Annotated in this window: 51 protein-coding genes and 2 pseudogenes (2 of these 53 cut by a window edge); 27 read left to right on the top strand and 26 right to left on the bottom strand. The window is 63.1% G+C overall.

Features of this window, described 5'->3' with window-relative positions; all coding sequences use genetic code 11:
• Positions 1-110 carry the final stretch of a putative bifunctional diguanylate cyclase/phosphodiesterase gene (locus DM374_RS18695; protein WP_110971231.1) on the top strand. 2218 nt of this gene lie to the left of the window's left edge, so 110 of the gene's 2328 nt are visible here — the last part of the coding sequence; its start codon lies off the left edge, out of view; it ends in the stop codon at positions 108-110.
• Complete coding sequence (locus DM374_RS18690) at positions 98-1021, top strand: phosphate/phosphite/phosphonate ABC transporter substrate-binding protein (RefSeq protein ID WP_110971224.1); 924 nt, start codon at positions 98-100, stop codon at positions 1019-1021. The genes DM374_RS18695 and DM374_RS18690 overlap by 13 nt, the downstream gene beginning before the upstream one ends.
• Here DM374_RS18690 and DM374_RS18685 read toward each other — a convergent pair.
• Genes DM374_RS18685 through DM374_RS18675 form a run of 3 tightly spaced genes read right to left on the bottom strand, consistent with a single transcriptional unit; the run spans position 981 to position 3353 of the window.
• On the bottom strand, positions 981-1637 hold the full coding sequence (locus DM374_RS18685; protein WP_110971223.1) for a helix-turn-helix transcriptional regulator: 657 nt from the start codon (positions 1635-1637) through the stop codon (positions 981-983). The genes DM374_RS18690 and DM374_RS18685 overlap by 41 nt on opposite strands.
• A 13-nt stretch (positions 1638-1650) precedes the next feature.
• Positions 1651-2097, bottom strand: coding sequence for a GlcG/HbpS family heme-binding protein (locus DM374_RS18680; protein ID WP_110971222.1), 447 nt, complete (start codon positions 2095-2097; stop codon positions 1651-1653).
• On the bottom strand, positions 2094-3353 hold the full coding sequence (locus DM374_RS18675; RefSeq protein ID WP_110971221.1) for an MFS transporter: 1260 nt from the start codon (positions 3351-3353) through the stop codon (positions 2094-2096). The genes DM374_RS18680 and DM374_RS18675 overlap by 4 nt, the downstream gene beginning before the upstream one ends.
• A 163-nt stretch (positions 3354-3516) precedes the next feature.
• On the opposite strand from DM374_RS18675, the pseudogene DM374_RS34155 reads away from it, so the two are divergent.
• Positions 3517-4368: pseudogene (locus tag DM374_RS34155) on the top strand (PAS domain-containing protein); the annotation flags it as partial.
• Positions 4369-4524: 156 nt separating this feature from the next.
• Positions 4525-4692: pseudogene (locus DM374_RS34370) on the top strand (methyl-accepting chemotaxis protein); the annotation flags it as partial.
• Between the two features lie 324 nt (positions 4693-5016).
• On the opposite strand, the gene DM374_RS18665 reads toward DM374_RS34370, so the two are convergent.
• The 10 genes from DM374_RS18665 to DM374_RS18620 form a co-directional block, all read right to left on the bottom strand.
• Positions 5017-6051: a methionine synthase gene (locus DM374_RS18665; protein WP_110971219.1), complete on the bottom strand. Its 1035-nt coding sequence runs from the start codon at positions 6049-6051 to the stop codon at positions 5017-5019.
• Positions 6052-6078: 27 nt separating this feature from the next.
• The gene (locus DM374_RS18660; RefSeq protein WP_110971218.1) at positions 6079-7062 is read right to left on the bottom strand and encodes a DUF1852 domain-containing protein; all 984 of its coding nucleotides are present in this window, start codon (positions 7060-7062) and stop codon (positions 6079-6081) included.
• A gap of 187 nt (positions 7063-7249) precedes the next feature.
• Complete coding sequence (locus DM374_RS18655; RefSeq protein WP_110971217.1) at positions 7250-8548, bottom strand: NAD(P)/FAD-dependent oxidoreductase; 1299 nt, start codon at positions 8546-8548, stop codon at positions 7250-7252.
• Positions 8549-8768: 220 nt separating this feature from the next.
• Positions 8769-9689: a 3,4-dihydroxyphenylacetate 2,3-dioxygenase gene (gene hpaD / locus DM374_RS18650; protein ID WP_110971216.1), complete on the bottom strand. Its 921-nt coding sequence runs from the start codon at positions 9687-9689 to the stop codon at positions 8769-8771.
• A 276-nt stretch (positions 9690-9965) separates the two neighbouring features.
• Complete coding sequence (locus DM374_RS18645) at positions 9966-10898, bottom strand: phosphatidate cytidylyltransferase (RefSeq protein WP_110971215.1); 933 nt, start codon at positions 10896-10898, stop codon at positions 9966-9968.
• A gap of 1 nt (position 10899) precedes the next feature.
• Positions 10900-11523, bottom strand: coding sequence for a lysophospholipid acyltransferase family protein (locus tag DM374_RS18640; protein ID WP_110971214.1), 624 nt, complete (start codon positions 11521-11523; stop codon positions 10900-10902).
• Positions 11524-11533: 10 nt separating this feature from the next.
• A complete protein-coding gene (locus DM374_RS18635; RefSeq protein ID WP_110971213.1) occupies positions 11534-11989 on the bottom strand; it encodes a hypothetical protein in 456 nt (151 codons plus the stop codon).
• Positions 11986-13305 (bottom strand): phosphatase PAP2/dual specificity phosphatase family protein, encoded by a 1320-nt coding sequence (locus DM374_RS18630; RefSeq protein ID WP_110971212.1) that lies wholly within the window; start codon positions 13303-13305, stop codon positions 11986-11988. The genes DM374_RS18635 and DM374_RS18630 overlap by 4 nt, the downstream gene beginning before the upstream one ends.
• A complete protein-coding gene (locus DM374_RS18625) occupies positions 13302-15059 on the bottom strand; it encodes a bifunctional alpha/beta hydrolase/class I SAM-dependent methyltransferase (RefSeq protein WP_110971211.1) in 1758 nt (585 codons plus the stop codon). The genes DM374_RS18630 and DM374_RS18625 overlap by 4 nt, the downstream gene beginning before the upstream one ends.
• A gap of 27 nt (positions 15060-15086) precedes the next feature.
• On the bottom strand, positions 15087-15689 hold the full coding sequence (locus DM374_RS18620; RefSeq protein WP_110971210.1) for a CDP-alcohol phosphatidyltransferase family protein: 603 nt from the start codon (positions 15687-15689) through the stop codon (positions 15087-15089).
• A gap of 184 nt (positions 15690-15873) precedes the next feature.
• Here DM374_RS18620 and DM374_RS18615 point away from each other — a divergent pair, with 184 nt between their 5' ends.
• From DM374_RS18615 to DM374_RS18605, 3 genes are all read left to right on the top strand, one after another.
• A complete protein-coding gene (locus tag DM374_RS18615; RefSeq protein ID WP_110971209.1) occupies positions 15874-16128 on the top strand; it encodes a ParD-like family protein in 255 nt (84 codons plus the stop codon).
• Entirely contained in the window at positions 16125-16892 is a 768-nt protein-coding gene (map, locus tag DM374_RS18610; protein WP_110971208.1) for a type I methionyl aminopeptidase, read from the top strand. Before DM374_RS18615 ends, map begins: the two co-directional genes overlap by 4 nt.
• A gap of 120 nt (positions 16893-17012) precedes the next feature.
• A complete protein-coding gene (locus DM374_RS18605) occupies positions 17013-17891 on the top strand; it encodes a LysR family transcriptional regulator (protein WP_110971207.1) in 879 nt (292 codons plus the stop codon).
• Between the two features lie 3 nt (positions 17892-17894).
• Here the strand turns inward: DM374_RS18605 and DM374_RS18600 are convergent, their stop codons facing one another.
• From DM374_RS18600 to DM374_RS18570, 7 genes are all read right to left on the bottom strand, one after another.
• On the bottom strand, positions 17895-18458 hold the full coding sequence (locus tag DM374_RS18600; RefSeq protein WP_110971206.1) for an NUDIX hydrolase: 564 nt from the start codon (positions 18456-18458) through the stop codon (positions 17895-17897).
• Positions 18459-18460: 2 nt separating this feature from the next.
• Positions 18461-19213: a GntR family transcriptional regulator gene (locus tag DM374_RS18595; RefSeq protein ID WP_095157554.1), complete on the bottom strand. Its 753-nt coding sequence runs from the start codon at positions 19211-19213 to the stop codon at positions 18461-18463.
• A gap of 90 nt (positions 19214-19303) precedes the next feature.
• Positions 19304-19693, bottom strand: a complete 390-nt coding sequence (locus tag DM374_RS18590) for a carboxymuconolactone decarboxylase family protein (RefSeq protein ID WP_095157442.1) — start codon at positions 19691-19693, stop codon at positions 19304-19306.
• A gap of 127 nt (positions 19694-19820) precedes the next feature.
• Entirely contained in the window at positions 19821-20306 is a 486-nt protein-coding gene (locus tag DM374_RS18585) for a flavin reductase family protein (protein WP_110971205.1), read from the bottom strand.
• A gap of 13 nt (positions 20307-20319) precedes the next feature.
• On the bottom strand, positions 20320-21801 hold the full coding sequence (locus tag DM374_RS18580; protein ID WP_110971204.1) for an aldehyde dehydrogenase: 1482 nt from the start codon (positions 21799-21801) through the stop codon (positions 20320-20322).
• A complete protein-coding gene (locus DM374_RS18575) occupies positions 21798-22631 on the bottom strand; it encodes an alpha/beta fold hydrolase (RefSeq protein WP_110971203.1) in 834 nt (277 codons plus the stop codon). The genes DM374_RS18580 and DM374_RS18575 overlap by 4 nt, the downstream gene beginning before the upstream one ends.
• Before the next feature lie 75 nt (positions 22632-22706).
• Entirely contained in the window at positions 22707-23297 is a 591-nt protein-coding gene (locus DM374_RS18570; RefSeq protein WP_095157450.1) for an amino acid synthesis family protein, read from the bottom strand.
• A gap of 330 nt (positions 23298-23627) precedes the next feature.
• On the opposite strand from DM374_RS18570, the gene DM374_RS18565 reads away from it, so the two are divergent.
• The 7 genes from DM374_RS18565 (at position 23628) to DM374_RS18540 (ending at position 29561) form a co-directional block, all read left to right on the top strand.
• The gene (locus DM374_RS18565) at positions 23628-24368 is read left to right on the top strand and encodes an SDR family NAD(P)-dependent oxidoreductase (protein WP_157969724.1); all 741 of its coding nucleotides are present in this window, start codon (positions 23628-23630) and stop codon (positions 24366-24368) included.
• Between the two features lie 4 nt (positions 24369-24372).
• The gene (locus DM374_RS18560) at positions 24373-25572 is read left to right on the top strand and encodes a hypothetical protein (protein ID WP_110971201.1); all 1200 of its coding nucleotides are present in this window, start codon (positions 24373-24375) and stop codon (positions 25570-25572) included.
• The gene (locus tag DM374_RS33205) at positions 25572-26810 is read left to right on the top strand and encodes a hypothetical protein (RefSeq protein ID WP_157969723.1); all 1239 of its coding nucleotides are present in this window, start codon (positions 25572-25574) and stop codon (positions 26808-26810) included. The genes DM374_RS18560 and DM374_RS33205 overlap by 1 nt, the downstream gene beginning before the upstream one ends.
• A gap of 2 nt (positions 26811-26812) precedes the next feature.
• Entirely contained in the window at positions 26813-27436 is a 624-nt protein-coding gene (locus tag DM374_RS18555; protein WP_157969722.1) for a 2OG-Fe(II) oxygenase, read from the top strand.
• A gap of 65 nt (positions 27437-27501) precedes the next feature.
• Positions 27502-28401: a DMT family transporter gene (locus DM374_RS18550; protein ID WP_110971199.1), complete on the top strand. Its 900-nt coding sequence runs from the start codon at positions 27502-27504 to the stop codon at positions 28399-28401.
• Between the two features lie 117 nt (positions 28402-28518).
• Positions 28519-29229, top strand: a complete 711-nt coding sequence (locus DM374_RS18545; RefSeq protein ID WP_318531816.1) for a class I SAM-dependent methyltransferase — start codon at positions 28519-28521, stop codon at positions 29227-29229.
• A 41-nt stretch (positions 29230-29270) separates the two neighbouring features.
• The gene (locus DM374_RS18540) at positions 29271-29561 is read left to right on the top strand and encodes a hypothetical protein (RefSeq protein WP_095157467.1); all 291 of its coding nucleotides are present in this window, start codon (positions 29271-29273) and stop codon (positions 29559-29561) included.
• Here DM374_RS18540 and DM374_RS18535 read toward each other — a convergent pair.
• From DM374_RS18535 to DM374_RS18525, 3 genes are all read right to left on the bottom strand, one after another.
• On the bottom strand, positions 29512-30924 hold the full coding sequence (locus tag DM374_RS18535) for an aminotransferase-like domain-containing protein (RefSeq protein ID WP_095157469.1): 1413 nt from the start codon (positions 30922-30924) through the stop codon (positions 29512-29514). The two genes, DM374_RS18540 and DM374_RS18535, sit on opposite strands and share 50 nt — an antisense overlap.
• Positions 30925-31132: 208 nt before the next feature.
• Positions 31133-32176, bottom strand: coding sequence for an LLM class flavin-dependent oxidoreductase (locus tag DM374_RS18530; protein WP_110971196.1), 1044 nt, complete (start codon positions 32174-32176; stop codon positions 31133-31135).
• A 94-nt stretch (positions 32177-32270) separates the two neighbouring features.
• Positions 32271-32756, bottom strand: a complete 486-nt coding sequence (locus tag DM374_RS18525; RefSeq protein ID WP_110971195.1) for a flavin reductase family protein — start codon at positions 32754-32756, stop codon at positions 32271-32273.
• 330 nt (positions 32757-33086) lie between these two features.
• On the opposite strand from DM374_RS18525, the gene DM374_RS18520 reads away from it, so the two are divergent.
• Positions 33087-34487 carry a purine-cytosine permease family protein gene (locus DM374_RS18520; protein WP_110971194.1) on the top strand — a complete coding sequence of 467 codons (1401 nt, stop codon included), beginning with the start codon at positions 33087-33089 and terminating at the stop codon, positions 34485-34487.
• A gap of 681 nt (positions 34488-35168) precedes the next feature.
• Here the strand turns inward: DM374_RS18520 and gloA are convergent.
• Entirely contained in the window at positions 35169-35690 is a 522-nt protein-coding gene (gene gloA, locus DM374_RS18515) for a lactoylglutathione lyase (protein ID WP_110971193.1), read from the bottom strand.
• Positions 35691-35906: 216 nt separating this feature from the next.
• Positions 35907-36266, bottom strand: coding sequence for a histone-like nucleoid-structuring protein, MvaT/MvaU family (locus DM374_RS18510; protein WP_110971192.1), 360 nt, complete (start codon positions 36264-36266; stop codon positions 35907-35909).
• Positions 36267-36608: 342 nt separating this feature from the next.
• Between DM374_RS18510 and DM374_RS18505 the strand changes: the two genes are divergently transcribed.
• Both DM374_RS18505 and cobF read left to right on the top strand, forming a co-directional pair.
• Positions 36609-37898, top strand: a complete 1290-nt coding sequence (locus DM374_RS18505; RefSeq protein WP_110971191.1) for an OprD family porin — start codon at positions 36609-36611, stop codon at positions 37896-37898.
• Between the two features lie 53 nt (positions 37899-37951).
• Positions 37952-38689 (top strand): precorrin-6A synthase (deacetylating), encoded by a 738-nt coding sequence (cobF, locus tag DM374_RS18500; protein WP_110971190.1) that lies wholly within the window; start codon positions 37952-37954, stop codon positions 38687-38689.
• Here the strand turns inward: cobF and DM374_RS18495 are convergent.
• The gene (locus DM374_RS18495; RefSeq protein WP_110971189.1) at positions 38658-39971 is read right to left on the bottom strand and encodes a glycosyltransferase; all 1314 of its coding nucleotides are present in this window, start codon (positions 39969-39971) and stop codon (positions 38658-38660) included. The genes cobF and DM374_RS18495 overlap by 32 nt on opposite strands.
• 233 nt (positions 39972-40204) lie before the next feature.
• Here DM374_RS18495 and DM374_RS18490 point away from each other — a divergent pair, with 233 nt between their 5' ends.
• The 10 genes from DM374_RS18490 to DM374_RS18445 all read left to right on the top strand — a co-directional run.
• Positions 40205-40627 (top strand): hypothetical protein, encoded by a 423-nt coding sequence (locus DM374_RS18490; RefSeq protein WP_110971188.1) that lies wholly within the window; start codon positions 40205-40207, stop codon positions 40625-40627.
• A gap of 181 nt (positions 40628-40808) precedes the next feature.
• Positions 40809-41141 (top strand): YdcA family protein, encoded by a 333-nt coding sequence (locus DM374_RS18485; RefSeq protein WP_177431576.1) that lies wholly within the window; start codon positions 40809-40811, stop codon positions 41139-41141.
• Positions 41142-41218: 77 nt separating this feature from the next.
• A complete protein-coding gene (locus DM374_RS18480; protein ID WP_110971187.1) occupies positions 41219-41980 on the top strand; it encodes an efflux RND transporter periplasmic adaptor subunit in 762 nt (253 codons plus the stop codon).
• Positions 41977-43296, top strand: coding sequence for an efflux RND transporter periplasmic adaptor subunit (locus tag DM374_RS18475; RefSeq protein WP_110971186.1), 1320 nt, complete (start codon positions 41977-41979; stop codon positions 43294-43296). The genes DM374_RS18480 and DM374_RS18475 overlap by 4 nt, the downstream gene beginning before the upstream one ends.
• Positions 43293-45392, top strand: coding sequence for an HlyD family secretion protein (locus DM374_RS18470; protein ID WP_177431575.1), 2100 nt, complete (start codon positions 43293-43295; stop codon positions 45390-45392). Before DM374_RS18475 ends, DM374_RS18470 begins: the two co-directional genes overlap by 4 nt.
• Positions 45393-45528: 136 nt before the next feature.
• A complete protein-coding gene (locus DM374_RS18465) occupies positions 45529-46011 on the top strand; it encodes a GNAT family N-acetyltransferase (RefSeq protein WP_225422533.1) in 483 nt (160 codons plus the stop codon).
• The gene (locus tag DM374_RS18460; protein ID WP_110971183.1) at positions 46008-46349 is read left to right on the top strand and encodes a DUF6916 family protein; all 342 of its coding nucleotides are present in this window, start codon (positions 46008-46010) and stop codon (positions 46347-46349) included. The genes DM374_RS18465 and DM374_RS18460 overlap by 4 nt, the downstream gene beginning before the upstream one ends.
• Positions 46350-46392: 43 nt before the next feature.
• Positions 46393-47004 (top strand): phage tail protein, encoded by a 612-nt coding sequence (locus DM374_RS18455; RefSeq protein WP_110971182.1) that lies wholly within the window; start codon positions 46393-46395, stop codon positions 47002-47004.
• A gap of 90 nt (positions 47005-47094) precedes the next feature.
• A complete protein-coding gene (locus DM374_RS18450) occupies positions 47095-57231 on the top strand; it encodes a DUF4347 domain-containing protein (RefSeq protein WP_110971181.1) in 10137 nt (3378 codons plus the stop codon).
• Positions 57232-57281: 50 nt separating this feature from the next.
• Positions 57282-57671, top strand: partial view of a TolC family protein gene (locus tag DM374_RS18445; protein WP_110971180.1) — the 5' portion only. Its footprint extends 1086 nt past the window's final position; only the first 390 of its 1476 coding nucleotides appear in the window; its start codon is at positions 57282-57284; its stop codon lies beyond the right edge, outside the window.

Genomic DNA, 57671 nt, shown 5'->3' with positions numbered 1-57671 from the left:
CGGGTTGTGATTTTGCCCAGGGGTATCATTTCAGCCGGCCGCTGACAGCGGCGCAGCTCGACCAATACCCACCTTTCATTGATGCGACGGAGACTGCATGCGAGCACTGAACACCTTGTCCTGCCTGCTGTTGAGCGCATTGCTGACGACCACCGCGCAGGCCAAGTGCTTGCAGCCGAGCCTGCGTATCGCGGTGATTCCGAAGAAGAGCATGGAGGTGCTGATCAAGGATTATCAGCCGCTGCTGGAGCGGCTGAGTGCCGCGGTGGGCGTCCCGGCGGCGATCGTGCCGGCGTCGTCCTATGAGAGTGTGGTCGACGCCGTGGTCTCGGGCGGCGTCGACATCGCCTGGCTGGGACCGGCCGCTTATGTGCTGGCGCAGCAGCGTGACCCGCGCATTGAGCCGTTCGCCAGCCTGACCATCAACAATGGCTATTTCACCCCGGCCGGGCATCACTACCAGGCCCTGTTGCTGGCGCGTCGCGGCACGGCAGATGACGTCGCGTCGTTGCGCGGCAAGCGCGGCGCGTTGAGCGATCCGGCGAGTACTTCTGGCAGCGTGGTGCCCAACGTCGAGTTCTCCGCCCAGGTGGGCCAGCCGCTGGCAGAGTTCTTCGGCTCGGTGGTGTTTACCGGCTCCCATGACAAATCACTGGATGCACTGCTGGAAAATCGGGTGGATGCCGCGTTCGTCGCCAGCGTGCGCGCTGATGCGTACCTCAACAGCGGGCGTATCGAGCGCGACACTTTCAATGTGCTCTGGCGTTCGGAGCGTATCTATTACGACCCTTACGTCTTCAGTGGCAGCCTGTGCGGTGAGTACAAGGCGCGCATTCGTGCGGCGATGCTGGAGAACCAGGACGGCCTGGCGGAATTTCTGGCCTCGCAGGATGCCAGCGGCATCGCCCCGGTCAGTCGTGCAGAGTACGCGGCGTTGGTGAGGATGATGCAGGGCAGGTCTGCCGGCACACCTGCGCCAGCTACAGAAACAACGCCCCGATCAACTCCGTCCGGTTCTTGACCCCGACCTTGCGAAACAGGTTGATCAAGTGAGTCTTCACCGTCGGCAAACCCAGCTCCAGTTGCCGGGCCAAGGTCTTGTTGCAGGCGCCGTTCTGCAACAACAGAGCGATTTCCCGTTCACGCGGGGTCAATCCGGCGAGGCGGTCCGGGGTGGCTTTCGGCAACTGCCGCGCAGCCATTTGCATCAGTCCGTGCAGCGGTAACAGGCGCTCCAGTTCGCTCGGTTCGAACGGGCCGAGAGCACCTTCGCGCAGCAGCGACAGCCCGGCCACCGGACGCTCGTCGACACAGGCGACGATTTCCACTACATCCACCACCCGGTGCTGACGCAGGAACCCCAGGTACTCGCGGCCGCGCGCGGCATCGTGGTGCGCCAGGCCCTGGCGCAGCGATACCACCGGCAGACCGATGGCCTGGCAGTTATCCGGATTCAGCGGGTCGAGATGGCGGTAATGCTCCAGGTAGTGGTGGTGCATGGGCGCCTGCATGCCCAGCAACTGGAAGTCGCAGGCCTGCAACTGCTCGTCGACCCGGTAAAAGGCGGCAAGGCTGGCAGGCACCTGCTGGCTGAAGGCGTGCAGGCAGTAGTCACCAAGTTCGCGGGCAGCGTTCATCGTGGCATCCCTCTCAGCGGGCGTTGTCCAGCAGTTCGCGAATCTTCTCCACGGCGGCCTGGGCGCAGCCGGCGTCCAGGGCTTCCGAGGCGCCGGACACGCCGATTGCACCGATCACCTGAGCGTCCAGCAGGAAGGGTTCGCCACCGCCAAACAAGGCCAGGTTTGGCTGCAGCGGCAGTCCCTCGCGCACCGCCGCCGAGCATTTCTGCAAGCGTTCTTCCCAGGCCTGGGTGGAGACGCCGAAGCCTGCGGCGGTCAGCGCCTTGTTCAGCGCGATGGCCTGGCAAGGGCGTGGCGCGCCGTCCATGTGCGCGCTGTTGATCGGCTGGCCACTGGCGTCGAGGATCGCCACGCTGACGCGCACGCCAGCCTGTTCGGCGAAGCTGACCGCGGCGTCCAGGGCCTGCATGGCCAGGCGCAGGGTGATGGTCTGTTGCTGACGCAGCAAAGGATTCATTGGGCGGTTTCCTCGATGGGATGTTCAGGGCGTTTCCGGCGCAGCAGAAGCAGTTGCCAGAGACAGTAGACCGATAGCAGCGCGGCGGCGATGTGCATGGCCCAGGGGCCGCCGATATGGGCGGCGAGCAGCCCGGCGAGCAGGCCGCCGATGGCATCGAAACCGAAACGGGTCGAGGTGTAGATCGATATCACCCGGCCGCGCAGGGCTTCCGGCGCCTGGCTTTGCAAAAGGATGTTGGTGCCGACGTTGTTGATGGTCACGCCGAAGCCCAGGATCATCATCGCCAGCAACGACAGCGGCAGGCTGCGGCTGCTGGCGAACAGCAACAGACCGATGGCGCTGGCGATGGCCGAAAACAGGATCAGCCCGCGCAGTTTCGCCGCGCTCTGCCGCCCGGCCAGCAGCACCGTGGAGAGCAGCGAGCCGAGCCCGGCGGCGCCCCACAGCCAGCCGAGGGTGCGGGCGTCACCAGCGAAGATGTCGCGGGCGAACACCGGCAGCAGCACGGCGTAGGTGGAGGCGGTGAGGTTGACCATCAGCACGCCGATGATCAGCGCGCGCAGCGAGGGCGAGCGCAGGGTGTAGTCGAGGCCTTCACGGAACATGTTGCGCATGCTGCCGCTGGCTTTTTCGCCGGGCGCCAGGCGGATCGCCAGCAGGCCGAAGATCAAGCCGGCGTAAGACAACGCGTTCAGCGCAAAGCACAGCGCCTCGCCGGTGAGCGCCAGCAACAGGCCGGCCAGGGGCGGGCCGACGAAGCGCGAGCAAGTGAACAGCATCGCGTTGAGGGCCAGGGCGTTGGGCAGATCGTCGCGGTCGTCCACCAGGCGGCTGAGCAGCGACTGGCGCAGCGGGGTGTCCACGGCGTTGAGGACGCCGAGGGTCGCGGCGAGGACCACGATCAGCGTCGGCGTGATCAGCTCCAGCCAGGTCAGCAGCGCCAGCCCCAGCGCCTGCACCGCGAGCAGGCTTTCGATAAACATCAGCAGGCGGCGCTTGTCGTGGCGATCGATCCAGGCCCCGGCGATCGGCCCGACGAACAGTTGCGGCAGCAAGGTCGCGCAGGTGGTGATACCGAGCAGCGCGGCCGAGTCGGTCAGCCGATAGACCAGCCACGACAGCGCCACCGTTTGCACCCAGGTGCCGAGAGTGGAGACAGCGTGGCCGATGAAATACAGACGGAAATTGCGGTGATGCAACGCCCGCAGGACATTAGGCCAGCGGTTTGGCCCGGAAGGTTGCGCAGCTTTCACGATCGAGGACGCCAGTGCATGGAAAAGGACAAGGCAGCCCGCCGCCAGCGAACGCCGCGCCCGACTCTACCCGGTTGCGCAGGGGGCGTCTTGCCTGAGGCTGTCGATTGCATGTGTTTGCCTGCCAACTGTGTGGCATGGACGTCTACTTATCTCGCAGGCCATGAACCCATTACTTAGGCTCTGTATGAAAAGCCTTGATACTCGCTTTCCGGCTCGCGATACCGCTCATCTTTGTAGCTTTATGCAACACCTGGCAGGACCATCACTCCTCTTGTTCCTTGGCAGGGACGGTCAAGCACTCGGCACCCCCGTGCAAGACGCCACTGCGCCAATCCGGTCAACTCGGGGTTTCACTGCCGAACGGTGTGCGCTGATGTTTTTCAGGAACGATCATTGGGTGCGGGAGCTGGAACAAGGACTGACGCAGATCAGCCAGGGTCAGCGCTGGGACGGGCCGCGCAGCGCGCAACTGGAGCGCCACCCGACGCTGCTCCTGGCCTTGCGCGAGCTGGCCGGTGAACGCCAGCAGGACCAGCGTTTGCTGGACGAAACCCGCGCCCGTTGCAGCGAACTGACCGACCAGCTCGAACACGCCCACCGCCAGGACGAGGCCGCGCGGGACGAAGCGCGGCAACTGCAGCAGCGCTGCCAGCACCTGGAAGACGCACTGCGCGAACAGGCGCAGCAACTGCAGGCGCATCAGCAGCAGGCGGCGATCTGGGCGCAACTGCAATCCACTCTCACCGAAGGCACCTGGGACATCAGCGTGGTCCAGGGCGACGTACAGCACCCCGACAGCAACATGCGCATTTCCAACCAGTTCCGGGCGCTGATGGGCTATAGCCCCAGCGAGTTGCCCGACGGCTGGAACGCCCAGGTCAGCATCACCCACCCGGACGACCTGCCGCTGATCATGGCGGTGTTCGACCGCGAAATCCTCAAGCCTGGCGCCAGTGGCGAGTACGTCTTCGAGTACCGCATGCGCCACAAGTCGCGTGGCTATATCTGGTGCCGCGAGCGCGGCTGCGCGGTGCGTGACGAGCGTGGCCTGCTGTTGCGGGTGATCGGCGCGGTGCGTGACATCAGCGATGAACGCAGCGCCCAGGCCAGCCATGAACAGATGCTGTCGCAGAACCAGACCACCTACGCGCAGATCGCCACGGTGGTTGGCGTGATCAAGAGCATTGCCGAGCAGACCAACCTGCTGGCGCTGAACGCCGCGATCGAGGCGGCGCGGGCGGGGGAGGTTGGGCGGGGGTTCTCGGTGGTGGCCGAGGAAGTGAAAAAGCTGGCGGACAGCACGCGGCAGGCGACGCAGCAGATTCAGGCGATGTTGAGTTGAGGGCGGATTTTTATTCGAGGTGATTTCAGGATGGGGATATGCACATCTTTTGGTTTTGGGGTGGCTGGAAGGCGCATGTCGGAAGTTTTCCAGCGCTCCTGAAATCGAGCGCCGCCCGCGCGTCGCATCGCTGGCAAGCCAGCTCCCACAACGATGCATGGCTGGAGAGGGCTCGTAGATGCAGTGCAACACACTGTGGGAGCCGGCTTGCCGGCGATGCGACGCGCGGGCGGCGCTCGATCTTGAGGGCGCTGCAGATCCGCCGGCTAGCAAATGGCGGCCATCACGTGACCGAAACAAGCTTTACCGATCTTCAACTCATCGCTGGTTGGCGAGTTCTCTTCGGACGATTTCCGCGCCGGCGCTCAACGCATTCAGCTTGCCTCGCGCAACAGGGCGGGGCAGGGGCGCCATGCCGCAGTTGGTGCACGGATAGAGCTTGTCGGCATCGACGAACTGAAGGGCCTTGCGCAGGGTATTGGCCACTTCCTCCGGGGTTTCGATGGTGTGGTTGGCCACATCGATAGCCCCGACCATCACTTTCTTGCCGCGAATGAGTTCAATCAGGTCCATGGGCACATGGGAGTTGTGACATTCCAGCGAGACGATATCGATGCTGGATTTCTGCAGCTTGGGGAAGGCTTCTTCGTATTGCCGCCACTCCGAGCCCAGGGTTTTTTTCCAGTCGGTATTGGCTTTGATGCCGTAGCCATAGCAAATATGCACGGCGGTCTCGCACTTCAGGCCTTCAATTGCCCTTTCCAGGGTCGCGACGCCCCATTCATTCACTTCATCAAAGAAGACATTAAAGGCAGGCTCGTCGAACTGGATGATGTCGACGCCGGCCGCTTCCAGTTCCCTGGCTTCCTGATTGAGGATCTTGGCGAATTCCCAGGCCAGTTTTTCGCGGCTTTTATAGTGGTTGTCGTAAAGCGTATCGATCATGGTCATCGGACCTGGCAACGCCCACTTGATGGGTTGCCCGGTTTGCTGACGGAGGAATTTGGCGTCTTCGACAAACACCGGCTTTTTCCGGGCAACCGCGCCAACTACCGTCGGTACGCTCGCGTCATAGCGGTCACGGATTCTGACCGTCTCGCGCTTCTCGAAATCAACCCCTTCGAGGTGCTCGATAAAGGTCGTGACGAAGTGTTGGCGCGTTTGCTCGCCGTCGCTGACGATATCAATGCCGGCCTGTTGTTGTTCTTGCAACGACAGGCGCAGGGCATCCTGTTTGCCCTCGATCAGTTCTTCACCTTGCAGTTTCCACGGTGACCAAAGCGTCTCCGGTTGGGCCAGCCAGGAAGGTTTTGGCAAGCTGCCAGCAGTTGAAGTGGGAAGCAGTTTTTTCACGGTGGATAGCCTTGTGTAGTCGAAAGGTCAAAGAGCGTAATTAGCGGAAAATTGCTCAAGGGCAGCGTGGTGCGGTTTGATGAAATGCTCCTCGGCAAACTTTCCTTGCTCGATAGCCAGGCGGCTACGTTCTTCCCGGTCGTAAACAATACGGGTCAATGAGTAATCCTGATGCTGCAAGCTGGGCTGATAGGATTTGCCGGCAGCAGAATTCGCATTGTAGATTTCGGGCCGGTAAATCTTCTGGAAGGTATCCATGGTGCTGATGGTACTGATCAGCTCCAGATTGGAATAATCACCCAGCAAGTCGCCCGCAAAGTAGAAAGCCAGCGGCGCAACGCTGTTTGGCGGCATGAAGTACCGAACTTTCAGACCCATTTTATTGAAGTACTCATCGGTCAATGAGTATTCATCCTGCAGGTATTCGATACCCAATACCGGATGCTGGTTTTCAGTTCGGTGGTAGATTTTGCTGCTCGAAACGCTCAGGCAAATGACCGGCGGCTTGGTGAAATGCTCCTTGAAAGCGCTCGAATTCACGAAGTGCTTGAACAGCTTTCCATGAAGATCGCCAAAATTTTCGGGGGTGCTGAAACCCTGCTGATCTTTGTTGTGCTCCAGCAGCAACACGCTGAAGTCATAGTCCCGCACGTAAGAGGAGAAGTTATTCCCGACAATGCCCTCGATGCGCTCGTTGGTTTTCAGGTCAACGATGGTTGTCTTCAGAATTTCGATCAGGGGCAGGGAGCTGCCGCTGCTTTCAACGCCAACATTCATCTCGACGGAAATGATTTCGAGTTCGACCGTGTAGCGATCACCTTTAGGGTTATCCCAGTGCGCCAGCGCATTGAAGCGGTTGTCGATCATGGTCAGTGCATTGCGCAAGTTTTCCTGGCGATTCTGACCTTTGGCGAGGTTGGCAAAGTTGGTGGTGGTGCGGGTGTTTTCGGCGGGGCGATAGTTTTCGTCGAAACAAATACTGTTGACGGTAAAAGTAAACTCGTTGTTCATCGGGGGCGGATGTCCTTATTGCTGAGTGAAAGCCTGACTGTATTCAGACTTTCACTCAGCGGTATCTATGTTCTTTCCAATTGAGAATAATTCTATCCTGAGCCCCTGGATGAATGGAATTGAATTGGTTTCACCGCATCTTTAGTCATATTCATGATCTGGTGCGCGGTTGATTGCAGCGAAGCCTTCAACGCCGCCCGTTGAAGAACCCCGACACCTGATGCACCGTCTTCCCCGCACTGAGAATCAGCGGCCGGAAATTGTCCTTGCCGATGATCCGCGCATGCTTCACCGAACTGATCAGGTCATAACGGCTCGAGCCTTCCGCCATGCCCTCCGCAAGGATCTTGCAGATGATGTGGCTCGGGGTTACGCCAAACCCGGAATAGCCCTGCACATAGAACGCATTCGGCCGTCCGCTGAGCGTGCCGATCTGCGGGAACAGGTTGGCGCTGGTGGCCATCGGGCCGCCCCAGGCGAGGTCGATCTTCACGTCCTTCAGGTACGGGAAGATCTTCAACATCAACGCGCGGTTCCAGGCTTTCAGGTCGTTGGGGATGTGCTCGATGAAGGGCGTGGCTGCGCCGAACAGCAGGCGGTTTTCGTTGGTGACCCGGTAGTAGTCGATCACCGGTCGGATATCGCTGTAGGCGCCGCGGATCGGGCTGATGCGCTGGATCATCTCGTCCGACAGCGGCTCAGTCATCAACTGGAAGGCGTAGGTGTTGATGGTGCGGCTGTGCAGCTCCGGTTCCAGCTTGTTGAGGAAGCTGTCGCAGGCCCACAGCAACTTGCTGGCCTTGACCGAACCACGGCCGGTGCGCACGGTGATTTTCTCGCCGTAGGTGACTTCCAGCGCAGCGCTGTGCTCGAAGATGCGCGCGCCGTGACCGACCAGGGCCTTGGCTTCACCGAGCAGCAGGTTCAGCGAGTGCACATGGCCGCCGCCCATGTGCAGCAGGGCGCTGCCGTAGGCGTCGGAGCCGATGATCTGCTTGACCTCGGAGCCACCGAGGAAGCGGATTTCGTCCTTGCTGTTGACCTTCTTGAATTCTTTTTCCCAGGTACGCAGGGTCTTTTCCTGGCGCGCGTTGAAGCCCATGTAACCGTAGCCGTGGCAGAAGTCGGCATCGATGTCGTACTTGGCGATCCGGTCCTTGATGATGCCGGCGCCCAGTTCGCTGATCTCGAAGATTTCCTGCAGGCCCTTGTCGCCGACGCTGCTCCTGATTTTCTCTAGGTCGTGGCCGATGCCCGCCATGATCTGCCCGCCATTGCGCCCGGTGCCGCCGAAGCCCAGGTAACGTCCCTCCAGCACCACGGTGTTGGTGATGCCTTTCTCGGCCAGCTCCAGGGCGGTGTTGATACCCGAGAAACCGCCGCCGATCACCACGACATCGGCTTCGATATCGTTTTCCAGGATCGGGAAGCTGAGGTTGTACTTCTTGGTCGCGGTGTAATAGGTGGGCGTTTCGATGTTGATCATGGGGGCGGCCTGAATAGTTGGAGTTGGCTGAGGCAGCAAGGGGCGTCTGGAGCGCCAGTTACACTTTGCATTAAATGCCTAACGAACGATAGGTTCTTGATTCAGCCTGCTGTCGGTTTTGATCGGGGCTGCCAGTTTTTTGCGGGGAGGGCGATAAGGGCGGGAGGGAGGGCGTGACGTTCGCGACAGCCCGGCGTAGCGGACTGTCGCGCTGGCGGTGTTACAGGCGGCCGACAGCGGCCAGTTGGCTGGAGGAGGCCTGCGCTGCCGGAACGGCAGAGCCGTCCTGCGGGGTGACCGGGAAGATCGCGTTGATCTGACCGGTGGCGGACGAGCCGAAATACGGGGTGACCACGTCGGCCTTGCCGTCGTACTTCGACCAGCCCAGCGCACCCAGCAGCATCGCAGTGTCGTGCATGAAGCCTTCGCCGTGACCCTTCACCGCGTATTCCGGGAGCATGGTGCAGAAGGCGTCCCACTCGCCGTTTTCCCACATCTGCACGACACGGTGGTCGAGGGTTTCCAGGAACGGGCTCCAGACCTTGTCGGCGAATTCCGGCGCCTGGCCGTTCTGGGCGAAACGGTGCGACAGCGACCCGCTGGCGAGGAACGCCACGGTGCCGTCGTAGTGGTCTTCCACGGCCTTGCGCATCGCCCAGCCCAGGCGCGCGCTGTCGTTCAGGTAGTGGGAGGTGCACAGCGCCGAGACCGAGACCACCTTGAAGTGCTGGTCGGCGTTCATGTAGCGCATCGGCACCAGGGTGCCGTATTCCGGGCCGAGGCTGGTGGCGTCGTGGGCCATGGTCTCGACGCCCTGGCGGTTGCATTCCTCGGCCAGCAGGCGGCCCAGCACGTCGTTGCCCGGTACTTCGTAGTCCATGTTGGCAATGAAGTGCGGCAGTTCGTTGCTGGTATAGGTGCCCTTGAAGTGTGGCGCGCAGTTGATGTGGTAGTTGGCGTTGACCAGCCAGTGCGTGTCGAAGACCACCAGGGTGTCGACGCCGAGTTCGCGGCAGCGGCGGGAAATTTCTTTGTGGCCATCGATGGCGGCCTGGCGATAGCCCTGGCGCGGGCCCGGCAGTTCGGACAGGTACATCGAGGGAACGTGGGTGATCTTGGCAGCCAGAGCAAGTGTGCCCATGACGGTTCTCCTGGTGGCAGACGCCCTCTTTGGCGGGGCGCGTCGATTATCGGGATGTTGGCACGCAGGCGATACCGGCCATTGGCACCTGCAGCAGGGTCATGGCTCTCGTCGATTGGGCCTGGCACATCCTTCGTCTGGAAATGCGGGCTGCCCATTGGACGCCATTGCCGCAGGTGTTGCTTGCCTGCCGCTGCCAATCATTTGATTCAGCTTGCCAGTTGCTTCCCGTGCGGTGCACGGGAAGTCGCCGAACGGCAGTTGCCCTGAACGGGCCTAGGCCCACCAGTAACGCACGAAATGAAAGAAGATCGGCGCTGCGAAGCACACCGAATCCATGCGGTCGAGCATGCCGCCGTGGCCCTCGATCATGTGTCCCCAGTCCTTGACCCCGCGGTCGCGCTTGATCGCCGACATCACCAGCCCGCCGAAGAAGCCCATGACGTTGACTACCAGCGCCATCAGCGCCGCCTGCCACATGTTGAACGGGGTGATCCAGTACAGCGCTGCGCCAATCAGCGTCGCCAGGAACACGCCGCCCAGCAGGCCTTCGAGGGTCTTGGACGGCGACAGTCGCGGCGCCACCTTGCGTTTGCCGAACAGCTTGCCGCAGACGTACTGCAGCACGTCGCTGATCTGCACCACCAGGATCAGCCAGGCGATCAGCAGCAGGTTGCGGCCCTCGTAGCCGGGGATGTCGAGGGTCATCAACGCCGGCACCGAGGACACGCAGTAGACCGCAATCATCAATCCCCACTGGACCTTCGAGGCGCGTTCGAGGAAGCGCGTGGTGTCGCCGCCGAGGCTGGCCAGGATCGGCAACAGAAGGAACAAATACACCGGGATGAAAATGCTGAACAGCCCGTACCAGTCGAAGCCGATCAGCAGGTACTGGCCGGGCAGGGCGACGTAGAACGCCAGCACCAGCGCCGGGTAATCGCCGCGGCGGGTCGGGGTCAGGGTGATGAACTCGCGCAGGGCGTAGAAGGACACCAGGTAGAACAGCACGATCACCCCGGTCTTGCCGAAGATGAAGGCCAGGCCGATGACCAGCACCATCACCCACCAGGCGTCAATGCGGGCGTTGAGGTTGTCGATCACCGCGTGCGGGCCGGGGCCGGCGCGCCACTTCAGCAGGCGGCCGATCAGGCTGGCGAGCAGGAGCAGGGCGCCGATGCCGGCGAACAGGGGCCAAGTGTTGTGTTCCATTTCAGACCTCCTTCGGCGCGAGGGCCAGCAGGGCGTGGCTGGCGCGTTCGAGAAAAGCCTGCTTGCTTTCGTCCGGCGCCAGTTGCAGCGGCTCGCCGAAGCTCAGGGTGCACAGCAGCGGCAACGGCAGGGTGCGGCCCTTGGGCATGACGCGGTTGAGGTTGGCGATCCACACCGGCACCAGTTCGACTTGCGGCTGCGCCGCAGCCAGATGAAACAGGCCGCTTTTGAACGGCAGCAGCGGCTCATCGCCGAGGTTGCGGGTGCCTTCCGGGAAGAAGATCAGCGAGTCGCCCTGGGCCAGAGCGTCCTTGACCGGTTGCAGCGGATCGGCGTCGGGTCCGTTGCGCTGGCGGTCCAGCAGCACACCGTTGAACACCTTGCTGATCAAGAAATTGCGCACGCCGGGCTTGAGCCAGTAGTCGGCGCCGGCCACCGGACGGGTGCGCTGGCGCAGCGGCTCGGGCAGCGAGGCCCAGATCAGCACGAAGTCGCCGTGGCTGCTGTGGTTGGCGAAATACAGCCGCTGCACCGGCAGCGGGCTGCAGCCCAGCCACAGGGCGCGGGCGCCGGTGACCAGGCGGGCGAAGGAGGTGATGAGGAAGGCGGTGAAGGCAGCAAGCATGAAAACGTCCTTATGCGGCCGGAAGCCAGGGCAGGGAAAGCAGCGTGAGCACGGCGAGGAAAACCTGCAACCCCAGGCACAATGCCTGGCCGCGCAGCAGGCGCAAAGCGCCGCGGCAGCGCGATGGCCAGTCCCGCTCACGGCCGGCGGCGGGTTTCAGGCCGAGTTCGTGAAGGGCCTGGTCCAGCGCCCGGGTGCGGCTGCTCAGGCGTCCGGCGTCGTTGGCAAGGTTGGCGATCAGGTCGGCATCGAGGGCGACCCGCAGGGCGAAATACTTCTGCGCGATACCGAGCACCACCAGCACGGCGCAGAGCAGGCTGGCCAGTCGCGGGTGGCTGGCGGCGATCAGCAGCGGCGCCAGCCCGTAGGCTAGGGCCAGCAGGCTGATGCCGTCGGACAGACGCTCGATCTGTGGGCCGCGCGCGAGCAGGCGGGCGGCCAGGGCAAGCTGGGCATCTTCGCTCATGGCCAGGCTCCGGGTTGCAGGCTTTCCAGCAGGCGCCGGTGCGCCGGGTGCAGGACCACGCCGGGGCGGGCGCGGCGAATCAGGGTTTCGGCGGTAGTGACATCGGCGCAGCGCCCGCTGAGCAGCAGCCACGCCGCCACGGCGCAGGCGCTGCGCGAGTAGCCCAGGGCGCAGCAGACCAGCAGTGGACCGTGGCCGCGCAGTGTTTCGATGGCGGCCGCCGCTTCACGGCACAGCGCCTGTTCCGGCACCACTAGGTCCAGGCTCGGCAGGCTGCGGTAGTGTTGACCGGGGAGGACTTTCAGCGGCAGCTCGGCGCACAGGTCGACCACTGCGGCGAATGCCGTGGCTTCGCCCCGCGCCGGCAGGCGTCCGAGGAACACCCCGGCGCAGACTTCGTCGGCTTGCGGGTGACGCCGGGTCCACAGTCGCGAATTGATCCAGGCCACCGCAAGGTACGGCGCCAGTAGCCAGCGCACGGCGCACGGCTGAGTGCCATCGGCGCGTTTCTGAAAGCCGCCGGCGCCGAACAGCAGGTAGTTCAGCGCCACCATCAACGCCGCCAGCCCGGGCCACAGCAGCCACAGCCAGCCGCCCTTGAGGACGAATGCCGCGCCCGCCAGCAGCGCGGCACCGAGCGCATAACGCCAGGCCAGGCGGTAGCGCTCCGGCGTGTCGGGCAGGCGGGTGAGGTGCAGGGGTGAGGATCCTTCCCGTGGCCACAGCCAGAGGCAGAGGAAACCGGCGAGCGCGCCGGTGGGCAGGTCGATGAAATGGTGTTGCCAGGTGGTCAGCACCGACAGGCCGATCAGCACCATCCACACATGCAGCATCCCGCGCAGCAACACGCCGCGGGTATGCCGGGCGAACATCGCCCAGATCACCACCAGAAGCGCGATGTGCAGCGACGGCGCCTGGTTGTAAGGCTTGTCGAAGCCCATCAGCACATCGAACAGCCAGCCGAACACGCCATCCAGTTCGGGGCGTTCGAAGGTGAAGCGCAGTGGCCAGAGCAGGAAGCAGACGATGCAGATGAGCTGGGCGCTGAGCAGGCGCAGGGCGTGGCGGTCCATTTCGCCACGGGTGCGCGGCACCAGGAAGGACAGGCCGTAGAGCAGGTCGATGGACCAGTACGGAATGATCGTCCACGACCACAGCGGCACGTGCCGCTCCCAGGCGAACACCAGGCTGCCGACATCGGTACGCTGGGCGGTGAAGCTGTTGCTCAGGCCGTAGCTGATGAAGAACAGCGGGCCGAGCAACAACAGCCAGAGCACGCCACGGCGAATCAGGCCGGGCTCGCGGGGTACGCTCATTCGCGCACCCGTTGGGCGAGGCTGACGCTGAAGATGCCCCATTCATCGATGCGCTGCTCCAGCTTGCGGAAGCCCGCCGCCTGCACCAACTGGTCCATTTCCGCCTGGCTGCGCCGCCGCATGACCCAGGCTTCGCCGCCGCGATGGCTGGTCAGTGCGCGGGCGATCATCTCCAGTTGCGGGTGCCACGGCTGGCCGGTGTAGACCAGGTAGCCGCCGTCTTCGATCGCCTCGGCAAGGCCGGCCAGCGACGTGCGCACCAGGTCGTTGTCGGGGAACAGTTCATACAGCCCGGAGACCACCGCCAGCGTGGGTTTGGGGTCAAGCGCGGCGAGGGAGGCGCGGTCGAAGGCATCGCCCTGAACGAAGCGGGCAATGTCGCCCAGGCCTTTCTCGCTGATCAGGGCGTTGCCCTGGGTGACGTTGAGTTCGCTGTAGTCGCGCAGCAGGATCGAGTCGGGGCGTTGTTCCAGTCCTTGCAGAGCCTCAAGGATGTAGCGGCCATGGCCGGCGGCGATATCGACGATATGCACCGGACGACCCTGCTGGCGCAGGCGTTCGATAGCGTTGCGCAGCAGTTCCTCGGCGTGCAGCTTGCGCTGGCGGATGCCGCGCCAGCCAATGGCATCGAGGTAGTTGCGGTCGACCAGCTGGCCGAGCTTGCCCTTGCCGTTGGGCTGGTTGCGGTAGACGTAGTCCAGGGTGCTGCCGGAGTCGAAGCCGGTGTCGAAACCGAGCTTGACCCCTTCGGACAACTGCTTGCCCAGGCGCAGCGAGGCGCGGGTGGCTTGCCAGTAGAGGTTGCGCGGTGAGTATTTCGGCAACGGCGCGGCGAGGCTTTCCGCTTCGGCGCAACTGGCGCCCTGGCGGTCGGCATCGAGCAGCGAAGGACGCTCGGCCGGCTGCTGGAAGCACTGGCCGACGAAACGGCGGATCCGCGCCAGGGCATGGGCGCGATCACGCTCGCCGAGGGTGTCGTGGAAGAAGCCGGGAAGGATGTGCTTTTCCTTGTGCAGGGTGCCGAGGCGGTCGAAGAACTGTTCCTGCGGTTTGCGCCGCACCACCACGTCGGCGCCGGAAATCAGCACCTGGGTCGGGATCTGGATCGCCTGGGCATCGGCCACCACGCGGTCGGCGGCGTCGTACAGCCCGAGCAGCATGTTCACCGAGATTGGCCGGGTGATCAGCGGGTCGCTGGTGTAGGACATCACCCGCTCGGGGTCATGGCTGAGCAGCGCCGGCTTGACGTAGCTGTTGACGAAAAAATTGCCGCGCCAGGCCCGCAGCAGTTTCAGGCCGGGGCGGGCGAAGGGCACGTAGAGCTTGATGCTGAAGGCCGGCGAGGCAAGCACCAGGCAGCGCACCTTCGGCGCATAGTCGTGGGCCCAGGTGGCGATCAGCACCGCGCCGACGCTCTGTGCCAGCACGGCCATGTCTTCCTCAGCGATGTCGTGCTGGCGAGTGATGTGTTCGATGAAGGTCTGCACGTCGCGCACGCTGGTGGCGAAGCCGGGGCTATCGCCTCGGGTGCCGGGGGACTGGCCGTGGCCGCGCGCGTCCCAGGCGAAGAAGTCGTGGTCGGGCAGGTTGAGTTCATCCACCAGATGCGCCATGCGCCCGCCGTGTTCGTGGCCGCGGTGGAACATCACCAGCGCGCGTTTCGGCTGGCCCGGCTCGCGTTGCGCCGGCCAGTGGCGGTAATACAGCTCGACGCCGTCATGGGTGGTGAAGTGCAGTGATTGCGCCTGGCGCATGGGACAGATCCTTATCCGGCGAGAGAATCAGCGGGTTTCGTCGAGACCTCGGCGCACCCGGTTGTAGAGGGTATAGAGGGAAAGCAGCAGGACCACCAGTAGCACGCCGTTGACCCAGGCGGCGGGAATGGCGAAGGCCACGGCCAGGCCCAGCGCACCGAAGACGAAGGCCCGGTCGCTTTTGCCCATGGGCCCGTCGTAGCGCCGCGAGGCACCGGCCAGCGGGCCCATGACCCCGGCGTATTCGCTGATGAGCGAGGCGAACACCACCAGTACCACCAGCAACGGCGAGACACCGGGCAGCAGGGCGAACGGCAGGTACAGCGCGGCATCGGCGATCAGGTCGCAGAGTTCGTTGAGGTAGGCGCCCAGCCGCGACTGCTGGCCGAATTCGCGGGCGAGCATGCCGTCCACCGCATTGAGCGCCATGCGCAGCAGCATCCACAGTGGCAACAGGGCGAACAGCCAGGCGTGTTGACTGCCCCAGGCCAGCAGCAGACCGAGCAGGACGGAGACGAGGGCGGCGACGACGGTCACCTGGTTGGCGGTGACGCCGCGCTGATGAAGGCGGCTGACACCCGGGCGCAACAGCGCCTGGAAGCGGGGTTTGAGTTGGTAGATGGAGGGCACGCGGCGACTTCCTTGACTGACACGACACAGGGTTCGGCGGGGCCGGCGGCCCTGCCTGTAAAGCGTAAGCGTGAAACTGTGCTTTTCCAGCGCGCTGCCGTACAGCGGATCAAGCGGGAAATGTTACCTAGCGCAAGTTTTCGGCTAATATACGAAACATCAGCGTTTCATATAGGAACTTTCCGTGGGTATCGTAAAAATCTCAGAATCAATGCATGAGAGTCTTCGCGTCGCGAGCAACGCGCTCAGCCGTTCCATCAATGCGCAGGCCGAACACTGGATGCGTATCGGCATGCTCGCCGAGCTGCACCCCGACCTGAACCACAATGAAATCTGCCGCCTGCTGATCCAGGCCGAGCAGCAGGGCGGCCTCGATCTCAAGCGGGTTTGCGCGCTGGACAGCACGTCGCTGTCGACCGGCATGGGAGCCCAGCATTGAGAAACGTGACCCTTCATACCCGTGAGCAGATTGCCCAGGCACGCGTCGCCGCCGAGCTGGCCGCCGATGTACTGGCGATGATCAAGCCCCATGTGCAGCCCGGCATCACCACCGATGAGCTGGACCGCATCTGCAACGACTACATCGTCAAGGTGCAGAAAGCGATTCCGGCCAACGTCGGTTACCACGGTTTTCCCAAGACCATTTGCATCTCGGTCAACGAGGTGGTTTGCCACGGCATTCCGTCGAACCGCACGCTCAGGGAAGGCGACATCGTCAATATCGACACCGCCGTGATCAAGGATGGCTGGTTCGGCGACACCAGCCGCATGTACTACGTCGGCGAGGTCAGCGACGAGGCGCGCCGACTCGTGGACGTGACCTTCGACGCCATGTGGGCCGGCATCAAGAGCGTGCGCCCGGGAGCCACGCTGGGTGATATCGGTCACGCCATCCAGTCCGTGGGCGAGGGCGCCGGTTTCAGTGTGGTGCGCGAGTATTGCGGCCACGGTATCGGTCAGGTCTATCACGGCGATCCGCAAATCCTGCACTTCGGCCAGCGCGGCTTGGGCATGAAGCTCAAGCCGGGCATGATCTTCACCATCGAGCCGATGCTCAACGCCGGCAAGCGCCAGACCCAGACCCTGGCCGACCAGTGGACGGTGGTCACCCGCGATAGCTCGCTGTCGGCGCAGTGGGAACACATGGTGGTGGTCACCGACGACGGCTTCGACGTCCTCACCACCTGGCCAGAGCTGCGCTGAGCACTCTGACGTCGCTTGAACGATGGCCTCGCGAGAGGCCATGCAGCTGGATGGATTATTCAGGTGCCGGACGGCCGAAAAACGGCTATAAGGCGTGTCACTGTCCACCAGGAAGCGACAATGAACCCGTTCGAAGACATGCGTATCTTTTCCCAGGTCATGGAGTCCGGCAGCTTCACTGCTGCGGCTGACAAGCTGGGTTTGTCCAAGCAGTTCGTCAGCCGGCGGTTGATGGCATTGGAAGAGCGCCTGGGTGTACGCCTGCTCAACCGCTCGACCCGGCGCCTGGACCCGACGCCATTGGGCCAGAGTTACTACGAATCGGCCCAGCGCCTGCTGGCCGAAGTGGAACAGGTGGAGCAGGGCATCGCCGGGCAGACCAGCGAGCCCCGCGGCACTGTTCGCCTGAGTGCGCCGTTGTCATTTGCCGTGGCGCATCTGGGCACGCTGCTGCCAGAGTTTCTCCAGCGCTATCCGCAGGTCAGTGTCGAAGTGGACCTTAGCGACCGCTCGGTGGACCTGCTCGGTGAGGGCTACGATCTGGCGCTGCGCATCGGCGTGCTGGAAGACTCGACGCTGATTGCCCGGCGCCTTGCTGCGATGGACCGCGTCTATTGCGCCAGCCCGGACTACCTGGCGCGACGCGGTACTCCTGCGCGACCGGATGATCTGGCCGAACACGATTGCCTGCCGTACGGCCATGGCCGCCAGGTGCAATGGCGTTTCGTCGAGCAGGGCAAGGCACGGGTGGTGACGGTGAGCGGACGGATGCGGGCGAACAACGGAGACTTGTTGCGGGAAGCGGCGGTTGCCGGGATGGGCATCACCTACCTGCCGACGTTCATTGTCGGCGATGCGCTGGAGGACGGTTCGCTGGTGCCTGTGCTGACGGCGTTCGCTCCGGAGCCGTTGCAACTGTCGGCGGTCTACCCGCAGCACCGGCAGAGCGCCCGGCCGGTGCAGGCGCTGATCGAATTTCTCAAGCAACGACTGGGTTGAGCGTCAGCGGATGAAGTGGACTTTGCCGCTGTCGTCGTTGCCCATGTAGATGCCGTAGACCCCGGCCTGGCGTTCCTCGATATAGCGTTCGAGGATCTGCCGGATCGCCGGGTAGTAGATGGCGTCCCAAGGGATTTCGTCAGGAGCGAAGAAGCGGCAGTCGAGGGTTTCCGGGCCGTACTGGCCGGTGATTTCCACGGCCACGGCGCGGAAGACGATGTACACCTCGCTGATCTTCGGCACGCTGAAGATCGAGTAGGGCGAGACGATATCGGCGCGTACGCCGGTTTCTTCCCAGACCTCGCGCAGTGCCGCCTGCTCGGTGGTTTCCCCGGCTTCCATGAAGCCCGCCGGCAGCGTCCAGGTGCCGGGTCGCGGTGGGATCGCGCGCTGGCACAACAGGTACTTGCCGTCGCGCTCGATGATGCAGCCGGCGATGATCTTCGGATTGACGTAGTGGATGTAGCCGCAGGCGGCGCACAGCAGCCGCTCGTGGGTGTCGCCTTCGGGCCGTCCCGGGTGCAGCGCGGCGGAGCATTGCGGGCAGAAACGCGGGACGGCGGGCATGATCAGCGACCTATGCGGGGCTCTTTCAGAGCGATGGGGGTGGCGATTTCGCGGATCTTGCCGGCGTCGTCCTGTTTCGAACGCAGGTAGTCCAGGGCCACTTTGGCGGCGGCGCGGACATGGTCCACGGAAGCCTGGTGCGCGGCCAGTGGATCGCCGCTCTTGATCGCTTCGACGATCTTTTCCATTTCCTGGTTGCTGGCGCCGCGACGGTTCTGCTGGGACACCGAAGTGGCCCGCAGGTAGCTGATGCGCGCCTGCAACTGGCGCAACTGGGTGGCGGCGACATGGTTGCCGGAGCCTTCCAGCAGCACGTCATAGAAGCCCTGCACCGAGTCGATCACTTGTTGCAGCTCGCCGTCCTTGAGGGCCTCGCGGTTTTCTTCGAGGGCCTTTTCCAGGGCGCGGATGTCCTTGGCCTTGGCATTGAGGGTGAACAACTGGACGATCAGGCCTTCGAGTACACAGCGCAGCTCATAGATATCGCGGGCGTCTTCGAGGGTGATGATGGCAACGCGCGGGCCCTTGGCGTCGGCGAACTCCACCAGGCCTTCGGATTCCAGGTGGCGCAGGGCTTCACGGACGGAGGTGCGGCTGACGCCGAGGCGGTCGCAGAGGTCGCGTTCGACCAGGCGGTCGCCGGGCAGGAGGTGGAAGTTCATGATCGCGCCGCGCAGTTTGTCGAGCACGATTTCGCGCAGAGTAACGGGGTTGCGGTTGACCTTGAAGCTGTCATCGAGGGGCTGGCGTTTCATCGTCTGCGCTCTGCAATTGGCTGTTGCGCCAGCGACATCGGAGCACTCGATAACCGGGTGCTCCCTGCGGTGGTTTCGAACAGCCAGTATTTAACTGGTTGACTCCGAGTCGGCCTCGGCGAAGGCTTCGCGGGCCAGGCGAAAGCTGTCCACGGCCGCGGGTACACCGCAATAGATACCGACCTGAAGGAGGATTTCACGTATTTGTTCACGACTCAGTCCGTTACGCAAGGCGCCGCGGATGTGGAGTTTGAGTTCGTGTGGCCGGTTGAGCGCCGAAATCATGGCCAAGTTTATCATGCTGCGCTCTTTGAGCGACAAACCGTCTCGGCCCCAGACGTGGCCCCAGCAGTACTCGGTGACCAGTTCCTGCAGCGGCTTGGTGAATTCGTCGGCGTTCTGGATCGAGCGGTTGACGTAGTCCTCGCCCAGGACCTGGGTGCGGATGGCCAGGCCTTTTTCGTATTTTTCGTTGTTCATGCTGGAGTGTTTCTCCACAGCTACAAAAAGAGGTCGGGCCAATCGCTGCGGTTCGGCGCCCCGACAAGCCAGCTCCCACAGGTTCATCACTGTGGGAGCCGGCTTGCCGGCGATGAGGCCCTTTAGGTCAACCCAGAGGCGGCAGCGCGCCCAGCTTGCCCTTGTGATAGATCATCGGCGTGGCCGGCTGCTCGGGCAGCACCAGGTTCTTCACCTCACCCACGATGATGGCGTGGTCGCCACCGTCGTATTCACGCCACAACTCGCACTCGATGATTGCCGTGGCGTTGTCCAGCAGCGGGTTACCCAGCTCGCTGAGGTGCCAGGCAATGCCTTTGGCCTTGTCCTTGCCTTTGCCGGCGAAGGCGTAGGCCTCGGCGGTTTGTCCCGCCGCCAGCAGGTGGATGGCGAAGCGCTTGGCGTCGCGCAGGATCGGGTAGGTGTCGGAGGCGTAGTTGGGGCAGAACAGCACCAGCGCCGGGTCGATCGACAGCGCGCTGAAGGCGCTGGCGGTGATGCCGACGATGCCGCCCTCGGCATCCAGCGTGGTGACGATGGTCACGCCGGACGGGAAGGAGCCCATCACGTCTTTGTAGATGCTGGGTTCGATCATTTCAGTTCACCTGTCAGCGCATGACGAAGGGGTCGGGCATGGGTGCGGTCGAGAGGTTGATCCAGACCGTTTTCAGTTCCGTGTAGGCCAGCACCGAGTCGATACCGCTTTCGCGGCCATAGCCACTGTTCTTGAAGCCACCGATGGGCGCCATCGCCGATACGGCGCGGTAGGTGTTGACCCAGATGATCCCCGAACGCACGTCGCGGGCCAGGCGGTGGGCGCGGCCCAGGTCGCGGGTCCAGATGCCGGCAGCGAGGCCGAATTGCGAGTCGTTGGCCATCGCCAGGGCTTCTTCTTCGGTCTTGAAGCGGATCACCGCGGCGACCGGGCCGAAGACTTCTTCCTGCATGATGGTCATCGAGTTGCTGTCGCATTCGAACAGGGTCGGCTCGTAGTACCAGCCGTCGCCTTCGACCTCGGCGCGCTTGCCGCCCAGACGCAGGCGCGCGCCCTCGGCGCAGGCGGCGGCGACCAGGCCTTCGACCACGGCCAGTTGCTGGGCGGTGGCCATCGGGCCCATTTCGCTGGCTTCGTCCTGCGGGTTGCCGATGCGGATGCGCTTGGCGCGTTCGATCAGGCGTTCGACGAATTCGTCGAAGATTTCGTCCTGCACCAGCAGCCGCGAGCCAGCCACGCAACTCTGCCCGGAGGCGGCGTAGATGCCGGCCACGGCGCCATTGATGGCGCTGTCGAGGTCGGCATCGGCGAAGATGATGTTCGGCGATTTGCCGCCCAGTTCCAGCGACAGCTTGGCGAAGTTTTCCGCGCTGCTGCGCACCACATGACGAGCGGTGGCGGCGCCGCCGGTGAAGGCGATCTTGCGTATCAGCGGATGGCGGGTCAGCGCCGCGCCGGTGCTCGGGCCGTAGCCGGTGACCACGTTGACCACGCCCGCCGGGAAGCCGGCTTCGAGGGCCAGGCGGGCCAGTTCGAGGATGGTCGCCGAGGCGTGTTCGGACGGTTTGAGCACGATGGTGTTGCCGGCGGCCAGGGCCGGTGCCAGCTTGATCGCGGTCAGGTACAGCGGGCTGTTCCAGGGGATGATCCCGGCGACCACGCCGATCGGTTCGTGCACGGTGTAGGCGAACAGGTCCGGCTTGTCCAGCGGCAGGGTGCCGCCTTCGAGCTTGTCGGCCAGGCCCGCGGTGTAGTGGAAGAACTCCGGCAGGTAGCCGACCTGGCCGCGGGTTTCGCGGATCAGCTTGCCGTTGTCGCGGCTTTCCAGTTGCGCCAGGTGTTCCTTGTTTTCGCTGATCAGGTCGCCAAGGCGGCGCAGCAGTTTGCCCCGGGCGGTGGCGGTGAGGCCGCGCCAGGCTTTGCTGTCGAAGGCTTTCTGGGCGGCCTGGACGGCGCGTTCGACATCGGTTTCATCGGCATCGGGCAGTTGCGCCCAGGGCTGCGCGGTGGAAGGGTCGAGGCTGTCGAAGGTCTTGCCGCTGTGGGCATCGAGCCATTGGCCGTCGATGCACATCTGGAAACGAGTGAGCGTCATGCAACGATCCCCTTGGCTGAGTCGGAGAGGGCCCGGGCGTGCCCGAGGAAGTCCAGCAGCATCTGGTTGACCAGGCGCGGCGACTCCACCGGCATCATATGCCGCTGTTCGGCCAGCACCACGCTTTGCGCGCCGGGAATGCGCTCGGCCAGTTCGCGGGTCATGGCCGGGGTCGAGCCGAGATCGAATTCGCCGGTGGCGATCAGGGTCGGCACCTGGATGCTGTCCAGGTCCGCAGCGCGGTACATGTCCTGAGTGGCGAACAGTTCGTAGGTGGTCAGGTAACCCTGCGGGTCATTGCTGGCCAGGGTCTGGCGCAGGGCCGCGACCTGCGCCGGGTTGGCCGCCTGGTATTCGCGACTGAACCAGCGCGCCAGGGCCGCTTCGGCATTGGCGTCGGGGCCGTGTTCGGCGGCCTGGGCGGCGCGGGCGATAACGCCGGCGCTCTGCTCGGGGCTGCGGTTGAACACGCTGTTGAGCACCACCAGTGCCGACAGGTTGTGCGGGTAGTGCAGGGCGAAGGCGCGGGCGACCAGGCCGCCCATGGAAAAGCCGATCACCGTGGCCTGGGGAATCTGCAGGTGTTCCAGCAGTTCGGCCAATTGCGCGGCGTAGCCTTGCAGGTCGGTGCCGGGCGCTGGACGCGGGCTCTGGCCGTGGCCGAGCATGTCATAGGCGATGACGCGGTAGTCGCTGGCGAGGCCGACGAACTGTCCGCCCCACATTTCTTTATTCAGGCCCACGCCGTGGATCAGTACCACGGGATGGCCCTGGCCGCTGGCCAGGTAACTGGTTCCGGCAGGTGTACGTTCAGCAACAGGCTGAATCATGGTGGGGCGCTCCTTGAGAGTCGGGCGTGCTGCGGTCTGGACCGAACGCACGCCCCGGCCCGGTGGACGTTGTTGTTATTGGTTTTTTTCCGCAGCCAGCTCTTCCAGGTCGATGTAGCGGTTGCCGATGCGCGGGTGCAGACGACCGCCGTCGGCAGCGCCCAGGACCACGACGATTTCGTCGGCACGCGGGGCGTCTTCGATCTGCATTTCCAGGGTGATGTAGTGCGAGCGCAGGCCTTCGTCATCCTTCTGCATCATCGGGATCTGGATCGAGGTGCCGGGGCCGCCGCGCTTGTTGGTGAAGCTCAGGTAGCTCTTGGCCTGGACCGCTTCGCGGTAGTGGTTGCCGAAGCGCAGGGTGTGGATCACTGCGGAGGCGTGCTCGATCTCGCCGTCGGCGCCGACCACGGCGGCTTTGCCGTAGGCCTCGATCTTGTCGGCACCACCGATGGCGGCGGTCAGGCGCTCGACCATCAGCGCGCCCAGCTCGGAGCAGTTGGCGCGGATTTCAGGCTTGAGGTCGTCGACGAAACCGCGGCCCGCCCAAGGGTTCTTGATCACGACGGCCAGTCCGACCATGGTCACCGGTTTGTCGGTGGCCTTGCCGCCTTCGATGCGGGTTTCTTCGGAGTAGGTGACGATCTTGCGGATTTCGAAACTCATGAGCGGCTCCTGCGGAGTGTGGATTAGGTCTTGTTGTCTGATGGTATACCATAATATTTGATGTGCAAGAGGTTGCAGAAAATTTCTGCGGGGAGGGGATAAGTGGTTGGGCAGGCACGCCCCCCGCGTGTGATCCGCAGATGAACAGCCACGCCTGCCTGCTGCCCTCCCAAACTGTCATGGTCCCGCGACCAGACAGTTTGGCGCGCGCCCCTCTCGCTGTACCGGTACATCCCGCCTCGCGCTTTCTAACCTGCACGTGTTCATCAGGCACGGACGCTTCTGTAACTGCAATTACCCATCGAAAAGTGCAATAAAAAGGAGCATCACTTGAAAACTGATGAAACGGTCGTCGTCACTGGCGTGACGTCTGGCATTGGGCTGGCTTGCGCCAGACTTTTGATAGAGCAGGGAAGTAAAGTTGTAGGAATCGGACGTCGGGAAGATCGTCTTGATGCATTGGCGGATGAATTCCAGGGACGTTTTTATCCCATGTGCTGTGATGTTCGCGACAGCCAGTCAATCACTTCATTGATCAATCAATTGCCCGATGAGTTCGCCGCCTTCAGCAAACTTGTCAACGGTGCCGGCTTGCTTCAAGGCCAGGGAACGTTGCTGGATGTAACGGACGAGCAAATAACCACCATGCTCGATACCAATGTCCACGGACTGATCAACGTCACCCGTGCGGTATTGCCGAAACTGATCGAAAGCGGTCGCGGGCATGTGGTCAACCTGACGTCGATCGGTGCCCATGTGCACTACAAGGGCGGCCATGTGTACGCCGCCTCGAAAGCCTTCGTCGATCACTTCGGGCGCTGCCTGCGCACCGAGCTGGTGGGCAGCAAGGTACGGCTGACCAGCGTTGCGCCGGGCAAGACCCGTTCGGAGTTCGCCCTGGTGCAGTGCGACGGCGACCATGAAAAGGCCGACCGGGTGTACAGCACCCTGACCCCGCTGGAACCGGTTGATGTCGCCAACTCGGTGCTCTGGGCATTAAGTCAGCCGGAACACGTGAATATCAACCTTATCGAACTAATGCCTGCTGACCAGGAACTTTCGTACCGGTGATGCCATGAGCCAGACTCTCGCGAAGTATTACGTCAGAAACAAACTTACTCATAAGTTGATCAGCAAGCGTGTGTTGTCGCCGATCTCACTGTCGCAACAACCACCGGCCGATCTGATCAAGGCACTTTGCATTGAAGATGAAGTGTCCAGGTTGTCGGCCGTGTATGCCCATTTCCAACAGGAAGGCGATGAAAGTACCGGGCTGCCACGTTATATGCCGTTCTATCGTTTCATTCAGTCGAAGTTTCCCGGCTTCCAATGGCAAGTGCGAAACAGCGAAGGCAAGAAGACACTTATTCTGGACAAGCCGTATATCAACCAGAGTCGTCCGTCGTTGTTGAGCCTGCTGCTGTGCGCGGTCAACGACAACACCGTGACCACGCCGGCACTCAAGGTCCGTTACCCGGCCATGCGTGAATTGCCCGACGCCCTGGTGGTTGACCTGGAGCAGGCGTTCGAGCGCCTGTCCTTCACCACCTCCGCGCCGCACTTCATGGCGCGGTTCGCCGAGACGCTGGTCAAGGGCCTTGCGGGCGAGACCATCACCCTGGTGTCGCCGGTGTGCCCGGACTACGGCTACGAGAACAAGAACGGTCGGCTGCGTTACACCTTCGACTATCTCGGCGAAGGCATCGGGCTGGTGGCCGGGCGTGTGGTCAAGACCCTGCCCGACTTGCAGGCGGTCCTGAGAAAGCACGGTATCGATGCACGGATTGCCATCGGTGCCGGCGACTTCGAAGGGTTCGACGGGTCCACCCTCGATCGCCTCAAGGAAACTCGCGAAGGCTTCGCGCACAAGCTACGCATCAGCCAGCAGAAGATTCTCGATGCGCTGGGGCCGCAGACCGAGTCGATCATGATCGCCGGGGCGGTGGGTGGCGAGGCGCAATGGCGCGCGCTGACTGCGGACGCCGAGCAGCGCCTGGCCAACCGCGACAACGGTTGCATCGTCGACAGCGACCTGGATTACGCCGCGATCTTCAATGCCCGGTTGCCGCTCTATCAGGCCTGGCATCAGCAGCGCAGCAATGAAGAGCTGATGCAGATCCTCTATGCCCAGGGTGCGGAATACGCCGCCATCGGCCAGGTGTTCGCCCGGCAATGGCGTAACCCGATCGTGATCGGCGCCGACCACAACCGCATGCAGCCCTTCTATTGGCTGTACAGCACCATCCCTGTCCTCTACCTGACCAGGGTGTACTGATGAACGCTCAAGAGCGTGCCACACAAGGCACTCACTACTGCCAGTACGGGCCGCAGGGCGACGTGCGCGAAAGCTATGCGCACCTGCCGTTCCAGCCGCTTTGGACCTGGTTGACCGGCAAGGGCAGGGCGCTGGCGCCTGAGGTCCTGAAGGCGCAAATGGACAAGACCGGCGAGCCGTTCCTGGTTGCGCACTTGCTGTTCACCTGGGCGTTGATGATCGGCCTGGTGCTGCTCGGCCAGGCGGTGCTGGACGGGGCTTTCCATCCGCTGATGTCGGTGTTGCTGGTGCTCGCGGCCTGGGTGTTGATGGTCAATCGGCTGCGCAGCATGCAGGCGACCTTCCATTACCTGACCCACGGCGCGGTGCTCAAGGACAAGGCGCGCGCCCAGCGCTACGCGCGGTTCTTCCTGACCACGCCGCTGCTGTACCAGGACTGGGACACCTACAACCAGAGCCATGTGCGTGAGCACCACAACATCCATGTGCTGTGCACCGACATCGACCCGGACCAGCGCTTTATCCAGGCGCAGGGTTTCTATCCGGGCATGCCGGAGCTGGAGTACTGGTGGCGGGCGTTCAGCACGCCGTTTCGCCCGACGTACCTGCTGCACCGCTGGCGCGCCACGCTGAACGACTGCTTCGTGCAGCCGCCACAAGGTGAAGTGCGGTTCCGCCTGGTGTTCTGGGGCGTATTGCTGGCGCTGCTGTGGGCGACCGACATGCTGGCGGCCTTCGGCCTGATCTATGTGATCCCGCGTGCCGTGCTGTTCGAGCATTCGATGTGGCTGCAGTTGTTCACCGAGCACCTCTGGTTCTATCACCGCGATGCCGAACGTGGCGACAAGACTCACTACGGCCGGCTGACCTGGGGACGTTTCCAGGGCCGCACGCCACCGTCGCACGGGCTCGTCGCCTGGACCGGATGGCTGCTCAAGTGCCTGCTGCTGGACGTGCCGGTGCGCCTGTATGTCTACCCGCAAGACTTGCCCAACCACGACGTCCACCACCGTCGCCCCAACGTGCATTACCGGCATATCGCCAACTACCGCGCCAGCTTCGAGCGGCAGCCGTCGACCTACGGCCCGTACCTCGAAGTCTGGGGATTCATGGCGGGCCTGTACCTGATTCGCGACCACTTGTGCCGCGGCGTCCGCGAGCCCTTCGGCCCGCTGCAAGCCGCTTCGACCGACCTTCAAGACACCCTGTACCCCACGCCCAGTTCTCAAGGAGCCTGATCATGCAAGAGACCATTCAAGCGGCAAGCCAGCAACTCGGCAGCAGCGCCTACGCGGCCCTCAACGCCTCCCAACTGTTCTCCCGGGAAGACCTGGCGTACATGGAAGAGGCCTGCCAGGTCATCCCCAAGACCATCATCGAGATTGGCGACGTGGGTGAGCAGAACTTCCTTTCGGTCGGCCGCTTCATGGAAGACCTGAAAGGCGAGTTGCCGGTGTACCGCAACGACCCGTGGGGCCAGCGTGTGGTGGAGATTCTGTCCTCGGGCAAAAGCCGCGAGTTCTTCAACGGGATCATGGGCGGCGAATGCTATATCCGCCGCTGCCAGGCCAACCTGCTGGAGTCCGGCAACTTCATCGGCAAGCACATCGACACCTACAGCAACCTGGAATACCGCTACTCGGTAGTGATCCAGTTCGGCAAGGAATACGAGGGCGGCGAGTTCTTCATCGAGCATGAAGGCCAGTCGAGCCAGCTCAAGACCGGTTACGCCGATGTGCTGGTCAACCGCTGCGAGATCCCTCACGGCGTGCGCAAAGTTGAGAGCGGTACGCGTACCTCCCTGGTGTTCTTCCTGAGTACCAGCCCGCTGGACAAACCGAACCTGAACAACAAACAGATCTGACCGGCGTGCGCATCCGCCCACGTCGGGCGGATGCCTTACCGGCCAAGCCAGAAGGAACCGTTGCAATGACGCAAAGCACTGTCGCCAGCTTTCAAGAAACAAAGAATCAGGACCTGCAAGCCTATTTCCTGGGCCTCATTTCGGTCGCGGCCTTCGCCATGACCCTGCCGGCGGCGAAGATGCTCGCTGGTGATCTGAGCGCCCTGCAAGTCGGCTTTTTCCGCTCGGTACTGGCTGCGTTTGCGGCGATTCCGTTCCTGATCATCGGTCGGGCGACGCTGCCTAACCGCTCCCAGGTCAAGCGCATGCTGCTGACCTCCACCGGTATCGTCTACGGTTTCCCGATCCTGACCGCACTGGGCATGCAGCACGTGCCGGTCAGCCACGGCGGCGTCGTGCTCGCGGCGCTGCCGCTGTCCACCGCGATCTTCGGCACCCTGATCACCGGCACCCGGCCGTCGAAGATGTTCTGGCTGGTGTCGAGTCTCGGTTTCCTCGTCGTGCTGGCCTACACCGTGATCAAGTCGAATGTCGAAGAGATCTACATCGGCGACCTGGCGCTGCTGGGCGCGGTGCTGCTGGCCGGCTTCGGCTACGCACAGGGTGGCGCGCTGTCCAAGGAATTGCCGGGCTGGCAGGTGATGTGCTGGACCCTGGTCATCAGCCTGCCGGTGCTGCTGCCGGTCAGCCTCTGGCTGTACGACAGCGAGACCATCGCCAACCTGCCGGGCCAGGGCGTTGCGGCGCTGCTGTTCCTCGCGCTGATCAACTCGCTGCTGGGCTTCTTCTCGTGGAACCGTGCCCTGGCACTGGGTGGTATCCAGCGCATCAGCCAACTGCAACTGCTGCAGCCGTTCTTCACCTTCGCCTTCTCGATCTGGCTGATGGGCGAAGCCTGGAACTGGTTGACCCCGGCGGTGTGCGCCATCGTGATCGTTCTGGTCTGGCTGTCCAAACGCATCTGAAGTCTTTTTTCCGCGCCAGGCGACTGGCGCGACTTTTCATCCTGATACCCAGACGGAAACCATCAGATGAGTGCTCCGAGTTTTTTCCGCCCCAGCACCGAATCGCAGGAGAGTCCTGTGCTTTGCGCTGCCCAGCGCACCGATGATGTCGTGGGCCTGTTGGCCCTGAAGACGGGCGAGCGGCTGCTGGATATCGGTTGTGGCAATGGTTACCTCAGCGCGCAACTGGCAAACCAGGGCGCCGAGGTGGTGGGTTTCGATATCAACCCGGAGCGGGTGCTCGCCGCGCGCGCCTGGGGCCTGGAGGTGAAACGGGGTAATGCCGAGGAGCTGTATTTTCATCAGGAATTCGATGCAGTGTTCAGCCACAACGCACTGCACGAAATGCATCAGGCCGATCAGGTGGCCAGTGGCGCCTTCATGGCACTCAAGCCGGGCGGGCGCTTCGTCGGGGAATTTCCCGGCCGCGGCCACGCCTTGCTGATTCGCCGGGCCCTGAGTGGCGCGCTGGAACGCAGGTCCATCAACCTGATGGGCATGGAGCGCTGGTATCTGCCCAATGCCCATGAGTACCAGCGGGTGTTGGAGCGGGCCGGCTTCCACGTCAGCCATATCAGTTGGTTCGAGCAACCAATGTCGGCGGAACTGTCGATCGGCGACTGGATCAGAAATAACTGCGGCCATTACCTGCAGGCAGTGCCGATGGAGATGCGAATACCGTTCCTTGAGGAAGTCACCGAAGAACTGGTCAGCGACCTGCTGGATGGCAGCGGGCGCTGGACGGTGGATGCAACACGGCTGCGTTTCAAGGCTCACCGAAAAGCCTGAGCGGTAGCCACACCTTCATTAGTCGAACCGGGATCAACGATATGCCGATGAAAACCAATGGATTGGCGCTGAAGTCCTTCTATGCCGACACCCGGATATGGTCGGGGCAGGACGGTAAGCCACTGTACTGGATTGATGACCTGAGCCTTGCGGTCAACGGTCTGGAGATCCTCGAGGACTCCGTCATTCCAGCCTTGCGCGACAACGACGTGGTGCAGATCCTCAATGGCGTCATCTATTCCTATGAGGATCTGGGTGAGGTGAGCACGCTGGCGGATTACTTCAAGCGCTGGCAGTTTCGCTGCATAGATGGGCGTCGAGGAACTGCCTGAAACGAAGGTCGTTGCAGTGACTGACGTTCAGGCGGATGTACTGGTCGAACTCGCGGGTATTGCTGAACAGTGAGCCGGGGGCCAGGAAGATTCGTGCATCGTGCGCCTCCTCGACCAGGCGGCGAAGATCCACATGCGCAGGGAAGCGCGCCCAGATAAACAGCCCCTCCGCGACACCCTCGTCGGACTCGACTCCGACCTTGCCCAGCCAGTCGCGGGCCCTGATGCGTTCCTGCATCACCCGTTGGCGCAACGCATCCAGATGGTGCTGGTAGCGCCCGGATTCCAGGGTGTAGGCCACGATCGTCTCGTCCAGGGACGAACCACATAGCACGTTGTACATCTTCTGTTCGATCAGCCGCTCGACGAACGCCGGCGGCGCCACCACGTAGCCGAGCCGCAGCGCCGGGCTGAGCACCTTGCTGAAACCGCTGAGGTAGAAGGTGCGGTTCCACTCGTCCAGGCTGGCCAGGCGCAGCATCTGCCGGGTGCACAGTGCGCCGAAGATGTCGTCCTCGACGATATGGAAGTCATATTTCTGCGCCAGCGACAGAATCCTGAAACCCTTGGCCGGCGAGGTGTTGCCGCCGGTGGGGTTGTGGATGAGGGTCTGGGTCAGGAACAGCTTTGGCCGGTACTCGGCCACGATCGCTTCCATGGCCTCCAGGTCCGGGCCGTCGGCCGTTCTCGGGACGGTGATGATGTTGAAGTCGCGGTCCTTGATCAGCTTCAACTGCAGCAGCAGGTAGCTGGGGTCTTCCACCAGCAGGTAATCGCCGGGCTGGAGCATGACGCTGCGGATTAGCGAGAACGCGTGCGTGGCGCCGATGGTCACCACGATCTGGGTGCTGGAGGCGTTGATCTGCAGCTCCCGGAGTTTTTTCGCGATCACCGAGCGCAGTTCCTGGCTGCCCGCGGCGGGTGCCGGAACGCTGCACGACAAGGTGTTGCGGATCAGCCTGCCGGTGACCGACGCGGGAACGGCGTCCGCCAGCCAGGAAGGTGGCAGGTAGCCGGAACTGACGGGGGTGTCGTACTGCGAAGGGTCCAGCGCCCGGTAGAGGAACCCGGCATGCAGGCTGGACGGTGGGATGATCTTTTCCAGGTCTTTGCTGGTGTCGGCTGGGCCGGAGGCGAGAATGTAGTAGCCGGCGCCGGGGCGGGACTCGATGATCTGCTGCGCGACCAGGTCTTCATAAGCGCTGCTGACCGTGAAAATGCTCACGCCCAACTGCTTTGCCAGCGCCCTGACCGAGGGCAGGCGACTGCCGCGAACCCATTGGAAGGCCTCGATGCGGCTGATGATTGCACTGCGAATCTGGTCGACCAACAGCACCTTGCTGTTGCGATCTATCTCAAACATTTTTTGCGTCCCTACTTAACCTTGCCGCCTCGAAACCTTGTGGTTTCTGCAGGCAGGTTACACCAGTCCTCCCATTTTCCGGATCAACACCAAGGTTTAATTTCCCCCTGACACCCGATGAAGGTGGCGTATTTCGCGGGGAAGGCGGTAGCGTGGGGCTCGCCGTGCCTTATGGGGCGGCGAGCCCGCTTTTGTCTCAGGCAGGCTGTCAGCGGAACGTCGGCACCACTTCGTTGATGAACAGCTCCAGCGACTTGCGCTTGTCTTCGTGCGAGAGGCTGTTGTCGCACCAGAAGCTGAACTCGTCGACGCCGAGTTCCTGGTAGTAGCGGATGCGCTCGATGACTTCCTGCGGCGTGCCGATCATGGCGGTCTTGTGCAGGCTTTCCAGTTCGAATTCCGGGCGTTCGGCGAACTTCGCTTCCGGGCTCGGCGCCAGGAAACCGTTTTCCGGGGTCTGCTTGTTGCCGAACCAAGCGTCGAAGGTGCGATAGAAGCGGTTGATGGCCTGGGCGCCGACCTTCCAGCCGTCCGGATCGGACTCCGCGTGGACGTGGGTGTGACGCAGCACCATCAGTTGCGGACGCGGCACGTCCGGGTTGTTGGCCAAGGCCGCTTCGAACTTGTTCTTCAGGTCGACCACTTCCTCGTCGCCTTTCATCAGCGGTGTGACCATGACGTTGCAGCCGTTTTTCACCGCGAAGTTGTGTGAGTCCGGGTCGCGGGCGGCGATCCACATCGGCGGCATCGGCTTCTGGATCGGCTTGGGCACGCTGGTGGAGGTGGGGAATTTCCAGATGTCGCCGTCATGGGCGTAGTCGCCCTGCCACAGGGCGCGTACCGCCGGGACCATTTCCCGCAACGCCGCGCCGCCTTCGGAGGCCGGCATGCCGTTGGCCATGCGGTCGAATTCGAACTGATAGGCGCCGCGGGCCAGGCCCACTTCCATGCGCCCGTTGCTGATCACGTCGAGCAGGGCGCATTCGCCGGCAACGCGGATCGGGTGCCAGAACGGCGCGATGATGGTGCCGGCGCCGAGGTGGATGGTTTCGGTGCGTGCGGCGAGGTACGCCAGCAGCGGCATGGGGCTTGGCGAGATGGTGTATTCCATCGCGTGGTGTTCGCCGATCCACACGGTGCTGAACCCGCCTTTCTCGGCCATCAGGGTCAGCTCGGTCAGGTCTTCGAACAGTTGCCGTTGGCTGACCTGTTCATCCCAGCGTTCCATGTGTACGAACAACGAAAATTTCATGAGGCGTTTCCTCGGCTCTTGTTATCGGTCGCCTGTCGGATCAGGCAGCGAGTGTCTGGACGGACAGGGCAGTGCCTGTCACAAGCATAGGGGCTCAGGCGAAGGCCGGCAGGCTGGCCATCTTGCCGCGGCAATAGATCAGCGGGCTCGGCGCCTGCTCCGGGACGATAAGGTTCTTCACCGCGCCGACCATGATGGCGTGGTCGCCACCTTCATATTCGCGCCACAGTTCGCACTCGATGATCGCCGTGGCGTTGGCCAGCAGTGGGTTGCCCAGTGCACTCAGCGTCCACTCGATGCCCTGGGCCTTGTCTTTGCCCTTTTTCGCGAAGGCATAGGCCTCGGCTTGTTGCTGGCCGGAGAGCAGGTGGATGGCGAAGCGCTTGTTGCGGATCAGCACGGGGTAGGAATCGGAACTGTAGTTGGGGCAGAACAGCACCAGCGGCGGGTCCATGGACAGGGAACTGAAGGCACTGGCGGTGAGGCCGACCACCTGGCCGTCGTCGTCCAGGGTGGTGATCACCGTAACGCCGGACGGGAAGGAGCCCAGAACGTTCTTGTAGACGGTGGCGTCGATCATGGCATGGTCCTCGGATTGCAGCGGTTTTGTCCGCGTTTTTATCGTTGATGTGTCTGATGGTATACCGTAATACCTATTTTGCAAGTGGAATTTTCCGGCCCGGACGAACGCGTCGATTCTGGTTTAAGCCCAATGTTTACGGGGATTTCTTGCTAAAAAGGGAGGAGGGAGAGAAGACAAAAAGCAGATCAGTTGGTCGACAAAAGGGCGAATCAGTGTTGTCAAAATGTTGGAATACCATAATATGGTCTTCAGCTTCGACGCCGCTTGCCGCGTGCCGCAAGTGGTTTCCTACAAAGATAAAAACGGAACCTTTCGAGCTTATTGCCCATGTCCCAGCCGTCTTCGCAACACCAGTTGATCGAAAACCATACGGTCGATTACGTACCGCCAGCAGAGCGCCACGGGAAGGCGCGGGATTTGTTCACGCTGTGGTTCAGCACCAACATTGCACCATTGCCAATCGTTACCGGGGCCATGGTGGTCCAGGTCTTCCACCTCAATCTGTTCTGGGGGCTGATTGCAATTGTCCTCGGGCACCTGCTCGGCGGCATCGTGATCGCCCTGGCCTCGGCCCAGGGGCCGCAGATGGGGATTCCGCAGATGGTCCAGAGCCGCGGCCAGTTTGGGCGCTACGGCGCGCTGCTGATCGTGTTCTTCGCCGCGCTGATCTATGTTGGCTTCTTTATTTCCAATATCGTCCTGGCGGGCAAGTCGATCCATGGCATTGCACCTGGCGTGCCAATGCCCGCGGCGATCATCCTCGGTGCGTTGAGCGCCACTGCCATCGGGGTCATCGGCTACCGCTTCATTCATACCCTCAACCGTATCGGCACCTGGGTCATGGGTTCGGCGCTGCTGGCCGGCTTCATCATGATGTTCAGCCAGGACCTGCCGGCGGACTTCCTCACCCGCGGCAGCTTCAACCTGTCCGGCTGGATCGCCACGGTATCGCTGGGGGTGATCTGGCAGATCAGCTTCTCGCCGTACACCTCCGACTATTCACGCTACCTGCCGCGTGAAGTGGGGATTGCCCGGCCGTTCTGGGCGACGTACTTCGGTGCAACCCTGGGTACCATCCTCTGCTTCAGCTTCGGCGCCATTGCGGTGCTGCTGGTGCCGGAAGGCACCGAGGCGATGGACGCGGTGAAACAGGCCACCGGCTGGATGGGGCCGATCCTGATGGTGCTGTTCCTGCTCAACATCATCAGCCACAACGCCCTGAACCTTTACGGCGCGGTGCTTTCCATCGTCACGGCGATCCAGACTTTCGTCAGCACCTGGACGCCCAGCATCAAGGTGCGTGTGGTGCTCTCCGGTGTGATTTTGTTCGGTTGCTGCTTGACCGCGCTGGGTGCCACGGCCGATTTCATCTCGCACTTCATCGGTTTGATTCTGGCGCTGCTGCTGGTGCTGGTGCCATGGGCGTCGATCAACCTGATCGACTTCTACCTGATCAAGCGCGGCAACTACGACATCGCGTCAATCTTTGCCGCTGACGGGGGTATCTACGGTCGCTGCAATCCGCACGCGATTATCGCCTACGCCTGCGGCATCCTCGTGCAGTTGCCGTTTGCCAACACGGCGCTGTATGTCGGGCCGTATGCCAATCTGGTGGAAGGCGCGGACCTGTCGTGGCTGGTGGGTCTGCTGGTGACCATTCCGCTGTATTACTGCCTGGCGACCCGCGGGCGGGAGCAGGTGTTGGTTGCCGCCTGGCGGACTCGATAAGCGCTGCTGCGCAGACACAAAAATGCCGCGATGATCGCGGCATTTTTTTTGGTTCTTTACCGGCATCCGGCCCTACGCTGAAGGGCTCTGCAACGCCCCTGTGGGAGCTGGCTTGCCAGGGATAAGCATGGGTACCTACACATCTCGGAATTGTGTGACGGTCACGAGCTGCCGGTCAGAGGATCTGGTCATGGCCACCAAGTGCCAGCCGATAGTTCTTCAGCGCTCTCAAGACCGAGCGCCGCCCGCGCGGCGCATCGCGAGCAAGCTCGCTCCTACATGGGTTGCAACGTGCCATGGCCTTCGATACCGCGTCGTACAAACCAAGGCGGTCAACCATGGCCTGACAGGCATAGGCGCGTTGCAACAAATGTAGGAGCGAGCTAGCTCGCGATGCGCCGCGCGGGCGGCGCTCGATCTTGAGAGCACTGGAAAACTTCCGGCATGCGCCTGGTGGCCGTTACTCGGTCTTTTGACAGGCGCCTTCCAACCACCACATGACCGAAAGATGTGTAGATACCCATGCTCATCGCTGGCAAGCCAGGTCCAACAAAGATCTGAATGACCGTAACTGTGGGAGCTGGCTTGCCAGCGATTAGGCCATCAGGAACAGAGGTGTTGTCCTGCCTGCCCTCATCGCTGGTCAACTCCCACACGGTACCGTAGCAACCCTCGAAACCATCAGAACTCGGTCGGCTGAATGATCTCGACCCAGTAATCATCCGGATCCTTGATGAACGCCAGGTGCTTCATACGGCCATCGCTCAGGCGCTTCTGGAAGTTCACGCCCAGTTGCTCGAAACGCTCGCAGGCCGCACGGATGTCAGGCACGGCAATGCAGATATGGCCGAAACCACGCGGATCGGTGTTGCCGTTGTGGTAAGCGAATGCTGGATCGTTCTCGGTGCCGTGGTTGTGGGTCAGCTCGAGAATGCCCGGGATCGATTTCATCCACTCGGTACGCTTGGCCGCGTCAGCCGGGATTTGCGCCTTGTCCACCAGAGCGAGGAAGTACAGGCTGAATTCGGCTTCCGGGAAATCACGCTTTTCAACCAGGCTGAAGCCCAGTACGCGGGTGTAGAAGTCCAGGGATTTGGCAACGTCCTTCACCCGCAGCATGGTGTGGTTGAAGACGAAGTTGTGGGTGGCGGCATCGGGTTGCGCGGTGACGCCAGGGAGGGTATCGAGGTCTTGCAGGCTCATGGGCACTCCGCAATTGAGGCCGGCGCCAAGGGCGTCGGCAAAACAGTCAAGCGGCCATGATACGGAACTGAATCCATTGCGCAAACAATTGCGCCCCGTGGCAGAAGCTCACGGGGCGCAGCAATTAGAAGCCCGCCGAAGCGGGCGAATGGGGCGCTAATCCTTTAGCAGCCTCCATCCTGATCCACTGATTGTGAAAAATATGTGAAGTGAAATTCACTTGCGCAACCACTTGTCAACGGTGTCCGCACCGTATTGTTGTTTCCAGGCTTTAAGGCCACGGTGGTTGCCGCCTTTGGTCTCGATCAGTTCACCGGTATTCGGGTTTTCGTAGACTTTCACTACCCGCGCCCGACGTTGTTTCGGTGTGCGCGCCACGGACTTGGTGGCCGCTGCAGGGTCAAGGATTGCAATGATGTCGCGCAGGCCCTTGTCGTAGCTCTTCATCAGGGCGACAAGTTTCTGTTCGAATTCGATTTCACGTTTAAGGCCAGCGTCCTTTTTCAACACCTCCAGTTGTGCGAGCTGTTCCTGAAGGGCTTTTTCGGCGGCGCGGAACTCTGCAAGTCTGGACACGGTAACCACTCCTATATCGACGGTGTTGCGTACTGCGATGAACGCAAATAACACAACGACCAGGGGCTGTACTAACAGCATGCTTAACAGTGTAGCCAATTGCCCACGGACTAACAGTGAACTTTTACGGTCGCGTTCATGGAACTTTCAAACTTGATAATGTTCGGTGGCTGGTTGAAGTAACGAAGGTGTCTGGCGAGGGCCTTCGACCATGGTCCAATGGGCCGGGCCAGAGCGCTTGCCGATAATTTGCGAGCGTCGCGCGAGTGGGTGCGGCGGTGCAGGGCTCCGCGTGCTTGGCGCGGGGCCGTTTTTCGCCTTTATTCGGATTGCCTGTTGCTCATGTTTGTCCCTCTTTCTTGCTCTTCCGGGCGCCATTTGTGCGGCCTGGCGGGTTTGCTCGTCAGTGTTTCGGCGCACGCCGGTGGTTTTTTCGAAGACAGCAGTGCACGTGTGGAAACACGTAATGTTTACTTCAATCGCGACTTTCGCGACGGCCATGGCAGTTCCGCGCAAGGTGCGTCGAAACGCGAGGAATGGGCACAAGGTTTTGTTCTGAATATTCAGTCCGGTTATACCGACGGGCCGCTTGGCTTCGGTGTAGATGCGCTGGGCATGTATGGCTTCAAACTGGATTCGAGTCCTGCCGACAGCAACAGTGGGCTGTTGCCTTCCCGTGGACATGAGCCGCGCCAGTCAGTGGATCAATACGCCAAGCTTGGTCTGACCGGCAAAGTTCGGTATTCGAAAACGCTGTTGAAATATGGCGCGATGCTGCCGGACATACCGCTGCTCAAGTACAACGACGGGCGTTTGTTGCCGACGATGTTCCATGGCGCGTCACTGACGTCCGAGGAAGTCAGTGACCTGCGCTTGAGCCTGATGCGCCTGGACAAATACACGGCCCGCGACTCTACCGATGCCCAGGACATCCGCGTGCACTGCAAGAACAAGCGCTATGCCTGCGACACCACCGCTGATCACTTCGACCTGGCCGGCCTGGATTACCGGATCAACGAGCGCGTCACTGCGCAGTACCAGGTTGCGAAGCTGGAAAATATCTACCGCCAGCACTTCCTGGGCTTCACCGCCAGCCAGCCGCTGGCGCTCGGCAGCGTTTCCGCCGACCTGCGCCTGATCAAGAGTGACGATATCGGCCGGGCCCGCGCGGGCGAGATCGACCACCGCGCGTTCAGCGGCATGCTCGGCTACGGCCTGGGCGGGCACACGTTCAGCGTCGGCTGGCAGCGCATGTACGGCGACAGCGCCATGCCGTACCTGGATGGCAGCAACCCGCACCTGGTCAACTATGCCCAGGTCAACGATTTCGCCGCCGCGCAGGAGCGCTCCTGGCAACTGCGCTATGACTATGACTTCAAGGCTTTGGGCCTGAATGGCCTGACCTTCCTCACCCGCTATATCAACGGCGATCACGTCAGGGTTCCCGGCAGCCTGGCCGAGGGCAAGGAATGGGAGCGCGACACCGAGTTCAAGTACAAGGTGCAAAGCGGCACGTTCAAGGATGTCAGCGTGCGCTTGCGCAATTCCACATATCGCAGCAACTACGAGAGGTTCGCCCGCGACATGGATGAAACCCGGGTGATCGTCAGCTACAACTTCTCGATCTGGTAAAACCCGCCCGGCTGCGCCGACAATGAGCCGGCGCACATCGGGAGTCTTTACCCATGAAACACCTGCTGTTGATCGGAATCGGCCCGGGCAATCCGCGGCAGATCACCCTTGAAGCCATCGATGCGCTGAACCGTGCCGATGTCTTCTTCGTGCTGGACAAGCACCAGAGCAACGACGACATGCTGCACCTGCGCAAGCGGATGCTCGAGCAGTGGGTGACCCGCCCGTACCGGCTCGTGCAGGTCGAAGACCCGCGCCGCGATGGCGAGGCGGCCGATTATGTCGGCGCCGTGCGCGACTGGCACCAGCAGCGCGCCGCGCTTTACGGCCGGCTGCTGGCCGACGAACTGGGCGACGGAGAATGCGGCGCTTTCCTGCTCTGGGGTGAGCCGGGGCTGTACGACAGCACGCTGCGTATTCTGGAATTGGTGGAAGGCGAGTCCTTCAGCCTTGAAGTGATTCCCGGCATCAGCAGCGTGCAGGCCCTGGCCGCCCGCCACCGGATTGCGCTCAACCGCATTGGCGAGCCACTGCAGATTCTTCCCGGAAGACGACTGGTCGATGTGCCAAGGATCGACAACGTGGTGGTGATGCTGGACGGCAAGTGCGCTTTCGCCGAGCTGGACGACCCGGACCTGCACATCTATTGGGGCGCCTACCTGGGCAGTCCCGACGAAATTCTCATCAGCGGAGCGCTTTCGACGGTCAAGGCGCAGATCCTCGCCGCCCGGGAGCAGGCGAGGGCGCGCAAGGGCTGGATCATGGACACTTATCTGCTGCGTCGTCAGTAAGCCGGTTCTTCGCTTCGAGCCACTGTTCCAGGTACTGGGCGTTCTTGTGCTGGTGATGACGCAACATCGCCCCGGTGAAGTTGTACAGACGCTGGGCCGGCAGGTCCTGCAGGGTCTGCTCGATACGCTCGACCAGGGTCTGGCTATGCCAGCGTCGGTCGTAACGGGCGCCGAGCAATTGGCGGGTATCGCGTTGGGCCTGGTTCCAGCGCGCTTCGTCGCTGTACAGGCTGGCCGCGGCTTCGACCAGGCCCTCGGCAGTGCCGGACACCAGGCCGGGCCAGGGCAGGGCGCCGTGCATGGCTTCGGTGCCGATCGGCGTGGTCACGCTCGGCGTGCCGACCTGCAGGGCATCGGTGAGCTCGCTCTTGATCCCGGCGCCGAAACGTAGCGGCGCCAGACACACCCGCGCCTTGCCCATCACCTCCAGCGCATCGTCGGCGCGCTCAAACATCAGGAAACCGTCCTCGACGCTATGCAGCGCAGCGGCCTTGGCTGGGGCGTAGGCGCCGTAGATGTGCAACTGCGCATCGGGCAGGCGGCGGCGGATCATCGGCCAGATGTTGTGCTTCATCCACAGCACCGCGTCCCAGTCCGGCGCATGGCGCAAGTTGCCGATGCTGATGAAATGCGCGCGCTCGGCAAACGGTCGCGGCGCAGTGCTCGGCACCTGCAGCATCAACGGGCACCAGTGCAGCAGGTCCGGCGGCACGCCGAAGCCGTTGACCAGCAGGTTGATCTCCACGTCGGAGATCATCAGGCTCAAATCGCAGCGGTAGATCGCTGCGAGTTCGCGCTGGGTCAGGTCGGTCGGCGCCATCTGCCGGTAGAGGTCGGGGCCGGAGGTGGCGAACAGTTCGCGGAAATCGTTGGGGTCCAGGCCATGCGTCAGGCGCCGGCGCAGCAGGACATGACGCGCTTCGCGCAGGCTCTGCAGCTCGGAAGTCTCCAGCACGCGCAGGGCGTCCGGGCAGTGTTTCTCCACGCGCCAGCCAAATTGCTCTTCCATCATGAAGCGGTCGAACAGCACCACGTCAGGTGCCAGTTCGCTGACGAAACGCTCGAAGCTGTCGCCGTTCAGTTCAATGACCTGCTCGCCGATGCCCAGGCTGGCGAGGTCGGCCTTGTGCTTGCCGATCGCTGCGGGGCTGCTGAAGGTGATGCGCCAGCCGTGGGCCAGGAAACTTTCGAGGATCTGCATCATGTGTCCGCCGGCGGCCGGGGAGGTCGGCTCGGGCCAGGCATAACCAATGACCAGGACGTGCAGGGGCGATGCGGACATGTGCGGTGGGGCCTTGAAAAAAGGGCGTATTAAAGCAGATTCGGCTTCGTTGCTGCGTTGCGCAAGCGCTCTGTCTGGAGGGGCGCGCGGCCTCTTGAGGGAAAATATTTGCGCGGGTACTGCAACAAGTTTCGATATTGCCAGTCTGTAATGGCAAGCTGCCACGTCTCGGACGCCGTGGGTGTTGTACTGCAGCTCCGTCCGTGCAATTCCGACTTACCGCAAGGACTCTCATGAAGATCAAAACTGCCCTGTTGGGTTCTCTCCTGCTGCTCTTGCCGCTGTCTTACGCGCAGGCTGATAACTGCCGCTCGAACAGCTACGGCGGACAAGACTGCCGGTACGACGATGGCACCACGTCGACCAGCCGTTCCAACAGTTACGGCGGCCAGGACACGCGCTACAGCGACGGCCGTTCCTCCACCAGTCGCTCGAATAGCTATGGCGGCCAGGAAACCCGCTTCAGCGATGGCAGCAGTTCCAGCAGCCGCGCCAACAGCTACGGTGGCCAGGACACCCGTTACAGCAATGGCGAGTCGTCCAACAGCCGCTCCAACAGTTATGGCGGCCAGGACACTCGCAACAGCGATGGCTCCAGCTCCACCAGCCGCTCCAACAGCTACGGCGGTCAGGACACCCGGAACAGCAATCGCTAACCGATACGCCCCGCAACACGCTCCGCAACGGACACGGTTTCACGCGGTGTCCGCTTGACCGCACGCTTCCGAGCGATCCCTCGCAACCACCGCACAAATTTCATCAAGCCCCCTCGGTAGACCACTTCCTCGATCAGAAAAAGGTTGATAGCATCCGGCCACTTCGTGGAGGGCGGTTTTTGTGACGCAGTTCTCGATTCGTCTGATTGCCCCAACGTTGCTGCTGATACTCGCAGCCACCAGTGCCTCGGCCGGCAACACGCCTTGCTCCGGACGCAAGGGTGGAATTGCTGGCTGCGATGGTGATGCCTTCCTGTGTAACGACGGTTCCATCAGTGCCTCGAAAAAAAGCTGCGCCGCCTACACGGGTGGACGTGGCTCCTCTGCTGTGGCCCGGCCATTGCTGGACGCCAGCAGTGAATGCGGCTGTGGCTCGGGCGCCTACTGCACCGGGCCGCGTGGCGGTGTCTACTGCCTCACTCCCGGTGGCAAGAAGAGCTACCGCCGACGCTGACCAACGGTGGTCAGGTTCGGTGCATATCAGCCGATACTCAAACTGAAACATTCCAAACCTTTACAGGATGTAGCGAGATGAAGCAGGTAGCGTGGTGGGCGGTTTTGGCCCTGATCAGTGGCGTGGCGCAGGCCGCGACCGAGAGCGATCCCTTGCTCGAGGGCGCCACTTCCACCGCCAGCGAGGTTCGCGGCGTGCTGCGTGCCCGCTCCCAGGCGGTGCTGGCCAGCGAGTTGCCCGGCCGTGTTACCGACATTCCGTTCGCCGAAGGCCAGTCGTTCAGCAAGGGTGACGTACTGGTGCGTTTCGACTGCAGCGCCTACCAGGCCCAGGCCAACGCTTCCGGCGCTGCAGTGCGCGCCGCCCGTGAAGAGTTGCGCAACAAGCAGCAACTGGCGGCCCTCAACTCGGTCGGCCGCTTCGAAGTGGCCCTCGCCGAAGCCCGTCAGGCTCAGGCCCAGGCCGAGTCCCAGGTGTATCAGGTGCAAGTCCAGCGTTGTCAGGTGAAAGCACCGTTCGACGGTCAGGTCGTGGTGCGCCGGGTCCAGGCGCACGAGAGCGTTGCCAGCGGCACGCCACTGCTGGAAATCGTCGACAACCGCTCCCTGGAGATCCATTTGCTGGTGCCGTCGCGCTGGCTCGGCAAACTCAAACCCGAACAGACGTTCAGCTTCGTACCCGATGAAACCGGCACGCCGATCAATGCCGTGGTCAAGCGCCTCGGCGCGCGCATCGATGAGGGCAGCCAGACCCTGTTGCTGATCGGCAGCGTCCCGGCCAATACCCCAGGCCTGCTGGCCGGGATGAGCGGCACCGCGCACTTCGCGGAGCCGCAATGAACGCGCCCGTTCCCGGTGCGCTTGAACAGCTTCTGGCGCATTACCTGAAGCTGGAACGGCAGGCCCGCGCCGCCGCTTCGGTGGAGGTGCTGTCGTTCAGCATGGTCAATGACAGCCAGGCGCTGTTCGGTTTCCGTCACGCGGCGTTGCTGATCACCGGCAAGGTCCGCGCCCTGACCGGCATCAGCGCGGTCGAGCCGAATGCGCCGTTCGTGGTGTTTATCGAGCGTGTTGCCTCGCGGCTGGCAGCGGGTGAGCGTTTTGCCCTGCCAGGCGTAGTGCCACCGCAAGACCTCGACCAGGCCAGTCGCGACGACTGGCAGGCACTGTCGGCGCCGCATGCGTTCTGGCTGCCGCTGAAAAACCGCGAAGGCGAAGTGTTCGGCGGCCTCTGGCTGGCCCGCGACAATCCCTGGAATGATGCCGAACAAGCGTTGCTGGCGCAGTTGGGCGATTGCTACAGCCACGCCTGGCGCGCGTTGCAGCCGGGCAAGCCGTGGCGTCTGCGCTGGCCGGCGAAGACCCGCTGGGCGCTTGCCGGCGCGTTGTTGCTGGTGTTGCTGGTGCCGGTGCGTCAATCGGTGCTGGCGCCGGCCGAAGTGGTGCCGCGCAACGGTCAGGTGGTGGCCGCGCCGCTGGACGGCGTGGTCGCGGAGTTTCTGGTCAAGCCCAACCAGCCGGTGAAGGCCGGCGAGGTGCTGGTGCGCTTCGACGCCACCAGCCTCAAGGCCCAGGCTGATGTTGCCGAGCGTACCCTCGGGGTTGCCGAGGCCGAACTCAAGGCCAACACCCAACGGGCGTTTTCCGATGCCGATTCCAGTGCCCGACTGGACCTGCTGGCCGCCCGCGTCGAACAGAAACGCGCTGAACGTGACTATGCCCGCGACCTGCTGGCGCGCACAGAAGTGCGCGCCGAACGTGATGGCATCGCGGTGTTCGCCGACGCCCAGCGCTGGACCGGCAAACCGGTGCGCACCGGCGAGCGTCTGCTGGAAATCGCTGACCCGGCCCAGGCCGAGTTGCGTATCGAGCTGCCGGTGGCCGATGCCATCGGCCTGGAGCAGGGCGCCGAAGTGGCGCTGTTCCTCGACAGCGACCCGCTGCACCGCCACAGCGCGACCCTCGAGCGCGCGGCGTACCAGGCGCAAAGCACCTCGGCCGGGCAACTGGCCTACCGCCTCGATGCCGCCTTCGACGCCGCTCCGCCGCGTATCGGTTTGCGTGGTACGGCCAAGGTCTTCGGTGACCGCGCGCCGCTGGCGCTGTACCTGTTGCGCCGGCCGCTGGCGGCCCTGCGTCAGGCGGTGGGCCTGTGATGTTGCCGGCGCTGCGTGCCGACCTGCAGCTTTCGGCAGGTGCGCCGGGGCTCGACGGTTCACCGCAATGGACCCTCGCCGACCCGCTGCGTGGCAAGTATTTCAAGCTGGGCGCGCCGGCCATGCGGCTGTTGCGCCACTGGGCACTGGGCGACCCGATGCGGGTGCTCAACGCGGCCAACGCCGAACCCGGCGCACCGATTGGACCGCAAGCGGTGGAGGAGCTACTGCGCTTTCTCCGTGGGCATGACCTGATCAGCGCCAGCGACGCCGAGCAACGGGCCGGCTACGAGGCCAAGGCGGCCAGCCAGCGTCAGGGCCTGTGGACGCAACTCCTGCACAAATACCTGTTCTTCCGTATTCCGCTGTGGCGGCCGGACGCTTTCCTCAATCGCACCTGGCCGTGGCTGGAACGTTTCGGCCCGAACCTGTTGCGCTTCGGTCTGCCGACCGTGTTGCTGCTGGGTATCTTCCTGGTGATGCGTGACTGGGAGCGCTTCCTTGCGACCTTCCCGCACCTGCTCAGCCTGGGCGGCATGGCGGCCTTTGCTATCGCTCTGGGCTTTGCCAAGCTCTGTCATGAATTCGGCCATGCCTACATGGCCAAGCGCGCCGGGTGCCGGGTGCCGAGCATGGGCGTGGCATTCATGGTATTGCTGCCGATGCTCTACACCGATGTCAGCGATGCCTGGCGCGTGCAGGACCGGCGTACCCGGCTGCTGATCGGCGCCGGTGGCGTGCTGGCCGAACTGCTGCTGGCCTGTATCGCCTTGCTTGCCTGGTCGTTGCTGCCGGACGGGGCAGGGCGCACGGCGGCGTTCATGCTGGCCAGTGCCACCTGGATCACCACCCTGGCGATCAACGTCAACCCGCTGATGCGCTTCGACGGATATTTCCTGCTCAGTGATCTGTGGGGCGTCGATAACTTGCAGAGTCGCGGTTTCGCCCTGTGCCGCTGGCACCTGCGCGAGCGCCTGTTCGGCTACGGCGAACCACCGCCCGAGCGCTGGTCGCCGGTGCTGCGCAAGCGTCTGCTGTTCTGGGGCTACGCCTCGTGGATCTGGCGCGCGGTACTGTTCTTCGGTATCGCCCTGGCGGTCTATCACCTGTTCTTCAAGGTGCTCGGCATCTTCCTGATGATGGTGGAACTGGTGTGGTTCATCGGTTTGCCGATCTGGCGCGAGTGGGAGCACTGGTGGAAACACCGCGACAAGGCCCAGCCGCGCAAGGTGCTGGTGCTCGGCATCGGGCTGCTGGCCCTGTTGGCGGTGCTGCTGGTGCCTTGGCGCAGTGGCGTGGAGGTGCCGGCGATGCTTGAGGCGTCGCGGGTCAGTGGGCTGCATGCACCGGCGGCGGCGCGGATTCGTCAGGTGCTGGTGAAGGATGGCCAGCAGGTGGCCGAGAATCAGGTGCTGATCGAACTGGACTCACCGGACCTCGCCTCGCGCATGAGCATCACTCGCCGCGAGATCGAGATCCTGCAATTGCAACTGCGCCGTCAGTCGGGTCGCAGTGCCACTGCGGCTGACAGCGGTATTCTCGAACAACGCCTGGCCGAGGCAGTTGCCGAATATCGCGGTCTCGCCGCCCAGCGCGAACGCCTGAGCCTGCGCGCTCCGCATGCCGGCGTAGTGCGCGATCTGGCGGAAAACCTCGCGCCGGGTCGTTGGGTTGCGGTGGATTTGCCGCTGGCTCAGGTCGCCGAAGGCGGGCTGCGTTTGCGTGGCTATCTTGCCGAAGCTGATCTATGGCGTGTGGAGCCGGGTACCCGCGGGCATTTCGTTGCCGATGACGTGCTGCGTGATTCCCTTGCGGTGAGCCTTAAAGATGTCGACGCCAATGGCGTCTCCTATATCGACCAGGAAGCGCTGGTGTCCGATCACCACGGACCAATTGCCGTGCGCCGTGATGAAGAGAAGCGGGCGCAGCCGCTGGAGGCGCAATACGGTGTGCGTTTCGAGCTTGAAAAGGGTGCTCCACAGCACGTGTCGCACCCGCAGCGGGGCCTTGTGGTGCTGGACGGAGAGGCCATGTCGCTATTGGGATCCGCATGGCGACGACTGGCCGCTTTAGGGGTACGAGAAAGCGGATTTTAGTAGTGCGATTGTAAGACAGTTGGAGTAATCTGCTGTCAATTCGCCATGGTCGGAAAGTGTGACGCCCGTCACATAATTAGTTTGCTCTCCAAGTATTGGAAACAAGGAAGTTGCTTTGATGACATCGAAGTCCGCTGTGACGTTGCGTGCCTTGCATTCAGATGACATGGCCTTCATCGAAGGTTTGTACGCTGGCTCGCGCGCGGTTGAAATGTCACGCAGTGGCTGGCCTGCCGAGCAGATCGCAACATTCCTCAGCCAGCAGTTTCACACCCAGCACGCCTACTACCAGACCCACTATCACGATGCCGAATTCTGGATCATCGAACACGAGGGCGTGCCTGTTGGCCGGCTCTACCTGTTCTGGGGGCCGAGCACCCTCAATCTGGTCGACATCGTCCTGCTGCCCGAATACCAGGGGCGGGGCATCGGCACTGCGTTGATCGAAGCGCAGTTGCAGCGTGCAGACGAGTTGGGGCTGAAAGTGGAACTCTTCGTCGAGAACTACAACCCGGCGCAGCGTCTCTACGCGCGCATGGATTTTCATCAGTGCGGCGATTCCGGCGTTTATCTGAAACTGCGTCGCGATGCCCGAACCGATAACAGGAAAGTTTCATGACTGATTCGTCCGTGTACGCCATACCCAGTCGCGAAGACCTTCGCGAAGTCGATCCCGACGGCTTCGTCCTGCAAATTTCCGCCGATCGCGGCTTGAAGGTCTCGCTGCTCGATGTCCGCGAAGGGGTGGCGATGAACAAAGACTACGACAGTTATTCGCTGCTTCTGGCCCTGCCCGAGGGCGTGGAGTTGCCGCAGGCGGTGTTCAACCTGTTCGGCCCGGGGCGCACCAAGCCCTGGGTGTTGTTGATGACGCCGGTGGCCCCCGAGCCCGATGGCCGTCATGTCCTGGAGGCCGTGATTCACAGTCGGCGCGAGGCGGTTGCAGCAGCAACGTGAGTGAAGAATTCCAACCACGCAAGTCAACGTAAGGAAGTGTCTGATGGCTGATCCGTTTCTCGGTGAAATCCGTATGGTGGGTTTCAACTTCAACCCTTATGGCTGGGCGTTGTGCCAAGGGCAAGTCGTTCCGCTGAACCAGTACCAGGCGCTGTTTGCGCTGTTCGGTACCTACTACGGCGGTGACGGGCAGACCACTATCGGTCTGCCGGACTTCCAGGGCCGCATGCCGATTGGCTACGGCGCCGGCGCCGGGCTGCCGCAGTATCCGATTGGTTCCAAGGCCGGTGCCGCGGTCTTTACCCAGTCAACCGCCAACATGCCGATTCACACCCACCCGATGACTGTTGCGCTCTCGGGTATCGACACCGAAGTGGTGCTGAATGTCGAGGCCAACCTGGCGACGCCGACCGCGGGCGCCTACCTGGCCCTGCCCAACGACGGCAACGGCAACAACCTCAATCTTTTCCACGTGCCGAACAATCCGGACGGCACCCCGATCCCGCGGATCAACCTGGGCCAGACCAATGTTGCGGTCACCGGTACCGTCACCGCTGGCACCACCGGCGGCAGCCAGGCGTTCTCGCTGATGAACCCGTACACCGCAGTCAACTTCATCGTTGCGCTGCAAGGCATTTTCCCGACCCGCAACTGATAGCAGTAACCGGCGGTGCCCTCGGGCACCGCCACTTTTTTGAGCGCATCGCAGGAAACGGCGATGCGACGGCACTCCAGGAGGTGCAGCATGAAATTCATCGAACGATTCTCGCGCAAGTCCGTCCAGCAGCCACCGTCCAGTGATTCCGGCCAGGCCCCGCTGTTGATGGCCCTGGAACCGCGGATCATGTTCGATGCGTCCGTGGGCGTGGTCGCCCAGGATGCCGCGAGCCAGACGACAGTCGACGCGGCCAAGGACAGCACCTCCAGCAATGAGGCCAGCCAGACCCCGGCAGCCTCCGCCAGCACCGCCAGTGGCGCACAGCAGGCGCAGCGCAGTGAAGTGGTGTTTGTCGACGGCCAGGTCAATGACCTCACGAAATTGCTTGGCGGGCTGTCGGGCAACGCCGAAGTGGTCATTCTCGATCCGAGCAAGGACGGCCTGCAGCAGATGGCCGACTACCTGCAGGGCCGGGAAGGGCTCGACGCCATCCACCTGTTGTCCCACGGCTCCGATGGCATGGTGCAGATCGGCAACTTCTGGCTGGCCAGCAACAACCTCGCCGAGCATCGCGCGGCACTGGAAAGTATCGGCTCGGCGCTCAAGGCTGACGGTGATCTGATGCTCTACGGTTGCCGGGTCGGCGACGGCGAAAAAGGCCAGGCATTCATCGACGCCGTGGCCTCGATCACCGGTGCCGATGTGGCTGCGTCGGTGGACGATACCGGCGCGGCTTCGCTCGGTGGCAACTGGACCCTGGAGCGCAGCAGCGGGGCGATCGAAACCACTGCCCTGGGTGCCCAACTGGCCGGCTATGACGCCGTGCTGGTCAGCAACTACGCCGGTGGCGCCAGCGCCAGTTCGCCAACCTTGACCAGTGGCAACATTGCCAAGATCGTGGTCGGCGACTTCAACAACGATGGCCGCGACGACATCCTGTTCCAGCCGGGGGCCACCGGTACTGCCTGGTCGTTCGCCTACGGCAATGCCAACGGCACCTTCAGCGTTGTCGACCAGGCGTCCTCGCCATTTGCCAACGTCGCCCTGGTCGATGCACCGACCGCCGCGACCAACTACCACGTGGCCGACTTCGATGGCGACGGCGACATGGATATCCTGGCCGCCGTCACCACTGGCGGCCCGGCCGTTTATCTGTATCGCAACAATGCCGGGATATTCTCCCGCGAGACGGTTTCGGTCACTCCCGGCCCGTCCAGCGGCGTGCGCATCATCGCCGGCGACTTCAATAACGATGGTGTCGCCGATTTCCTCTACCAGCCAACGGCTTCCGACCCCTGGCGCTACATGCAGAACAACGGCAATGGCACCTTTGTCGAGGTGGCCTACAACCTGTCGCCATTCAAGAACGTGACCATCCCGAGCTATTCGCTCTATAACTTCCGGGTTGCCGACCTGGATGGCGATGGCGACCAGGACATCATCTATTTTGCCAACGCTGCCGCCACCACGTTGTTCATCAACAACAACGGCACCTTTACCTCGTCCACCATCGCCATCGCGCCCGTGTTCGCCAGCCGGGCGATCGTCGCCGACTTCGACGGCGACGGCGATGCCGACATCCTCTACCAGAACGGCAGCACCACTGCCGACTGGCGATACGCCCGCAACGACGGCAGCCTGATCTTCACCGACATGGCCCAGAGCGCTTCGCCATTCGCCGGCGTCACCCTGACCAGCATGGGCAGCCAGAACTACCGGGCCGGCGATTTCGACGGCGATGGCGACATCGACCTGTACACCAGCGTCGCTGGCACCGCCGGCAACGTGTATTACCAGAGCGGTAGCACGCCAAGACTGGTCAGCGCCACTCCTGCCGACGACAGCCTGAGCGTCTCGCCGGCCGCCAATATCGTGCTCACCTTCAGCGAAAGTGTGACCCCGGGCACCGGCACCATCCAGATCGTCCGCGTCAGCGACGGCCAGGTCATCACCATCGCGGCGAACAGCGTCGAAGTCAGCGGCTCCGGCACCACCTGGGTCATCAACCCGTCGAGCAACCTGGACCAGACGACCCAGTACGCCGTGCGCATTTCCCCAACGGCCTTCCTCAATGCCGACGGCAAGGCCTACAAAGGCATCACCAACAACACCGCGCTGAATTTCACCACGGCGACGATCCAGCCGCCGGTGATCGCCAACCTCAATGGCGACGCTGTCACCTACGTCGAGGACAGCGCCTATGTACTGCTCGACGCCTCCAGTAACGCTACGGTCAGCGATGCCGACTCGGCCAACTTCGACGGTGGCAAGCTGACCGCACAGATCACCACCGGTCGCGTCAATGGCGAAGACGTGCTGTTCATTCGCAACGAGGGGGCCGGTGCCAACCAGATTGCCATTTCCGGCACCTCGGTCATGTACAACGGCCTGGTGGTTGGCACCTTCACTGGCGGCAGCAACGGCGACCCGCTGGTGATTACCTTCAGCGTCAACGCCAACGCGACCACTGTCGCGGCCCTGGTGCAGAACCTGGCGTACCGCAACTCCAACACCGTCGAGCCATCGACCGCCTCGCGCAGCGTGTCGATCAGCATGGATGACGGCGCTGGCGGTTCCAGCGCGGTCAGTGTGGTTGCCCTTACCGTCCAGTCGGTCAACGACGCGCCGGTGGTCAACGTCACCGCCACCAACCCGACCTACACCGAGAACACCTCGGCGGTGCAACTGTTCAACGGCGCGACGATCAATACCGTCGAGTCCGGCCAGAAAATCACCGAGATGGCCTTCACCGTCACCACCGTGTTCAACGGCGCCGCCGAGAAGCTGGTGATCGACGGCAGCGACGTGACCCTGGTCAATGGCACCAACGTGGTCACCACCAACAACGGCATAGTGGTCACGGTCTCGGTAACCAGCGGCACTGCCAGCGTCACGCTCACCAGCGGCAGCGGCCTGGACTCCGCGACGGCGCAGACCATCCTCAACACCATGGCCTACCGCAACGACAGCGAAAGCCCGAACGTCAGCAACCGGGTGGTAACCCTGAGCACCGTGAGCGACACCGGCGGGTCGGCCAATGGCGGCTCGCCTACCGCATCCATCGGCATCTTCAGCACGGTGGCAGTGGTCGGCGTCAACGATGCACCGGTCCTCTCCGGCGCGCCGTACAACCTCACAAGCATCAACGAGGACACCACCAGCGCTGGCGTACGGGTCTCGACCCTGCTGACCAACTACACCATGGTGGACCCTGACACCGGCGCCTTGCGCGGTATCGCGGTGTATGGCAAGTCCGGCAACGGCACCTGGCAGTACTCGACTGACAACGCCAACTGGACTGACTTCGGTGCCGTCTCCAATACCAGCGCGCTGTTGCTCGCTTCCACCACCTACTTCCGCTATGTCCCCAATGGCGCCAACGGCGAGACGGCCAGCCTCAACTTCCGTGGCTGGGACCAGACCAGTGGTACCGCTTCCGTCAACGGTGTTCCCGGCGTTTACGATACCACCAGCAACGGAGGGACAACGGCCTTCTCCACGGCCACTGCGGTCGTCAACCAGATAGTGACCTCGCTCAACGATGCGCCGGTGCTGACGAGTGTGTCGCCGACCTTGCCTGGCCTGAGCGATGGCCAGACCAACAGCATCGGCGTGCTGGTCAGCTCGCTGTACTCCACTAACTACACCGATGTCGATACGGTTGCGGTCAAGGGTATCGCCATCACCGGCCTGAACAGAGGCAATGGCAACTGGCAGTTCAGCACCGACGGCGGCACCTCATGGAGCACCATCGGCAGCGTCACCGTCAACTCGGCGCTGCTGCTGCGCTCCAACGACCGTGTGCGCTTCGTACCGGATGGCCTCAACGGCACCACCGCCGACTTCACGTTCCGCGCCTGGGACCAGACCGGTATCACCATCGGACTGCAGGGCGTCAAGTACGATACCTCCGTCGCCGGTGGCACCACACCCTTCTCCATCGGACAGGACACCGCCAGCATCACCGTGACGGCGGTCAACGATGCGCCGACCCTCACCGGCAGTGGCGGCAACCTGACCTGGACCGAGGGCAACAACACACCGTCGATCCCGGTGGTCATCGATAACGCCGTGACCATCAGTGATGCCGACGGTCCGTACATCGCCTCGGCGACCGTGCACATCTTGTACAACTACAGCAACGGCAACGATTACCTGGAGCTGGTTTCCAGCCCGGCGACCATGGGCAATATCATCGGGACGTGGGACGCCGTCAACGGGACCCTGACCCTGACTTCCGCCGGCAACCAGGCGAGCCTGGCGCAGTTCCAGGCGGCATTGCGGGCGGTGACCTTCACCAACCTGTCGGATTCGCCCACGCCCCAGACTCGCACTGTGCAGTTCCAGGTCAACGACGGTAGCCTGGACTCTGCGGTCGTTACCCGTGACATCATCATTACGGGCGTGGATGACGCTCCGGTGATCAGTGCACCGGCAAGCACCCAGGTGGTCGAGGACGCTGCCTCGGTGATCAACCAGATCAGCATCAGCGATCCGGACTCCGTCAACATCTACATGACCCTGAGCGTCACTTCCGGCACCCTTTCCGCCACCAGCGGCGCTGGCGTGGTCGTGGGCGGCAACGCCACCACCATGAACGTGAGCGGTACCATCGCGGCCGTCAATGCCTTCATCGCCAACAATCGCCTAACCTACACCACGGCGGCCAACGCCACCGCCGATGCGACCCTGACGATCCTGGTCGACACCGGCAGTGCCGGCACCGACACCAAGATCATGACCCTCGCGGTCACCCCGGTGAACGATGCGCCGGTGGCCACCGTGCCGGTGAGCATCGCCGTCACCGAAGATCTGGCCGCTTCCGTGACGGGCATCAGCTTCAGTGACGTGGATGCCGGCAGCGCGTCGGTCACCGCGACCTTCTCGGTGACCGGCGGAACCCTCACCGCGCTCTCCGGCAACGGCGTCACGGTGACGGATTCGGGCACCGCCACGCTGACACTGTCCGGCAGCCTGAGCGATATCAACGCCTTCATCGCCGCGGCCAGCGTGAAGTACAAGACCGCCCTCGACAGCACCGCCAGCGTGTTGCTGTCGGTAACGATCAACGACAATGGCAATACCGGTGGCGGCGCGCTGACCGATACCAAGATGGTGATCATCAACGTCATTCCGGTGAACGACGCACCGGTCAACGCAGTGCCGGGCGATCAGACCGTCAAGCAGGACGCGGTACTGACCTTCAACACCGCCAACGGCAACCTGATCAGCATCAGCGATGTAGATGCCGACGGCTCGCCGCTGATCGTCACCCTGACCGCCACCAACGGCCTGATCACCCTGGCCACTACCAACGGCCTGGCCTTCCACAACGGCAACGTTCCGGGCACCGCCACCCTGGAGTTCGAGGGCTCCCTGGCGCAGATCAATGCCGCGCTGAACGGCATGAAGTTCACACCGACACCTGGCTACAACGGCCCGGCGAGCTTCACCATCATCAGCAACGACCAAGGCGCCACTGGCAGCGGCGGGGTGCTGACCGACACCGACAGCTTCAATATCACGGTGCAGCCGCTGAACCCGGGCGTGACCAATGTCAGCATTCTGGAAGGCAACCGTGCTTACAAAGTGGGCGAGACCGTCAACGTCGCGATCACGTTCGACATGAACGTGACCGTCGCCGGCGGCGTGCCGACCCTGTTGCTGGAAACCGGAGCGATCGACCGCTTCGCCACCTACGTCAGCGGCTCGGGCACCAACAGCCTGATCTTCAGCTACACCGTGCAGGCCGGTGATGTCAGTGCCGACCTGGATTACCACAGCACCGGCGCGCTGCAACTCAACGGTGCGACCCTCAAGAGCGCCGCTAGCGACGACGCGTTGCTGACCCTGCCAACGCTGGGTGGGGCCAACTCCATCGCGGGTCAAAAGGCCATTGTCATCGATGGCGTGGTACCGACTATCAGCAGCGTCACCGCACCGCCAGACGGCACCTACATCACCGGGCAGAACCTCGATTTCACGGTCAACTTCAGTGAAAACGTGTTGGTCAGCACCGTGGGTGGCACCCCGCGCATCGAAGTGACCCTCGACACCGGCGGCACGGTCTATGCCGACTACGTCTCCGGCTCCGGTGGCAGCGCCCTGGTGTTCCGCCTGACCGTCGCCAGCGGTCAACTGGACAGCAACGGCATCACCCTGGGCAGTTCCGTGCAGCCCAACGGCGGCAGCATTCGCGATGGTGCCGGTAACGATACGGTGGTCGCCCTGAACGGCGTCGCCGGTACTGGTAACGTCAATGTCGACGGCGTGGCGCCGACCGTGGTCAGCGTCACCACGCCGCCCGATGGCAACTACAAGGCCGGCGCCGTGCTGACCTTCACCGTCAATGCCAGCGAAGCACTGCAGACCGGCGGACTGCCGCCGCGGCTGGTGCTGGATGTGGGCGGCGTGACTCGTTACGCCACCTATGTCTCCGGCAGTGGCAGCGACGCGTTGGTGTTCCAGTACACCGTGCTGGCCGGTCACAACGACGGCGACGGCATCGCGGTCAACGGCATCGACCTGCGCGGTGAGCCGCTCACCGACCTGGCCGGCAACAACCTGAACCTGACGCTGAACGGCCTGGGCAGCACCGTCGGTGTGGTGGTGGATACTGCCGCGCCGTCGGCCACTGGCATCGTTACTGTCGATGCTTCTCCGACCAATAGCGGTTCGGTCAGCTTCACCGTCACCTTCGATGAAGACGTCGGCGGTGTGGACGCCAGCGATTTCGCCCTGGCCCTCGGCGGAACGGCCAGCGGCACGATCGCCAGTGCTACCCAGGTCAATGGCCGTACCTGGACTGTCGTGGTGGACAACCTGAGCGGTGTCGGCAGCCTGGGTCTGAACCTCAAGGGCAGCGGCACCGGCATCGTCGATGGCGCGAACAACGCGATCACCGGTGGCCTGACCGGGGCGACCTACACCGTCGACCGCGTGGCGCCGAGTGTCACCAGCGTTGATGTCCCGGCTGGCGGCAGCTATGTGGCCGGGCAGAATCTGGACTTCACCGTGCACCTGGATGAGGCGGTCCTGCTCAATACCAGCAACGGCTCGCCGCGCCTGGAAGTGACCCTGGACAACGGCGAAAAAGCCTACGCCACGTACCTGTCCGGCGCTGGCACCAACGCTCTGGTATTCCGCCTGACTGTCGCCAATGGCCAGTTGGATACCAACGGTATCGAAGTCGCCAGCAACATCCAGCTCAATGGCGCGACCCTGCGTGACGCGATCGGCAACGACGTCAACACCACCCTCAATGGCCTCGGCAGCACCACTGGTGTGCTGGTCGACGCCGTCGTACCGGTCGTGGACTCGGTCGGCCTCCCGGCTGACGGCAGCTACAAGGCCGGCGACGTGCTCAGCTTCACCGTCAACACCAGCGAAGGCGTGGTGGTCGATACGTCCACCGGCACCCCGCGTCTGGTGCTGACCGTGGGCGGCGTGACTCGCTACGCCAGCTATGTCTCCGGCGCAGCCGGTGGCGCGCTGGTGTTCCAGTACACCGTGCAGGCGGGTGACACCGCCGCCGGCGGGCTGGTGGTGGGCAACACCCTCGACCTCAACGGCGGCACCGTGCGCGATCCGGCCGGCAATGACCTGAACCTGGACCTCAATGGCCTGGGCAACGCCGGCAACGTGTTGATCGACACCACGGTGCCAACCGCCAACGGGCTGGTGCGAGTCGATGTCTCGCCGAACAACAGCGGTTCGGTCAGCTACACCCTGACCTTCAGCGAAAACGTCAGCGGTGTGGATGTCGCGGACTTCAACCTGTTCTTCACCGGCAGCGCATCGGGCAATATTGCCAGCGTCACCCAGGTCGACGGCCGCACCTACACCGTGCTGGTCGATGCCATCGGCGGCACCGGCAGCCTGCGTCTGGACCTGAAGGCCAGTGGCACCGGCATCGCCGACGCAGCCGGCAACGCTGTAGCTGGCGGCCTGACCGGCGCCACCTACAGCATCGACCGGGTCGCCCCGAGCGTGGTCAGCGTCGATGCGCCGGCCGCCGGCACCTACGTCGCCGGGCAGAACCTGGACTTCACTGTGCACCTGGACGAGACGGTCCAACTGGACCTCTCCAACGGCACGCCACGGATCGAAGTGCTGCTGGATAATGGCACCACGGCCTACGCCACGTACCTGTCCGGTGCGGGCAGCAACGCTCTGGTATTCCGCCTGACCGTCGCCAGCGGTCAACTGGACACCAACGGCGTGACCCTCGGCAGCGCCATCCAGCTCAACGGCGGGATCCTGCGCGACAGCGTCGGCAACAATGCCAACGTCGCCCTCAATGGCGTGGAAGACACCAGCCAGGTGCGCGTCGATGCGGTCGTGCCGACCGTGTCCACCGTCGGCCTGCCAGCGCCAGGCGCGTACAACGCCGGTGATGTGCTGCGCTTTACCGTCAATACCAGCGAGAACGTCATCGTCGATACCAGTGCCAGCGCGCCGCGCCTGGCGCTGACCCTCGGCGACCAGACCCGCTACGCCAACTACGTCTCCGGCAGTGGCAGCAGCGTGCTGGTGTTCGAGTACGTGGTCGAGCCGGGCAACAACGCCACGGCCATTCGCCTGCCGGGCAACCTCGACCTCAATGGCAGCACGGTGCGCGACGCGGCGGGTAATGCGATGAACCTGGCGCTGAACGCCCCTAACGTCGCCAGTGGTGTGGTCGTCGATACCGTGGCACCGAGTGTCAGTAATATCGTCAACGTCGATTTCACCCCGACCAACGCTGGTTCCGTGCGCTACACCGTGACCTTCAACGAGAGCGTGTCCGGCGTCGACAGTGCTGACTTCAGCCTGTTCTTCACCGGCACTGCCAGTGGCCGCATCGCCTCGGTGGAGCAGGTCAATGGCAGCACCTACACCATTGTCGTCGACAACCTGGCCGGCGCCGGCAACGTGCGTCTGGACCTGAGCAGCACCGGCACCGGAATCACCGATGTGGCGGGCAACGCGATCACCGGTGGCCTGCAGGGCAGCCTCTACAGCGTCGACCGTGTGGCACCGTCGGTGAACAGCGTGGACGTCCCGGCCAGCGGCACCTATGTCGCCGGCCAGCAACTGGACTTCACCGTGCGCACCAGCGAAGCCGTGCTGGTCGACAGCGGCAACGGCAATCCGCGCCTGGCGATCACCCTGGACAACGGTCGTGTGGTCTACGCCGACTACGTGTCCACCGCGGGTGGCAATGCGTTGCTGTTCCGCCTGAGCGTCACCAGCGGCATGTCCGGCAACAACACCTTCAATGTCGCTTCGACCATCGACCTCAACGGCGGCACCATCCGTGACGCTCAGGGCAACGACGCGCAGACCGGCCTGAACAACGTCGCCGATACCCGCGGCATCCTGCTCGATGCCAAGGCCCCGCGGCCAAGCAGCATCGTGGTGGACGGCCCGGTACAGCCGACCGATCGGACCTTGAACTTCACCCTGACCTTCGACGAGGCGGTCAGCGGTGTCGATGCCGGCGACTTCAGCGTGGTCGGTACCGGCAACGCCAGTGGTTCGGTGCAGTCGGTCCAGCAGATCGACGCCAAAACCTATCGCATCACCGTCGGCAACATGAGCGGTGCGGGCGCCCTGGCCTTGAGCCTGAACGCGCTGAACAGCGGCATCCGTGACCAGGCCGGTAACGAGCTGGCGGTATCCCTGATTGGCCAGTCGCAGACGATCCAGTCGCAAGACGTGGGTGATCTGAATTACCGGCTCGATCCGCCGGAGACGGCCAACGCACCGTCCACCGTCGTGCTGCAACCGCAAGTGCCGGGCTTTGTCGCGACTGACGCGGTTTCGCCGCTGGTCGCCCCGGGCCTGTTCGAGGTGCGCACCGTGGGCGGCAACGTGCAGCCACTGGGTGTCATCTTCCTGGGCAACGGCAGCAGCGCGCCAAGCTTCATCGCGCAGGTCTTCGGCAGCAGCGACGGCAACCTCGGCGGCGGCAAGGGCGGCTTCGGTGGCGGGGAGGGCAGCGTGTTTGGCAGCAGTACCTTCGCCGGCATCTTCAGCCGCGACGTCCCGGGCGTCAGCGAGATGAACGTATTCAACGGCAGCCAATGGAAACAAAGCGACCTCAATCAGGGGCTGCGTGGGGTATTCGGAGCACCGACCCTCGGCCAGCAACTGCACCACATCAACGAAGCCGACCAGCGCCATGTGCGCGAGTTGGCCATGGCCTTGGCTCAGCCGGCGCAGATCGGGAAGCGGGCATGAAGTACAGCACACACTTACGAAATGAAGCCGTACCAGGGGGCGGCCCAAGGATGAAAAAAAGCCAGAAATTGTTCGGTGCCAGCTTGCTGGCGCTGGCCATCAGCGGTTGCGCTGTCACTAGCCAGCCAATCGACCGCAGTGCCAGCGAGGAACGTGCACGCACCGACCTGGCGACCATGTTCAAGGACCAGGAACCGCTCAACGGCCCGTTGACCTTGCACCAGGCCATGGCCCGTGCGGTCAAGTACAACCTCGAAGCACGCCTGAAAGTGATGGAAGAAGCACTGTCCAAGCGCCAGGTCGACCTGGCCCGCTTTGACATGCTGCCACGCATGGCCTTGGCGGCTGGCTACGCCGGCCGTGACAACACCAGTGCATCCAGCAGCCAGAGCGTGCGTACCGGCACCCAGTCCCTGGAACCGTCGACCTCTCAGGACCGC

Source organism: Pseudomonas huaxiensis (assembly GCF_003231275.1).
Classification (GTDB): domain Bacteria; phylum Pseudomonadota; class Gammaproteobacteria; order Pseudomonadales; family Pseudomonadaceae; genus Aquipseudomonas; species Aquipseudomonas huaxiensis.
The sequence above is the reverse complement of the archived record's forward strand: the minus strand, read 5'-3'. Positions and strand labels throughout refer to the sequence as shown.

Excerpts from the sequence above, each read along its gene's own strand:
- DM374_RS18690 (WP_110971224.1), top strand. The coding sequence starts at position 98 with ATGCGAGCACTGAACACCTTGTCCTGCCTGCTGTTGAGCGCATTGCTG.
- DM374_RS18685 (WP_110971223.1), bottom strand. The coding sequence starts at position 1,637 with ATGAACGCTGCCCGCGAACTTGGTGACTACTGCCTGCACGCCTTCAGC.
- DM374_RS18680 (WP_110971222.1), bottom strand. The coding sequence starts at position 2,097 with ATGAATCCTTTGCTGCGTCAGCAACAGACCATCACCCTGCGCCTGGCC.
- DM374_RS18660 (WP_110971218.1), bottom strand. The coding sequence starts at position 7,062 with ATGAACAACGAGTTTACTTTTACCGTCAACAGTATTTGTTTCGACGAA.
- DM374_RS18655 (WP_110971217.1), bottom strand. The coding sequence starts at position 8,548 with ATGATCAACATCGAAACGCCCACCTATTACACCGCGACCAAGAAGTAC.
- hpaD (WP_110971216.1), bottom strand. The coding sequence starts at position 9,689 with ATGGGCACACTTGCTCTGGCTGCCAAGATCACCCACGTTCCCTCGATG.
- DM374_RS18645 (WP_110971215.1), bottom strand. The coding sequence starts at position 10,898 with ATGGAACACAACACTTGGCCCCTGTTCGCCGGCATCGGCGCCCTGCTC.
- DM374_RS18640 (WP_110971214.1), bottom strand. The coding sequence starts at position 11,523 with ATGCTTGCTGCCTTCACCGCCTTCCTCATCACCTCCTTCGCCCGCCTG.
- DM374_RS18635 (WP_110971213.1), bottom strand. The coding sequence starts at position 11,989 with ATGAGCGAAGATGCCCAGCTTGCCCTGGCCGCCCGCCTGCTCGCGCGC.
- DM374_RS18630 (WP_110971212.1), bottom strand. The coding sequence starts at position 13,305 with ATGAGCGTACCCCGCGAGCCCGGCCTGATTCGCCGTGGCGTGCTCTGG.
- DM374_RS18625 (WP_110971211.1), bottom strand. The coding sequence starts at position 15,059 with ATGCGCCAGGCGCAATCACTGCACTTCACCACCCATGACGGCGTCGAG.
- DM374_RS18605 (WP_110971207.1), top strand. The coding sequence starts at position 17,013 with ATGAACCCGTTCGAAGACATGCGTATCTTTTCCCAGGTCATGGAGTCC.
- DM374_RS18600 (WP_110971206.1), bottom strand. The coding sequence starts at position 18,458 with ATGCCCGCCGTCCCGCGTTTCTGCCCGCAATGCTCCGCCGCGCTGCAC.
- DM374_RS18595 (WP_095157554.1), bottom strand. The coding sequence starts at position 19,213 with ATGAAACGCCAGCCCCTCGATGACAGCTTCAAGGTCAACCGCAACCCC.
- DM374_RS18590 (WP_095157442.1), bottom strand. The coding sequence starts at position 19,693 with ATGAACAACGAAAAATACGAAAAAGGCCTGGCCATCCGCACCCAGGTC.
- DM374_RS18585 (WP_110971205.1), bottom strand. The coding sequence starts at position 20,306 with ATGATCGAACCCAGCATCTACAAAGACGTGATGGGCTCCTTCCCGTCC.
- DM374_RS18580 (WP_110971204.1), bottom strand. The coding sequence starts at position 21,801 with ATGACGCTCACTCGTTTCCAGATGTGCATCGACGGCCAATGGCTCGAT.
- DM374_RS18575 (WP_110971203.1), bottom strand. The coding sequence starts at position 22,631 with ATGATTCAGCCTGTTGCTGAACGTACACCTGCCGGAACCAGTTACCTG.
- DM374_RS18570 (WP_095157450.1), bottom strand. The coding sequence starts at position 23,297 with ATGAGTTTCGAAATCCGCAAGATCGTCACCTACTCCGAAGAAACCCGC.
- DM374_RS18560 (WP_110971201.1), top strand. The coding sequence starts at position 24,373 with ATGAGCCAGACTCTCGCGAAGTATTACGTCAGAAACAAACTTACTCAT.
- DM374_RS33205 (WP_157969723.1), top strand. The coding sequence starts at position 25,572 with ATGAACGCTCAAGAGCGTGCCACACAAGGCACTCACTACTGCCAGTAC.
- DM374_RS18555 (WP_157969722.1), top strand. The coding sequence starts at position 26,813 with ATGCAAGAGACCATTCAAGCGGCAAGCCAGCAACTCGGCAGCAGCGCC.
- DM374_RS18550 (WP_110971199.1), top strand. The coding sequence starts at position 27,502 with ATGACGCAAAGCACTGTCGCCAGCTTTCAAGAAACAAAGAATCAGGAC.
- DM374_RS18540 (WP_095157467.1), top strand. The coding sequence starts at position 29,271 with ATGCCGATGAAAACCAATGGATTGGCGCTGAAGTCCTTCTATGCCGAC.
- DM374_RS18535 (WP_095157469.1), bottom strand. The coding sequence starts at position 30,924 with ATGTTTGAGATAGATCGCAACAGCAAGGTGCTGTTGGTCGACCAGATT.
- DM374_RS18530 (WP_110971196.1), bottom strand. The coding sequence starts at position 32,176 with ATGAAATTTTCGTTGTTCGTACACATGGAACGCTGGGATGAACAGGTC.
- DM374_RS18525 (WP_110971195.1), bottom strand. The coding sequence starts at position 32,756 with ATGATCGACGCCACCGTCTACAAGAACGTTCTGGGCTCCTTCCCGTCC.
- DM374_RS18520 (WP_110971194.1), top strand. The coding sequence starts at position 33,087 with ATGTCCCAGCCGTCTTCGCAACACCAGTTGATCGAAAACCATACGGTC.
- gloA (WP_110971193.1), bottom strand. The coding sequence starts at position 35,690 with ATGAGCCTGCAAGACCTCGATACCCTCCCTGGCGTCACCGCGCAACCC.
- DM374_RS18505 (WP_110971191.1), top strand. The coding sequence starts at position 36,609 with ATGTTTGTCCCTCTTTCTTGCTCTTCCGGGCGCCATTTGTGCGGCCTG.
- cobF (WP_110971190.1), top strand. The coding sequence starts at position 37,952 with ATGAAACACCTGCTGTTGATCGGAATCGGCCCGGGCAATCCGCGGCAG.
- DM374_RS18495 (WP_110971189.1), bottom strand. The coding sequence starts at position 39,971 with ATGTCCGCATCGCCCCTGCACGTCCTGGTCATTGGTTATGCCTGGCCC.
- DM374_RS18490 (WP_110971188.1), top strand. The coding sequence starts at position 40,205 with ATGAAGATCAAAACTGCCCTGTTGGGTTCTCTCCTGCTGCTCTTGCCG.
- DM374_RS18480 (WP_110971187.1), top strand. The coding sequence starts at position 41,219 with ATGAAGCAGGTAGCGTGGTGGGCGGTTTTGGCCCTGATCAGTGGCGTG.
- DM374_RS18475 (WP_110971186.1), top strand. The coding sequence starts at position 41,977 with ATGAACGCGCCCGTTCCCGGTGCGCTTGAACAGCTTCTGGCGCATTAC.
- DM374_RS18460 (WP_110971183.1), top strand. The coding sequence starts at position 46,008 with ATGACTGATTCGTCCGTGTACGCCATACCCAGTCGCGAAGACCTTCGC.
- DM374_RS18455 (WP_110971182.1), top strand. The coding sequence starts at position 46,393 with ATGGCTGATCCGTTTCTCGGTGAAATCCGTATGGTGGGTTTCAACTTC.
- DM374_RS18450 (WP_110971181.1), top strand. The coding sequence starts at position 47,095 with ATGAAATTCATCGAACGATTCTCGCGCAAGTCCGTCCAGCAGCCACCG.